Source organism: Bacillus sp. SCT118, from assembly GCF_058566435.1.
In genome coordinates, this window is the sequence record NZ_CP191225.1 from 3,350,686 (window position 1) to 3,408,356 (window position 57,671).

57 protein-coding genes, 1 pseudogene and 2 riboswitches (2 of these 60 only partly in view) are annotated in these 57,671 nt (G+C 43.8%); of the genes and pseudogenes, 13 read left to right on the plus strand and 45 right to left on the minus strand.

Features of this window, described 5'->3' with window-relative positions:
- The 22 genes from purN to mneS form a co-directional block, all read right to left on the minus strand.
- Positions 1-55, minus strand: the beginning of a protein-coding gene (gene purN, locus ACQVGT_RS17180) for a phosphoribosylglycinamide formyltransferase (protein WP_015382999.1). 533 nt of this gene lie to the left of the window's left edge; 55 of the gene's 588 nt are visible here — the first part of the coding sequence; its start codon is at positions 53-55; its stop codon lies beyond the left edge, outside the window.
- Entirely contained in the window at positions 52-1,092 is a 1,041-nt protein-coding gene (gene purM, locus ACQVGT_RS17185; protein WP_015382998.1) for a phosphoribosylformylglycinamidine cyclo-ligase, read from the minus strand. Before purM ends, purN begins: the two co-directional genes overlap by 4 nt.
- A gap of 101 nt (positions 1,093-1,193) precedes the next feature.
- The gene (purF, locus tag ACQVGT_RS17190; RefSeq protein ID WP_003233947.1) at positions 1,194-2,624 is read right to left on the minus strand and encodes an amidophosphoribosyltransferase; all 1,431 of its coding nucleotides are present in this window, start codon (positions 2,622-2,624) and stop codon (positions 1,194-1,196) included.
- The gene (gene purL / locus ACQVGT_RS17195; protein WP_015382997.1) at positions 2,600-4,828 is read right to left on the minus strand and encodes a phosphoribosylformylglycinamidine synthase subunit PurL; all 2,229 of its coding nucleotides are present in this window, start codon (positions 4,826-4,828) and stop codon (positions 2,600-2,602) included. The genes purF and purL overlap by 25 nt, the downstream gene beginning before the upstream one ends.
- A complete protein-coding gene (purQ, locus tag ACQVGT_RS17200) occupies positions 4,812-5,495 on the minus strand; it encodes a phosphoribosylformylglycinamidine synthase subunit PurQ (protein ID WP_014663062.1) in 684 nt (227 codons plus the stop codon). The genes purL and purQ overlap by 17 nt, the downstream gene beginning before the upstream one ends.
- Positions 5,492-5,746 (minus strand): phosphoribosylformylglycinamidine synthase subunit PurS, encoded by a 255-nt coding sequence (purS, locus tag ACQVGT_RS17205; RefSeq protein ID WP_003219409.1) that lies wholly within the window; start codon positions 5,744-5,746, stop codon positions 5,492-5,494. Before purS ends, purQ begins: the two co-directional genes overlap by 4 nt.
- Positions 5,739-6,464, minus strand: a complete 726-nt coding sequence (gene purC / locus ACQVGT_RS17210; protein WP_015382996.1) for a phosphoribosylaminoimidazolesuccinocarboxamide synthase — start codon at positions 6,462-6,464, stop codon at positions 5,739-5,741. Before purC ends, purS begins: the two co-directional genes overlap by 8 nt.
- 73 nt (positions 6,465-6,537) lie before the next feature.
- Positions 6,538-7,833, minus strand: a complete 1,296-nt coding sequence (purB, locus tag ACQVGT_RS17215; protein WP_014476028.1) for an adenylosuccinate lyase — start codon at positions 7,831-7,833, stop codon at positions 6,538-6,540.
- A complete protein-coding gene (gene purK, locus ACQVGT_RS17220) occupies positions 7,830-8,972 on the minus strand; it encodes a 5-(carboxyamino)imidazole ribonucleotide synthase (protein ID WP_015382995.1) in 1,143 nt (380 codons plus the stop codon). The genes purB and purK overlap by 4 nt, the downstream gene beginning before the upstream one ends.
- Entirely contained in the window at positions 8,965-9,453 is a 489-nt protein-coding gene (gene purE / locus ACQVGT_RS17225; RefSeq protein ID WP_003244134.1) for a 5-(carboxyamino)imidazole ribonucleotide mutase, read from the minus strand. Before purE ends, purK begins: the two co-directional genes overlap by 8 nt.
- Positions 9,454-9,594: 141 nt before the next feature.
- Positions 9,595-9,696, minus strand: a riboswitch (purine riboswitch).
- Positions 9,697-9,775: 79 nt separating this feature from the next.
- Positions 9,776-9,973 carry an NETI motif-containing protein gene (locus tag ACQVGT_RS17230; protein WP_003219403.1) on the minus strand — a complete coding sequence of 66 codons (198 nt, stop codon included), beginning with the start codon at positions 9,971-9,973 and terminating at the stop codon, positions 9,776-9,778.
- A complete protein-coding gene (locus tag ACQVGT_RS17235; protein WP_015482896.1) occupies positions 9,973-10,527 on the minus strand; it encodes a DUF2179 domain-containing protein in 555 nt (184 codons plus the stop codon). Before ACQVGT_RS17235 ends, ACQVGT_RS17230 begins: the two co-directional genes overlap by 1 nt.
- Before the next feature lie 213 nt (positions 10,528-10,740).
- The gene (locus ACQVGT_RS17240; protein WP_015482895.1) at positions 10,741-10,908 is read right to left on the minus strand and encodes a Fur-regulated basic protein FbpA; all 168 of its coding nucleotides are present in this window, start codon (positions 10,906-10,908) and stop codon (positions 10,741-10,743) included.
- A gap of 158 nt (positions 10,909-11,066) precedes the next feature.
- On the minus strand, positions 11,067-11,870 hold the full coding sequence (locus ACQVGT_RS17245) for a DUF6574 domain-containing protein (RefSeq protein WP_015482894.1): 804 nt from the start codon (positions 11,868-11,870) through the stop codon (positions 11,067-11,069).
- 210 nt (positions 11,871-12,080) lie between these two features.
- Positions 12,081-13,403: a hypoxanthine/guanine permease PbuG gene (gene pbuG, locus ACQVGT_RS17250; protein ID WP_015382991.1), complete on the minus strand. Its 1,323-nt coding sequence runs from the start codon at positions 13,401-13,403 to the stop codon at positions 12,081-12,083.
- Positions 13,404-13,538: 135 nt separating this feature from the next.
- Positions 13,539-13,640: riboswitch (purine riboswitch) on the minus strand.
- 147 nt (positions 13,641-13,787) lie between these two features.
- The gene (locus tag ACQVGT_RS17255) at positions 13,788-15,254 is read right to left on the minus strand and encodes a DUF4179 domain-containing protein (RefSeq protein ID WP_015382990.1); all 1,467 of its coding nucleotides are present in this window, start codon (positions 15,252-15,254) and stop codon (positions 13,788-13,790) included.
- Positions 15,236-15,769 (minus strand): sigma-70 family RNA polymerase sigma factor, encoded by a 534-nt coding sequence (locus ACQVGT_RS17260; protein WP_015482893.1) that lies wholly within the window; start codon positions 15,767-15,769, stop codon positions 15,236-15,238. The genes ACQVGT_RS17255 and ACQVGT_RS17260 overlap by 19 nt, the downstream gene beginning before the upstream one ends.
- Before the next feature lie 107 nt (positions 15,770-15,876).
- The gene (guaA, locus tag ACQVGT_RS17265; RefSeq protein WP_015482892.1) at positions 15,877-17,418 is read right to left on the minus strand and encodes a glutamine-hydrolyzing GMP synthase; all 1,542 of its coding nucleotides are present in this window, start codon (positions 17,416-17,418) and stop codon (positions 15,877-15,879) included.
- A gap of 162 nt (positions 17,419-17,580) precedes the next feature.
- Positions 17,581-19,794, minus strand: a complete 2,214-nt coding sequence (locus ACQVGT_RS17270) for a DUF4129 domain-containing transglutaminase family protein (protein ID WP_015382987.1) — start codon at positions 19,792-19,794, stop codon at positions 17,581-17,583.
- Between the two features lie 21 nt (positions 19,795-19,815).
- On the minus strand, positions 19,816-21,012 hold the full coding sequence (locus ACQVGT_RS17275) for a DUF58 domain-containing protein (RefSeq protein ID WP_015382986.1): 1,197 nt from the start codon (positions 21,010-21,012) through the stop codon (positions 19,816-19,818).
- Positions 21,012-21,974 (minus strand): AAA family ATPase, encoded by a 963-nt coding sequence (locus ACQVGT_RS17280; RefSeq protein WP_015382985.1) that lies wholly within the window; start codon positions 21,972-21,974, stop codon positions 21,012-21,014. Before ACQVGT_RS17280 ends, ACQVGT_RS17275 begins: the two co-directional genes overlap by 1 nt.
- A gap of 150 nt (positions 21,975-22,124) precedes the next feature.
- On the minus strand, positions 22,125-22,997 hold the full coding sequence (mneS, locus tag ACQVGT_RS17285; RefSeq protein WP_015382984.1) for a manganese transporter MneS: 873 nt from the start codon (positions 22,995-22,997) through the stop codon (positions 22,125-22,127).
- A gap of 73 nt (positions 22,998-23,070) precedes the next feature.
- Between mneS and ACQVGT_RS17290 the strand changes: the two genes are divergently transcribed.
- From ACQVGT_RS17290 to ACQVGT_RS17320, 7 genes are all read left to right on the plus strand, one after another.
- Positions 23,071-23,358 carry a hypothetical protein gene (locus ACQVGT_RS17290; protein WP_046340212.1) on the plus strand — a complete coding sequence of 96 codons (288 nt, stop codon included), beginning with the start codon at positions 23,071-23,073 and terminating at the stop codon, positions 23,356-23,358.
- Positions 23,359-23,395: 37 nt separating this feature from the next.
- Complete coding sequence (gene gabP, locus ACQVGT_RS17295) at positions 23,396-24,805, plus strand: GABA permease (RefSeq protein WP_015382983.1); 1,410 nt, start codon at positions 23,396-23,398, stop codon at positions 24,803-24,805.
- Between the two features lie 151 nt (positions 24,806-24,956).
- A complete protein-coding gene (cotA, locus tag ACQVGT_RS17300; protein ID WP_014479048.1) occupies positions 24,957-26,498 on the plus strand; it encodes an outer spore coat copper-dependent laccase CotA in 1,542 nt (513 codons plus the stop codon).
- 98 nt (positions 26,499-26,596) lie between these two features.
- The gene (locus ACQVGT_RS17305; protein WP_041518202.1) at positions 26,597-27,586 is read left to right on the plus strand and encodes a DUF4003 domain-containing protein; all 990 of its coding nucleotides are present in this window, start codon (positions 26,597-26,599) and stop codon (positions 27,584-27,586) included.
- A gap of 12 nt (positions 27,587-27,598) precedes the next feature.
- Positions 27,599-28,417: an alpha/beta fold hydrolase gene (locus ACQVGT_RS17310; protein ID WP_015382980.1), complete on the plus strand. Its 819-nt coding sequence runs from the start codon at positions 27,599-27,601 to the stop codon at positions 28,415-28,417.
- Positions 28,418-28,499: 82 nt separating this feature from the next.
- Entirely contained in the window at positions 28,500-28,709 is a 210-nt protein-coding gene (locus ACQVGT_RS17315) for a cold-shock protein (RefSeq protein WP_003234008.1), read from the plus strand.
- A gap of 189 nt (positions 28,710-28,898) precedes the next feature.
- Positions 28,899-29,057, plus strand: coding sequence for a hypothetical protein (locus ACQVGT_RS17320; RefSeq protein WP_015382979.1), 159 nt, complete (start codon positions 28,899-28,901; stop codon positions 29,055-29,057).
- A gap of 33 nt (positions 29,058-29,090) precedes the next feature.
- Here ACQVGT_RS17320 and ACQVGT_RS17325 read toward each other — a convergent pair whose 3' ends face one another.
- Together ACQVGT_RS17325 and walM are read right to left on the minus strand one after the other, a co-directional pair.
- Positions 29,091-30,137 (minus strand): PD40 domain-containing protein, encoded by a 1,047-nt coding sequence (locus tag ACQVGT_RS17325; protein ID WP_046340211.1) that lies wholly within the window; start codon positions 30,135-30,137, stop codon positions 29,091-29,093.
- 65 nt (positions 30,138-30,202) lie between these two features.
- The gene (gene walM / locus ACQVGT_RS17330) at positions 30,203-30,574 is read right to left on the minus strand and encodes a cell wall metabolism protein WalM (protein ID WP_003234013.1); all 372 of its coding nucleotides are present in this window, start codon (positions 30,572-30,574) and stop codon (positions 30,203-30,205) included.
- 436 nt (positions 30,575-31,010) lie between these two features.
- On the opposite strand from walM, the gene bdhA reads away from it, so the two are divergent.
- The gene (gene bdhA / locus ACQVGT_RS17335; protein WP_003234015.1) at positions 31,011-32,051 is read left to right on the plus strand and encodes a (R,R)-butanediol dehydrogenase; all 1,041 of its coding nucleotides are present in this window, start codon (positions 31,011-31,013) and stop codon (positions 32,049-32,051) included.
- A gap of 47 nt (positions 32,052-32,098) precedes the next feature.
- On the opposite strand, the gene iolT is transcribed toward bdhA, so the two are convergent.
- Entirely contained in the window at positions 32,099-33,520 is a 1,422-nt protein-coding gene (iolT, locus tag ACQVGT_RS17340; protein WP_015482889.1) for a myo-inositol transporter IolT, read from the minus strand.
- Positions 33,521-34,098: 578 nt separating this feature from the next.
- Between iolT and ACQVGT_RS17345 the strand changes: the two genes are divergently transcribed.
- Positions 34,099-35,124: a potassium channel family protein gene (locus tag ACQVGT_RS17345; RefSeq protein ID WP_003242752.1), complete on the plus strand. Its 1,026-nt coding sequence runs from the start codon at positions 34,099-34,101 to the stop codon at positions 35,122-35,124.
- 47 nt (positions 35,125-35,171) lie between these two features.
- Here ACQVGT_RS17345 and ACQVGT_RS17350 read toward each other — a convergent pair whose 3' ends face one another.
- The 7 genes from ACQVGT_RS17350 to gutB form a co-directional block, all read right to left on the minus strand.
- Positions 35,172-36,143: an SPFH domain-containing protein gene (locus tag ACQVGT_RS17350; RefSeq protein WP_015382977.1), complete on the minus strand. Its 972-nt coding sequence runs from the start codon at positions 36,141-36,143 to the stop codon at positions 35,172-35,174.
- A gap of 30 nt (positions 36,144-36,173) precedes the next feature.
- Positions 36,174-36,938, minus strand: coding sequence for a TPM domain-containing protein (locus ACQVGT_RS17355; protein WP_015382976.1), 765 nt, complete (start codon positions 36,936-36,938; stop codon positions 36,174-36,176).
- Entirely contained in the window at positions 36,938-37,963 is a 1,026-nt protein-coding gene (locus tag ACQVGT_RS17360; protein ID WP_015482888.1) for a TFIIB-type zinc ribbon-containing protein, read from the minus strand. Before ACQVGT_RS17360 ends, ACQVGT_RS17355 begins: the two co-directional genes overlap by 1 nt.
- Before the next feature lie 65 nt (positions 37,964-38,028).
- On the minus strand, positions 38,029-38,712 hold the full coding sequence (locus ACQVGT_RS17365; protein ID WP_015382974.1) for a PspA/IM30 family protein: 684 nt from the start codon (positions 38,710-38,712) through the stop codon (positions 38,029-38,031).
- 195 nt (positions 38,713-38,907) lie between these two features.
- The gene (locus ACQVGT_RS17370; RefSeq protein WP_015482887.1) at positions 38,908-39,864 is read right to left on the minus strand and encodes a carbohydrate kinase family protein; all 957 of its coding nucleotides are present in this window, start codon (positions 39,862-39,864) and stop codon (positions 38,908-38,910) included.
- A gap of 94 nt (positions 39,865-39,958) precedes the next feature.
- Positions 39,959-41,350 (minus strand): MFS transporter, encoded by a 1,392-nt coding sequence (locus ACQVGT_RS17375; RefSeq protein ID WP_015482886.1) that lies wholly within the window; start codon positions 41,348-41,350, stop codon positions 39,959-39,961.
- 73 nt (positions 41,351-41,423) lie between these two features.
- Entirely contained in the window at positions 41,424-42,485 is a 1,062-nt protein-coding gene (gene gutB / locus ACQVGT_RS17380) for a sorbitol dehydrogenase (RefSeq protein ID WP_015482885.1), read from the minus strand.
- A 202-nt stretch (positions 42,486-42,687) separates the two neighbouring features.
- On the opposite strand from gutB, the gene gutR reads away from it, so the two are divergent.
- Positions 42,688-45,177 (plus strand): glucitol operon transcriptional regulator GutR, encoded by a 2,490-nt coding sequence (gutR, locus tag ACQVGT_RS17385; RefSeq protein WP_015382970.1) that lies wholly within the window; start codon positions 42,688-42,690, stop codon positions 45,175-45,177.
- 99 nt (positions 45,178-45,276) lie between these two features.
- Here the strand turns inward: gutR and ACQVGT_RS17390 are convergent, their stop codons facing one another.
- The 4 genes and pseudogenes from ACQVGT_RS17390 to groES all read right to left on the minus strand — a co-directional run bounded on the left by ACQVGT_RS17390 (position 45,277) and on the right by groES (position 48,935).
- Entirely contained in the window at positions 45,277-45,966 is a 690-nt protein-coding gene (locus tag ACQVGT_RS17390; protein ID WP_144052051.1) for an alpha/beta hydrolase family protein, read from the minus strand.
- 144 nt (positions 45,967-46,110) lie between these two features.
- Positions 46,111-46,415 (minus strand): annotated as a pseudogene (locus tag ACQVGT_RS17395) (abhydrolase domain-containing 18); the annotation flags it as partial.
- A gap of 557 nt (positions 46,416-46,972) precedes the next feature.
- Positions 46,973-48,604, minus strand: a complete 1,632-nt coding sequence (groL, locus tag ACQVGT_RS17400; protein WP_015382926.1) for a chaperonin GroEL — start codon at positions 48,602-48,604, stop codon at positions 46,973-46,975.
- Positions 48,605-48,650: 46 nt separating this feature from the next.
- Positions 48,651-48,935 carry a co-chaperone GroES gene (gene groES, locus ACQVGT_RS17405; RefSeq protein ID WP_003155970.1) on the minus strand — a complete coding sequence of 95 codons (285 nt, stop codon included), beginning with the start codon at positions 48,933-48,935 and terminating at the stop codon, positions 48,651-48,653.
- A gap of 238 nt (positions 48,936-49,173) precedes the next feature.
- On the opposite strand from groES, the gene ACQVGT_RS17410 reads away from it, so the two are divergent.
- Positions 49,174-49,908, plus strand: coding sequence for a CPBP family intramembrane glutamic endopeptidase (locus ACQVGT_RS17410; protein ID WP_015382925.1), 735 nt, complete (start codon positions 49,174-49,176; stop codon positions 49,906-49,908).
- Positions 49,905-50,096, plus strand: a complete 192-nt coding sequence (locus ACQVGT_RS17415) for a YdiK family protein (RefSeq protein ID WP_003225680.1) — start codon at positions 49,905-49,907, stop codon at positions 50,094-50,096. The genes ACQVGT_RS17410 and ACQVGT_RS17415 overlap by 4 nt, the downstream gene beginning before the upstream one ends.
- A 231-nt stretch (positions 50,097-50,327) precedes the next feature.
- On the opposite strand, the gene tatC is transcribed toward ACQVGT_RS17415, so the two are convergent.
- The 4 genes from tatC to moaC are packed head-to-tail and all read right to left on the minus strand — an operon-like array spanning position 50,328 to position 52,450.
- Positions 50,328-51,092 carry a twin-arginine translocase subunit TatC gene (tatC, locus tag ACQVGT_RS17420; RefSeq protein WP_072174264.1) on the minus strand — a complete coding sequence of 255 codons (765 nt, stop codon included), beginning with the start codon at positions 51,090-51,092 and terminating at the stop codon, positions 50,328-50,330.
- Positions 51,093-51,098: 6 nt separating this feature from the next.
- Positions 51,099-51,272 (minus strand): sec-independent protein translocase protein TatAY, encoded by a 174-nt coding sequence (gene tatAY / locus ACQVGT_RS17425; RefSeq protein WP_003234072.1) that lies wholly within the window; start codon positions 51,270-51,272, stop codon positions 51,099-51,101.
- A 21-nt stretch (positions 51,273-51,293) separates the two neighbouring features.
- The gene (locus tag ACQVGT_RS17430) at positions 51,294-51,941 is read right to left on the minus strand and encodes a redox-sensing transcriptional repressor Rex (RefSeq protein ID WP_003234073.1); all 648 of its coding nucleotides are present in this window, start codon (positions 51,939-51,941) and stop codon (positions 51,294-51,296) included.
- Positions 51,938-52,450, minus strand: a complete 513-nt coding sequence (moaC, locus tag ACQVGT_RS17435) for a cyclic pyranopterin monophosphate synthase MoaC (protein WP_003243499.1) — start codon at positions 52,448-52,450, stop codon at positions 51,938-51,940. The genes ACQVGT_RS17430 and moaC overlap by 4 nt, the downstream gene beginning before the upstream one ends.
- A 125-nt stretch (positions 52,451-52,575) precedes the next feature.
- Here moaC and ACQVGT_RS17440 point away from each other — a divergent pair, with 125 nt between their 5' ends.
- Positions 52,576-54,504 carry an ABC-F family ATP-binding cassette domain-containing protein gene (locus ACQVGT_RS17440; protein ID WP_015482882.1) on the plus strand — a complete coding sequence of 643 codons (1,929 nt, stop codon included), beginning with the start codon at positions 52,576-52,578 and terminating at the stop codon, positions 54,502-54,504.
- A gap of 230 nt (positions 54,505-54,734) precedes the next feature.
- Here ACQVGT_RS17440 and tsaD read toward each other — a convergent pair whose 3' ends face one another.
- The 5 genes in view from tsaD to thiL are tightly spaced (at most 14 nt apart) and all read right to left on the minus strand, a layout consistent with a single transcriptional unit that may run on beyond the window.
- Positions 54,735-55,775: a tRNA (adenosine(37)-N6)-threonylcarbamoyltransferase complex transferase subunit TsaD gene (gene tsaD / locus ACQVGT_RS17445; RefSeq protein ID WP_015382922.1), complete on the minus strand. Its 1,041-nt coding sequence runs from the start codon at positions 55,773-55,775 to the stop codon at positions 54,735-54,737.
- Positions 55,768-56,223 carry a ribosomal protein S18-alanine N-acetyltransferase gene (rimI, locus tag ACQVGT_RS17450; RefSeq protein WP_015252683.1) on the minus strand — a complete coding sequence of 152 codons (456 nt, stop codon included), beginning with the start codon at positions 56,221-56,223 and terminating at the stop codon, positions 55,768-55,770. Before rimI ends, tsaD begins: the two co-directional genes overlap by 8 nt.
- 9 nt (positions 56,224-56,232) lie before the next feature.
- Positions 56,233-56,922, minus strand: coding sequence for a tRNA (adenosine(37)-N6)-threonylcarbamoyltransferase complex dimerization subunit type 1 TsaB (tsaB, locus tag ACQVGT_RS17455; RefSeq protein WP_015382921.1), 690 nt, complete (start codon positions 56,920-56,922; stop codon positions 56,233-56,235).
- Entirely contained in the window at positions 56,903-57,379 is a 477-nt protein-coding gene (gene tsaE / locus ACQVGT_RS17460; protein WP_015382920.1) for a tRNA (adenosine(37)-N6)-threonylcarbamoyltransferase complex ATPase subunit type 1 TsaE, read from the minus strand. Before tsaE ends, tsaB begins: the two co-directional genes overlap by 20 nt.
- Before the next feature lie 14 nt (positions 57,380-57,393).
- On the minus strand, positions 57,394-57,671 hold the end of the coding sequence (gene thiL, locus ACQVGT_RS17465) for a thiamine-phosphate kinase (protein WP_015382919.1). 700 nt of this gene lie beyond the right edge of the window; only the last 278 of its 978 coding nucleotides appear in the window; its start codon lies off the right edge, out of view; its stop codon occupies positions 57,394-57,396.

Consider the following 57,671-nt stretch of genomic DNA (forward strand, 5'->3'; position numbering starts at 1 on the left):
CGATGGCTTCGAAGTTTGAACCGTTTCCTGATGCAAATACCGCAAACTTTTTCATGAAAGTGCCGCACCGCCAAATGTGACGCCTTCACCTTTTTTCACACGCCCGATTAAATAGGCTTTTTCGCCATGGCTTTCAAGCGTTCCGATCACATCTGTCAGATGCTCTTCTTTGACAGCCAAAACAAAACCGATACCCATATTAAAGACGTTGAACATGTCTACTTCCTTTAGCTGGCCGTACTCTTGCAAGAAAGAGAAAATCGGCGGGATCGGCCATGAGCCATGATCAATTTCCGCACTTAAGCCTTCCGGAAGCATACGCGGAATATTTTCAATAAATCCTCCGCCTGTCACGTGCGCCATGCCGTCGATTTTTCCGCTTTTGACCGCGGCAAGCACAGGCTTCACGTAAATCCTCGTCGGTTCAAGCAATTCCTCGCCAAGCGGGCGTTCAAACGGCTCATATGTTGTATCGAGGTCCAGCTCCGCATCATCCAGAAGCACTTTTCTGACAAGGGAAAAGCCGTTGCTGTGAAGGCCGCTGGAGCTGAGGCCGATCAACAGATGGCCCTCTTCGATATTTTCTCCAGTCACGATTTCGTCCTTTTCTGCCACTCCGACTGAGAAACCGGCAATATCGTATTCATCAGCTGTATAGAGTCCCGGCATTTCAGCCGTTTCACCGCCGACTAAGGCTGAACCTGATTGCTCACAGCCTTCCGCAACACCTTGTACAATCTGTTCAATTTTCACTGGGTCCGCTTTGCCGACCGCTAAATAATCGAGGAAAAACAGCGGCTCTGCACCTTGTGCCAGCACGTCATTGACACACATTGCAACAGCATCCACGCCAATCGTGTCATGTTTATCCATGGAAAAAGCGAGCTTTAATTTTGTGCCGACACCGTCCGTCCCCGAAATGAGAACTGGTTTTTGATAAGAAAGCTCAGACAGGTCAAACATGCCGCCAAAACCGCCAAGGCTGCCCATAACGCCAAGCCGTTTCGTGCGCTCCACGTGTTTTTTCATTCGTTTTACAGCTTCATATCCGGCTTCGATGTCAACTCCTGCGTTTTTATATGCTTCAGACATCCTATTCACTCCTTTAAGGCGCTTTTCAAAATATCTCCCCGAATGAGGGCAGAAAGAGAAAGGCAGCCGAACTGCGCTGCCTTTATGTCATTTTTCAAGTTTTATTTGGTTAATACTGCTTCTTTTACGTGAGGAAGCACTGTATCCTGGTAAATTTCAGTCGGATATTTTCCTGTAAAGCAAGCGAGACACTGTCCGCAATTCGAGTCATCGTATTTTCTGCCGATGCCTTTCAGCAGCCCTTCCACACTCAAAAATGAGAGGGTATCGGCTCCGATTTCCTGACGGATTTCTTCAACAGAATGCGAAGACGCGATCAGTTCTTCATGTGTGGAAGTATCAATGCCGTAAAAGCACGGATGAGCGATCGGCGGTGAACTGATTTTCACATGCACCTCTGTCGCACCCGCTTCTCTAAGCATCGTCACAATCCGGCGGCTAGTTGTTCCGCGTACGATAGAGTCATCCACCATCACGACGCGTTTGCCTTCTACAACCCCGCGCACCGCAGACAGCTTCATTCTGACGCCTTGCTCACGCAGAGCCTGGGACGGCTGAATAAATGTTCTGCCGACATAGCGGTTTTTGATTAAGCCAAGCTCATACGGAATGCCTGTTGCCTCTGCATAGCCGATCGCCGCAGAAATACTGGAATCCGGAACCCCGGTTACGACGTCAGCTTCAACTGCGGATTCCTGAGCCAGCATTTTTCCAAGGTTTTTACGGGCACTGTGTACGTTAATACCGTCAATATTGCTGTCTGGTCTGGAGAAATAAATGTATTCCATGCTGCAAATGGAACGGTTGATATTCATGGAAAAACGCTCTGATTTCATTCCTTCATCATTAATGATCAGCATTTCTCCCGGCTCTACCTCGCGAAGGTACGTTGCGCCGACGACGTCAAATGCGCATGTTTCTGATGCGACCACATAAGCGTCGCCCATCATGCCGATGGATAGCGGTCTCAGCCCATTCGGATCAAGCGCGACAATCATTTCTGTTTCGGTCATGATCAGGAACGCGTAGGCCCCTTTCAGCATAGAAAGCGAGTTTTTAATTTGATCCTTCAGCGTGAAGTGTCCGCTTCTTTTGATCAGGTGAGCCAAAACCTCTGTATCCGAAGAGGTTTGAAAGATGCTCCCTTGATTTTCGAGCTGCTGCTTCAGCTGAGTGGCGTTGACAAGATTTCCGTTATGAGCAAGCGCCAGGCTGCCGTTGTTTTGGGAACGGAAGAGGAGCGGCTGAACATTTTCGTATCCGCCGCCTCCAGCCGTTGCGTACCGAACGTGTCCGATAGCGCCTTTTCCCTTTACTTTGCTGAGTTCGCCGTTTTGAAATACTTCAGTGATCAGACCTTGGCCTTTGTGAGCCGTCAGCTTTTCACCATCAGTCGCTACGATGCCCGCACCCTCCTGTCCTCGGTGCTGAAGGCTGTGGAGACCGTAATACGTGATCTGCGGGGCTTCTTCATGTCCCCAAATCCCAAAAACGCCGCATTCTTCATTTAAGCCTTTGATTTCAGCAAGCATGGGATAGCTCCTTTCCATACGCGTTCAAGCTCTTTCGTTTGCGCATGAATCATTTGTTGTCCGTCTTGGTTTTGAATCGCCAGAATTCCGTCAGCTGTTACCTCACCAATATGAACCGCATCTTTGACAGCTGCTTCAAACGCTGCTTGATGTTCTTTTTTCACTGAAACGACGAAGCGGGATTGAGATTCAGAGAATAATAATGCCGCTTCCCCTTCTACAGTCACATTAGCGCCAAGGTTTTCCGTCGTCATGACACTTTCCGCAATCGCTACGCCTAAGCCGCCTTCAGACACATCATGCGCAGATTGAACGAGGCCTTTTTTAATCGCGTCAAGCAGTGCTTTTTGACGAGACAGCTCTACATCAAGATCGATTTGCGGCGCTTTGCCGTAAATACGGCCTTCTGTCATTTTTTGCAGCTCGCTTCCGGCAAACTCTGGTTTTGTTTCGCCGATCACATATACGAGATCTCCCGCTTGTTTGAAATGCTGTGTTGTAATGTGTGCTGTATCTTCAATTAAGCCGACCATGCCGATAACAGGTGTCGGATAGATCGCCGTGCCGTTTGATTCGTTATAAAGCGATACGTTACCGCCAATAACCGGTGTGCTGAGAACATTGCACGCTTCGCTTATGCCGTCTGCCGCTTTTTCGATCTGCCAGAAGATTTCCGGCTTCTCAGGGTTTCCGAAGTTAAGGTTATCTGTGACCGCAAGCGGTTCTGCGCCTGAGCAAATGATGTTGCGCGCTGCTTCAGCGACAGCAATTTTCCCTCCGACTTCAGGATCAAGATAGAGATAACGTGCGTTACAGTCTGTCGTCATCGCCAGCGCCTTTTTCGTTCCGCGGATTCTGAGAACACCGGCATCAGACCCAGGAGCGACAACTGTATTCGTGCGCACCATGTAGTCATACTGGTCGTAAACCCACTCTTTGCTCGCAATCGTCGGCTGCTGAAGAAGGGCCTTCAGCGTTTCATTCGCATCTTCAATTTGCGGAGCCGGAACGTCCGTTTCCAAAAACTCGCGATAGTAAGCAGGCTCTTGAGAAGGCTTATGGTAAACCGGTGCTTCTTCTGCCAAGGCATCAACAGGCAGCTCGCACACAACCTCTCCTTTGTGTGTCAGGCGAAGCATTTTATCATCTGTCACATGTCCGACAGAAACCGCTTCAAGATCATACTTGTCAAAAATATCGATGATTTCCTGCTCACGTCCGCGCTCAATAACCAAAAGCATCCGTTCTTGTGATTCAGAAAGCATCATTTCATACGCGGTCATGCCTGTTTCTCGCTGAGGAATCAGGTCAAGGTTCATTTCAATACCAGAACCGGCTTTACTTGCCATTTCTGCACTTGAGCTTGTTAAACCGGCAGCTCCCATATCCTGAATGCCGACCAAGGCGTCGCATTGGATGACTTCCAGACATGCTTCAAGCAAAAGCTTCTCCATAAACGGATCGCCGACTTGGACAGCAGAACGCTTTTCTTCAGACGAGTCTGACATTTCTTCAGAAGCAAACGTAGCGCCGTGGATGCCGTCACGCCCTGTTTTCGCTCCTACGTACATTACTGTGTTGCCGACACCCTTTGCCTGGCCTTTTTTGATGTTTTCATGATTGATTAAACCGACGCACATTGCGTTGACGAGCGGATTTCCTTCATAGCTGCTGTCAAACTGCACTTCTCCGCCGACTGTCGGGATGCCGATACAGTTGCCGTATCCGGCGATACCCGCTACTACTTCTTCAAACAAGTACTTCACGCGGGGTGAAGTCAGTTCACCAAATCGAAGAGAGTTCAATACAGCGATTGGACGTGCACCCATTGAGAATACATCACGGATAATTCCGCCTACGCCAGTCGCAGCGCCTTGGTAAGGCTCGAGAGCTGATGGGTGGTTATGTGATTCAATTTTGAACACAACCGCTTGGTTATCACCGATATCAACGATTCCGGCGCCTTCTCCCGGCCCCTGCAGCACACGCTCGCCGCTTGTCGGGAATTTACGCAGAATCGGCTTTGAGTTTTTGTAGCTGCAATGCTCAGACCACATGACAGAAAAAATTCCGATTTCTGTGTAGTTCGGCAATCTTCCAAGAATGGATTCTATCAATGCAAACTCATCATCACTGACACCCATTTGCTGATACAGTTTCTCTTCTTTTATTTGTTCTTTACTTGGTTCAAGCAGTAGTGACATGAGTTTCCCTCCAATTTTTCACGATAGACTGGAACAATTTAAGACCGTCGGCGCTTCCAAGCAGTTCATCGACCGCGCGCTCAGGGTGAGGCATCATGCCTAATACATTGCCTTTCTCATTCACGACACCGGCAATGTCGCTGACACTTCCATTAATATTAGAGCCGTATGTGAAAGCAATTTGATTGTTTTCCTTTAATGAAGCAAGCGTCTCGTCATCACAGTAGAAATTCCCTTCACCGTGGGCAACCGGGATTGTAATCGATTGTCCCTTTTCGTAGGAAGCTGTGAATAAGGTTTCGTCGTTCTGAACAATTAATTCAACCGGACGGCAAATGAACTTCAAATCTTTGTTGCGTCTCATTGCGCCTGGCAAAAGGCCAAGCTCCTGTAAAATCTGGAATCCGTTGCAGACGCCAAGAACAGGTTTTCCTTCAGCCGCTGCTTGTTTGACAGCTGGCATAATATTCGCAAATCGGGCGATAGCGCCGCATCTTAAGTAGTCGCCGTAAGAAAATCCTCCCGGAATTAACACGCCGTCGAAGCCGTCAAGGCTTGTTTCCTCATGCCAGACGTATTCCACTTCATGGCCGAGCTCATCCTTTACAGCATGATACATATCGATATCACAGTTGGAGCCGGGTAACACAATCACCGCAAATTTCACTGTGCGACTACCTCCTCAACCTCGTATCTGTAATCTTCAATCACTGTGTTCGCAAGAAGTTTTTCGCACATTTCTTTCACTAGCACGTCAAGATCACGGTCAGATTTTTCAATGGTAAGCTCCATGTATTTCCCGATGCGCACATCTTGAACTTCGTTATAAGTCATACTGTGCAAGGCATGCTGGACAGCGCTCCCTTGTGGATCTAGTACACTTTCTTTTAAGCTGACATAAACTTTTACTTTATACATGATGAATGCCTCCCAGTCTTTTGAAAATCTCTTCGTATGCATCGGTTAAGCTTCCCAGATTGCGTCTGAATAAATCTTTATCCAGCTTTTCGTTCGTATCTTTATCCCACAAGCGGCATGTGTCAGGAGAAATTTCATCCGCCAAAAGCACTTGCCCTTCTGCATCTAAACCGAATTCAAGCTTGAAATCTATTAATCTGACATGACAATCGTCGAAGATGCTTTGAAGCTCTTCATTTACTGTTTTTGTAATGGACTTAATAGTTTCTACCTGCTCAGGAGTCGCCGCCTTCAAAAGCCAAATATGATCTTCTGTGATGAGCGGATCACCCAGCGCGTCATCTTTGTAGTAAAACTCGATAATCGGCTGTTCAAGTTCCGTGCCTTCTGGAATGCCGAGACGTTTGGACATGCTTCCTGCCACAACATTTCTGACGACGACTTCAAGCGGCACGATCGTTACCTTTTTAATGAGCTGTTCTGTGTCAGAAATGCGCTCGATAAAATGATTGTTAATGCCCTTTGCATGAAGATGTTTGAAAATCAAGCTTGAAATCTCGTTATTTAAGCGCCCTTTTCCGCTGATTTCTGCTTTTTTCTCGCCGTTAAAGGCAGTAGCGGAGTCTTTATACACGACATACAGCGTGTTATCGTCATCGGTTTTGTAGATCTTTTTTGCTTTTCCTTCGTATAAAAGTTCATTCTTCACAATATTCACGGAAGGCCTCCTAACCCGAATGTTGGGAATTTTCAAACTGCGGCGGCATAGAAGAAGCCGCTAAAAGCTTCTTCTATGCTAAACCTAAACGTTCAAAGATCAGATCAACATTTTTCAGATGGTAATTGTAATCAAAGCAGTCAGCAATTTTTTCCGGAGAAAGACGTGACGTGATTTTCTCTTCCGCTTCCACAAGCTCGCGGAACGGCACTTGTTTTTCCCACGCTTCCATTGCTTTCGGCTGCACTGTATCATAGGCTTCTTCACGAGTCAGGCCTGTGTCAATCAAAGCAAGCAGCACGCGCTGAGAGTAGATAAGGCCGAGTGTGCGGTCCATGTTGCGCTTCATGTTTTCCGGGAAGACCGTTAAGTTCTTCACGATGTTGGAGAAGCGGTTCAGCATGTAGTTCAGCGCAATTGTCGCATCCGGAAGAATAATCCGTTCTGCTGAAGAGTGAGAAATATCGCGCTCATGCCATAATGGAACATTTTCGTAAGCTGTCATCATGTAGCCGCGGATCACGCGCGCCATGCCTGTCATGTTTTCAGAGCCAATCGGATTTCGTTTATGCGGCATTGCAGATGAACCCTTTTGCCCTTTCGCGAAAAATTCCTCAACTTCACGTGTTTCACTCTTTTGCAGTCCGCGGATTTCCACAGCAAATTTCTCGATGCTTGTCGCAATCAAAGCAAGTGTTGCCATATAGTCAGCATGGCGGTCACGCTGAAGGGTTTGAGTTGAAATCGGTGCTGCTTTCAATCCGAGCTTCTCACAGACATATTGCTCAACAAATGGATCAATGTTCGCATATGTGCCGACAGCGCCGGAAATCTTTCCAACCTCAATGCCTGCTTTCGCTTGTTTAAAGCGCTCAAGATTACGTTTCATTTCTTCATGCCAAAGCGCAAGTTTTAAGCCGAAAGTTGTAGGCTCAGCGTGTACGCCGTGCGTGCGCCCCATCATGACTGTGTATTTATGTTCTTTCGCTTTTTCTTTTATAATGTCAACAAATCTCTCAAGATCCTTGAGCAGAATATCGTTTGCCTGTTTTAATAAGTAGGAAAGGGCCGTATCAACAACGTCAGTTGACGTTAATCCGTAGTGCACCCATTTTCTTTCTTCGCCCAGTGATTCGGAAACAGCGCGTGTAAAAGCGACAACGTCATGGCGCGTGTCCTGTTCGATTTCTAAAATGCGGTTGATGTCAAATGACGCGTTCTCACGCATAACCTTTACATCTTCTTTCGGAATGACGCCAAGCTCCGCCCACGCTTCACAGGCAAGAATCTCTACCTCCAGCCATGCTTGAAATCTGTTTTCATCCGTCCAAATCGCGGACATTTCAGGTCTTGAATAACGTTCGATCATTCTGCTTGTCCTCCGTCTCTATTCATCCATTGATTTGTGATCTCCTGAATCCATTCGTCTTCAGGCTGCTTCATAAATGTAATATGCCCCATTTTGCGGCCTTTTTTGATTTCATGTTTTCCGTATATATATAGCTTTGCCTCTTTTAAAAGCTCCGGGTCTTCCTCAACAAGCTTTACTTCATCGCCGAGAAGATTCACCATCATGCCCGGCTTCAGCAAATCTGTCTTCCCAAGCGGAAGCCCGCATACCGCTCTGATATGCTGTTCAAACTGGCTCGTCTCGCAAAGGTCCAGCGTATAATGCCCAGAATTGTGCGGTCTTGGCGCCAGTTCATTGACCAAAAGCTCTCCGTCCTCTGTCAGGAACATCTCAACTGCAAGCGGTCCGACAAGGTTAAGCTCATCTGCAAGCTTACCTGCGAGATCAGCAGCCTTCTGCTGAATCCCTTTCTCTACCCGTGCGGGCACGATGCTTTGGAAAAGAATATTGTTGTGGTGAATGTTTTCAGCTGTCGGAAATGTTGAAATTTCACCGTTTACCGATCTGACGACGATCACCGACAGTTCCATTTTAAAAGAAACCCAGCTTTCAAGAATGCAGGTTCCGTGTTCTAACAGAGCGGCTGCCTGCTCCATTTGCGCCGCTTCTTTTATCACAAATTGGCCTTTGCCGTCGTACCCGCCGCGGCATGTTTTCAGCACTGCCGGAAGCCCAAGCTCCTGTACCGCCTGTTTCAGTTCATCCTTTGTTTTGACGATGCTGTACGGTGCGACTTCACATCCCGCGGCTTGAATTGCTTTTTTCTCTGTTTCACGGTTTTGGGTAATGAGCAGCAGCTCACTTCCTTGCGGGAGATACGCATGATCTTTTAGCCAATGCAGCGCATCATAGTCGATGTTTTCAAACTCATATGTGATGATATCGCTGATTTCAGCCAATTTTCGAATCGCTTCACGGTCATTATAATGAGCGGTAATTTCGACATCCGCAACCTGCCCGCACGGCGAATCTTTCACCGGATCAACGACCGCGACTTTATACCCCATTTGTTTGGCGGACACAGCCATCATTTTCCCAAGCTGGCCGCCGCCGATAATGCCGATTACAGCTCCCGGATAGATGATTTGTTTAGACAAGCTGATCACTGCTTTCTAACACTGTCTGTTTTGTATTTTCTCTTCTCTCATCCAGCTTACGGGCAAGGTCTTCGTCAAAAGCTGACAAAATTTGCGCCGCTAACAGGCCTGCGTTCACAGCACCCGCTTTGCCGATGGATGTTGTCGCAACAGGCACGCCTCCAGGCATTTGGACGATGGAAAGAAGCGAATCCATTCCGTTCAGCGCCTTGGACTGAACCGGAACTCCAATGACTGGCAGTGTTGTTTTCGCAGCCGTCATCCCTGGCAGATGCGCCGCTCCTCCGGCACCGGCAATGATCACCTTGATGCCTCTTTCTCTAGCAGTTTCAGCATATTCAAACATGAAATCAGGCGTCCGGTGAGCGGAAACGACCTTTTTTTCGTACGGAACATTGAGTTCGTCAAGTATGTCGCATGCGTGTTTCATTGTCTCCCAATCGGAAGTGCTTCCCATGATGATTCCTACTAGCGGCTGCATTCTGTTCCCCACCTTCTAATGCTTTAGTTTTCAGAAAATAAAAAATACCCGCTCTGCATTGCACTTATGAGGAAGCAATACAAACCGGGCATGGTACATGTATCGTCAGTCGTTCGCTTCTGCGATATATCCATGTCAGTTTTATCGATCACTTTCCTGCATAGTCCGGCAATTTACGGTTGCCGGGTAGAAACTTATGGGCCATATTCCCAAGATTATATGAGGTCGTGTTTTGATTTCATGTTTATCTTAACAACGGACATGGATAATGTCAACGATATTATCGAACGATACAAAAATTCATTCTACTAATGTTCGTGTTTTAGATCAATTTCCCTTCAAATACGATTTTTTTCCCGCACGGAACGATCTGAATTGACCCATTTTCCTTTTTTTCCATAAAAATAGGCTCTTCCATTCGCCTTACAGGCAGATATCCTTCTTCTTTCATTTGCTGAAGCACCGCATCAATCGTTTGCTGCTCTGTCACTTCAAACTTTTTCTTCTTCGGCTTTGCCATTATTCTTTAATTCTCCTCTTCTTCACCGCTTTGACCCAGAAGCCGCCGTGGATTGTTTTTGGTTCGTACGCAATAATAAAGGCTTTTGAATCAAGTGTTTTAATCGTATCATATAGCTGGAGTTCATATTTTCTCGGCGTCAGGATCTGAAGGGCTGTGCGGTCGCCTTCAAGCCCGCCTGCCACCCAATTTGTCACGCCGTAACCTTTTTCACGGAGCTGCTTCGGAAGATCAAGATCGAGCTCCTTCGTAATCACATTGACCATAATATAGCCAAGCGCCAATTTTTCTTCTATTTTCATGCCGACAATTACGCCAAGACCGTAACCGAGCGCGTACGCGATCACATTTTGAATCTGGTCTAAGTTATCGAGCACCAGACTCAGCCCTGTCACATAAACCAGTATTTCAATCGTACTGATGCCGGCCGCTAAATAACGCTGTCCTTTCAGTGTTAAAATCATTCTTATCGTAAAAAATGACACATAGACAATATTAATAATGAGAATTATGAGAACCATGGCTATCCCATTTGATAAGATGGTTTGCATCATTTTATTCATCCCCCTACTCTTCAGCCTGCACAAAGCATTCATATTCTACTAGAGAAATGAGCCGTTTACAATCAGCTTCGCCCGTAAGCTTAAGCAAAATATTTCGACATGCTTTTATGCGTTGAACAGTAGTAGTTTACCCTCTTTCTCGCCTTTTCAAAATCAAAACAAAAAAGCCCGCTTTTCAGCAGACTCACCTCTTTATATCTATTGTCAGATCTCTTTTTTCATTTTCTGAAGGGACTTGTATTCTTTCTCAAGCTCACTCAGCGTGTAGTCAGCAAGCTGTTCCCCTCTTCCTTGATAAAATTCCGAGAGCAGTAATTTGGTTTTTAAAAATTGCTTCTTTTGTTTAATTGCTCGGCGAAGCACATCAGCCATGTCCATCATCCTCCTTAAACATAAAGGTTTTTGCGCTGGACGTTTTCAGCATTTTCCCCATCATACACGGGTTATTCCTACAAATCAACTATGTTTTTTAGATATATTTGTAAAAAGTGTGACATAAAAAAACCGGCTAGGATTAGCCGGTTTTTTCATTAAAGCGGAATCAGCGACGCCGTAAAATATTCAGAAATAAACGGCCAAGTCACTGCCGTAAACAGCAGCGCTATCGCAACCACTGCAAATACACAATAGATATAATCAATTGGTGCATCTTGTGCCGCCTGGTACACACGCTGTACATACAGCGCGATGATAAAAAAGATGGAAAACAAGATCAGCACCGTAAACAGTACTGTCAGCATTGGGACATTCACGATCGCAAAGATCAGCCAAAGGATTGAAACAGCAATTACCGGTACAAGCAATGAACCCAATACGGCAGCCGCTTCTCTGAATGTCACCTTATGCTTCATCATATAGCGGGAGACAGCCCATATAGCAAAGACCATTACCGCGAAAAAGATCAGCAAATACACAAGAACAACTAAAAACCCGTCATAGAAAGCATGATGGCGTTCTCCGAAACCGAGCGGCCGATTCCAGCTTGCCTTTAACTGAAACCAATTCCCAATTGAAAAAATGATACTGAATATAAGCATTGAAATCAGACCGTACTTATAATGAGAAAAACCATCCGTTACGACAGTTTTCGCCGGAGATTTTAAAATCGAGAACGCAAAACCGCAATATCTGTTGATGGCTGCCCAAACAGACGCAAGCTTGTCTTTAACAGTTGATTCACCGCGTTCCTGGCGCGGTTTCTGCTTTTGTTTTTGCTTCTGCTTGCTTTGCCGGCTCGCCTTTCTGGACATTCTCGATAGCGGTTCTTCATCTGCATCTATTCTTTCACTCTGGTTAATTTCTTCTTCAAACGTTTCTTTTCTTTCTTCCGTCATGTCAGCAACTCCTATCAAAAAAATACGGCGGAATACCATTCAGCAAGAAAATAAAACACTTATATAAGGTACCGAAGCCTTCCTGAACAGTCAAGTCATTTCCATTTAAGTAAAGCATGGCGGCACATCTACATGACGGTATATCGTATGAAATGGTTTTATCTTTTGCAACAAAAAAACCAGCTGCCGGTGCAGCTGGTTTTTCAATTCTTATTTTAAGAAGATAAAGTACAGGATAAATACGATAAACAGCCCGTACATGATTGGATGAACCTCTTTGGCTTTTCCTTTGCACACCATTGTAATCGGATAGAAAATAAACCCGATGGCAATACCAGTCGCAATGCTGTACGTTAACGGCATCATGATCATGGTAAGGAAAGCAGGAACGGCCACTTCGAACTTATCCCAAGCGATTTTGCCAAGCGGCGCCACCATCAATGCACCAACAATAATAAGCGCCGGCGCTGTTACATTTGACGTAACGACTGATAGGAGCGGAGAGAAAAACGTAGCCAGTAAAAAGAGAATCCCTGTTACAATTGCGGCAAATCCTGAACGGGCACCCGCAGCGACACCTGAGCTTGATTCCACATAAGAAGTTGTTGTAGACGTACCAAGCACGGCACCGATCACAATAGAAGATGAATCAGCTAAAAGCGCACGGCCCGCACGCGGCAATTTGTTTTCCTTCATTAAACCAGCTTGTGTCGCCACAGCAACAAGTGTACCAGCTGTATCAAAAAATCCGACAAACAAGAATGTCAAAATAACGATCAGCATTTGTACAGAGAAAATATCCGGGAGGTGAATCCACGCTTGTCCGAAAGTCGGCGCAAGGCTTGGCACACTGCCGACAATTTGAGTCGGAACCGGAACCAAACCGAAAATCATGCCGGCAACCGCTGTTAACAGCATCCCGATAAACACGCCTGCGTTCACGCGAAGCACCATTAAAATAACCGTGACAATCACACCGAAAATCGTTAACAGCACAGGACCGCTGTGAATATTTCCGATCGTGACGAGCGTAGAAGGATTTGCAGTAATGATTCCTGAGCCTTGCAAACCAACGAATGTAATAAACAGGCCGATCCCCGCACCGACTGCCAATTTCAGCTCAGGCGGAATGGCGTTAATGATTTTTTCACGAAAACCTGTTAAAGAAAGAGCAACGAAAATAAGACCTGAAATAAAAACACCAGACAAAGCTGCCTGCCATGAAATGCCCATACCAAGGACAACAGAAAACGCAAAAAACGCGTTCAGCCCCATACCCGGCGCGATGGCAATCGGATATCTCGCTATTACTCCCATTAAGATACAGCCTGCTGCAGACGCCAGCGCTGTCGCCGTAAAGACCGCACCCTGGTCAATTCTCAGCGCCTCCGGAAAATCTTTCACGCTCTCCAAAGCAAGCGTAATCGGATTGACGAACAGAATATATGCCATAGATAAAAAAGTCGTTAATCCGCCAATGATTTCATTGCGATAGCTGGTGCCCAGCTCATCAAACTGAAAAAACGTTTTCAAGCTATTTGACTCCCTTCACTCTTTGCTATTTATTCTGTCCTGAAAACGCCAAATAAAAAGCGCCCCAATACATTTTGGGACGCTTGACTACAGTCGGATTTCAGTTCGAATAAATAAACGTGTTTTATTTATATCAAACGAAAGAAATGTTTACGTAGTCAAGCCATTTACGGTAGCTTGGTAGAGACTTGCGAGCCATATTCCCGCGATTATACGAATTCATCTTATTTGATTTCTGTGTCTATTGTACCAAGTTCATTTTGAATTGACAATATAAACAACGAACATTACTTATTAAAAAAATTGGTTTATTCGTCTATTGACTAAATTGGTAACAATGATAAAAACCGTATGTATGGCAACATACGGCTTTTCAACTTATGATTATTTTTTTTCGGTAGGCTGACTCACCTGATGCACTGGTACAGTAAACGAGAATGGCTTTAGTTGAATCAGGTCATTTAAAACGCCTTTATCAATATACAGACCGTATTCATTAAACTCAAAATGCTTTAAAGACAGCTTATCAAGATAAGCGTCATCCAGTTCAAAAGTTGATACCATTTCGGCTGTGTCCATATTCTTCACTTCAGCTTTATTCCATTTCAAATAATAACCTTCTTCATAATAAGCCATTGGATCAGACCATGATTGCATTTTTTTCATATCACCAAGGCCAATCATTTCACCTATATTCACTAAGTCATCTTTTGACATATTTGAAGTATCAACTCCAGTGAAACGGTAATGAACCAATACTTCCCTCCCCTCTTGTTTAATGTTATTGATTTCTATCCCTATGTTTTGATGCTTTGTTTCCGAAAGACGATACGGCATCTCTGCATTTAGAGGGACGATTTCACTGCCCTCAGCCTCAGATCTAATATCTGCAATTAATGTTAGCTTTTTCGCTTTTGGATTGATTGGTGATTCTAACTGTGTTTGTCCTTTTGCTCTTACCGTTCTCTCGTTTACCTTTATGCGATCTCCAAGTTCGATGTTTGATGCTGACATCTCATATGTGTTTCCTAAATCATCTTTAACTTCGTTAATTTCAACCGTATCATGCTTTGCTATGCCTTGATAATCGATTGTAAATTGAAGGACAGATCCAAGTTTTCCGTTTTCCACTTGAATATTGGAAAATTGATAACGATTATGATAAGCCGATATAACTTTTGAGCTTTCTAAATAACCCGCATTCTTTTTGGTAATAGGCAGTTTGAATCTCCAATTTCCCTGTATTTCATTGATATGAGTAATTACAAAGGGCACGGTTTCCCCATTTTTTATTTCAGTACCATTTGTATAAATCCTTAATTGTCCTGCGTATTGCTTGTTATTTAATTTTTTAAGCATTAAGGAATCGTAGTTGATTGAAAAGTTGTCGCTATAACTCGTTTCGTCGACATCATACATGATCTCTTTTTCATCAGAGTGGAAGTTATCAACAGTGAAGTTATAAACAAGCTGTCCGGCATCGTAATAGGAGCTGTTTACAGAAACAGTGATTCCCCTGGAGTCTGCTTTTTCATTTAAAGCTGTGACCAAATTGCTTTTAAACAATGATAGACCAACTTTATCTTGAAAATCCTTATAAATTTGTCCGACAATGGGTATGCTCCCCATCGCTTTGTTTACAGAGGGAAGAAAAAGACCAGATGATAAATACAATATACATACCACAGCAGCAATAGCCATTCCATTTGTAATAGTTCGTGCCCATTTAAAACGGCGCCTTGTGTTACTTTCATTTTCAGCACGAACGACAGCTTGATGTATTGCCTTTTTGAGTGCTTTCTTTGGCACTGCTATGTCATCATACATCTGCTTCATTTGGTGTTTGTCCATTTGTTTTGATCCTCCTTTTCCAGCTCCTGTTTCAATGCTTTTCTCGCTCTATGTAAATGGGTTTTAATTGTGCCTTCTGCCATTCCTGTTTGTTCAGCTATCATTGAAATCGAATAATCTTGAAAATAATAGAGCTGAATCGTGAGCTGAACATGTTCATCAAGTGTATCAAGTGCATTTCGCAGGTCTATATATTCCTCAATATTACCTTGATCGATTCCAGTATCGTGATGTTTCTCGAACGGAACCAATTCTCCTTTCTTTTTATTCATGGCAAAAATGGAATTGATCAATATTCGAGTAAGCCACGTTAAAAAATACTTTGGCTCTTTTAGTTTTTCTATACTGATAAAAGCTTTATAAGCTGTTTCCTGTACAGCATCAAGTGCATCTTCTTTATTTCTTAAATAGAGATAAGCTGTTTTATATAAAGTCTCCTGATGTGCCAGCATAAGCTTTTCAAAGGCCCGAGCATTTCCTTTTCTCGCCTTTGTAATCAATCTTTCTTCCTTCACCTTATCCACCTCCTATGTTGTTAGATACGAAAACTGTCGAAACGGTTTCAAAAAGTTAACAAAAAAAACGCCCCTTTTGAAAGGGACGTTTTTCCTTTGTTATTTACTTATTCCCACTCAATCGTCGCAGGCGGCTTACTTGTAATATCGTACACCACGCGGTTAATGTGCTTCACTTCGTTTACGATACGTGTCGAAATGACTTCAAGCACATCCCACGGGATACGCGCCCAGTCAGATGTCATGCCGTCGATTGATGTAACGGCGCGGATTCCGATTGTGTAATCATATGTTCTTGCGTCACCCATAACACCAACGCTGCGGATGTCAGGTAGAACAGTGAAGTATTGCCAGATATCACGCTCTAACCCGTGATTTGCAACTTCTTCACGCAAGATTGCATCTGATTCACGAACGATTTCCAGTTTTTCTTCTGTTACTTCGCCAAGAACACGGATTCCGAGGCCCGGTCCTGGGAACGGCTGACGCCATACGATTTCATCCGGAATGCCGAGCTCTGTGCCAAGCGCGCGCACTTCGTCTTTGAAGAGCGTGTTTAACGGCTCGATCAGCTCAAACTGCATGTCTTCAGGAAGTCCGCCGACATTGTGGTGAGATTTGATCGTTTGCGCCGTTGCTGTACCGCTCTCGATGATATCTGTGTAAAGCGTACCTTGTGCAAGGTAGTCGATGCCTTTGAGCTTGTCCGCTTCATCATCAAACACGTAAATGAATTCATTACCGATGATTTTGCGTTTTTGTTCAGGATCAGAAACGCCTTTTAGTTTGTTTAAGAATCGATCTTTTGCGTCTACTTGAATCACATTCATGTTAAAGCCTTCGCTGAATGTTTTCATAACACCCTCAGCTTCGCCTTTACGGAGAAGACCATGGTCTACAAAGATACAAGTCAGCTGGTCGCCGATCGCTTTATGAATCAAAACAGCAACAACAGAGGAATCAACGCCGCCGCTTAGCGCGCAAAGAACCTGTTTGTCTCCGACCGTTTCACGGATTTTTTGCATTTCGATTTCGATAAAGTTCTCCATTGACCATTCGCCTTCGCATTCGCAAACACCGAATACAAAGTTTTTCAGAAGATCATTGCCGTATTCAGAGTGGCGCACTTCCGGGTGGAACTGAACGCCATACCATTTTTTGTCCGCTTTGCTCATTGCTGAGTTCGGGCAGTGATGGCTTGTCGCGTCAACAGTGAAGCCTTCAGGAACTTCTACAACCAAATCGCCGTGGCTCATCCAAACCACTTGTTCGTTTGGAAGATCTTTGAACAAATCAGGTGTGCCTTCGATGCGGATGTTTGCTTTTCCGTATTCACGCTGGCTTGCCGCTTCAACTTTACCGCCAAGGTAATGAGTCATCAGCTGCATGCCGTAGCAAATTCCCAAAACAGGAATATCAAGCTCGAAGATTTTCTCGTCACAGCGGAAAGAGTTTTCATCATACACACTGTTTGGACCGCCGGATAAAATAATTCCTTTTGGATTCATTTTTTTAATTTCTTCAGCCGTCAATGTATGTGGATGCAGCTCGCTGTAAACACCGAATTCACGGATACGGCGTGTAATCAGCTGGTTATACTGACTGCCGAAATCAAGGACAAGAATCATTTCATTCACTAACTTTGTCATGGTTGTCACCTAATCTCCTCTAAGTTTTTTGACACAGAAAAAAACGAGGACAGATATGAAGCTCGCTCCGCCCTCTTTGGCAAGGCCGTTTGCCGGAGTCAGGCCAACTCGCTCCCAGACTCCGATAATATTCACTAATTCTAACAACACGTCGATAAGTGGTCAAGACCATCTTCTTTTAATTAAATTTTCCCATAACTCTCTCGAATCATTCCATAGCGCCGAAGAATCTTCATTTCTGTAAAGCGCCCTTTCATAGCTTAATGTCAGCTTTGACATGTCTTCTATGTCGTATTTTTCATCGATTCGTTTTGCATAATCACGCAGCGTTTCACTGCCTCGTTTCGGCAGCCCTTTTCTCTTCAGTTGTTTCAGCAGCGCGTCATATGCCTCAAAAAACGCGTGCTGATCGCTGCGCCGCTTCAATTTCCTCACGGCGAAAACAGGAATCCATAACGAGCGGAAAACATACAGCAATACAGCTGCCACCAGGAGGACTGCAAGAACCGCAAGCGCTGCATACAAGCCCGCACCGGCATTGGTATGCGAAGCGGACGGCTTTTTAGAAACAGCTGGCTCCCGCTTTTCCTTTTGTTTTTCCTCTTTTTGCGGCTGTTTTTTCTCTTCTTTCTGTTTCTCTTTTGCTTTCTTCGGCGAGCTGCTGTTATCGCTGCCGGAGTCCTTTGTGTCAGAAGAAGTAAATTCAGCCGGATTTGTAAACCCTTTAGTCGGCTCAAATGTAACCCAGCCCTGTTCCGGGAAATACACCTCTACCCAGGAATGGGCATTGTTATTTGTCACTTCGTAGATGCTGCCATTTTTGTTTCCTGCTTCTTTGTATTCGCCGGACGTATAACCCTTTACCCAGCGGGCCGGAATCCCGGCCGAGCGCAAGAGCACCACCATGGCGGAAGAAAAGTTATCACAATAACCCATTTTCGTTTCAAAGAGAAATTGATCGACATAATCTTCATCATTCTTAGGAATGGTCACGTTTTCTGTTTCATATGTGAACGCATTTGACCCTAAATAGTCCTCAACCGCTTTCACCTTATCAAACATTTTGTCGTGATCCTGAGTCAGTTTGACCGCAAGGGTTCTCACCCGCTCTGGCAGTGAATCTGGAAGCTGCATGTAGCGATCGCTGAATGTGTACTCCTCACTGTTTTTTCTCACTTTTACCTTTCTCAGTTCATCCAGCTTATAGACCGGGGAATTGTACGTTACAGTATAATTCCCCATATTTCTGATTTCACCGGCTTGTTCACTGATCGGAGAAATTTGCTCCGTGTTGCCGTTCATTTCAAGTGAGACAGCCTGCTTTGGCTGAATGGTTTCCGCACCAATCGGATACATCAGATGGTTATACCCGTAGTGCTTATCGACTTTTACACGGACGGTGCGGCGCTCTGTCGCAACCTTATGGTCAAACCACAGATTTTCAACTTTTCCATTGCTAAGCTGATACGACATGCCTGTGTCTGTTTCAATCCAGCCTTTTCCGGTATACGTGTCCTTCGTTTCCACACGGAAATACGTACGCTCTTTTCCCTGCCATGTAAAAACAGGTGTAGCATCCTGCTGGAACGGGCCGCCGAGTGATTCATCATGATTCCCGTATCCGATTTTGCTTTCCCCTGCAGACACGCGGTCTTGATGAGTGATTTTTTTAAGAAAAGGCACCGGATCAGGCCAGGCCGGCTCTGATTTTGGAGCGGCGAGTCCGAATCCCGTTGCAGCCAAAACCAATACAGATAAAGGAAGAAACCATTTCAGGACAGATGTTTTTGGCAGTGTGATTCTTTCCATCAGCTTAATGCGTTCCAAGTATAAAAGGCCCAGCATAAAGAAGCCGATCAGCACGATACGGATGACGGCAAAAGTGGCATCATATGGCGTAAAGGTATCAAGAATCGTAATATACGCTACTGTCATCAAAAAGAAAAACAAAATTCTTCTCTGGTAAATCACCCAATAATGCAGGAGATAGACCAGCAGCCACAGCAGCACAAAAAACAGCAGGGTCCGAAATGAAGGAATCATGTCATTCCATTGCCCAGATTGAATCAGCGTGATATTCAGATAGACATCCTGCAAAAAAGAGCTGACCCAGCTCAAGTCGAATATAGATCCTTGATAGAACAGGATGTGTATCGAGATCAATGTAAATATGACACAAAAAGGAACGGTGACAAACCACCTCATCCTGAAAAAAGTCAGCAGAAACGTCAAGCCGATAAAGACACTAAAAAAGCCTGTATGTTTCGTTTCAGTAAAACTGTCCAGCGGCCTGAGCCACTCCCACAGCAATAAAAAAGCCAGAAAATAAAATAACAGCAAGCTCAAACGGCTTCCCTTCTGATCATCGTGCGGCATGTGAACCAGTCACCTCTCTTTCTAAACAACACGCGAAACTCGCCCGCCCCTCATGACCCGAACTCTGATTTGGCGTTTCATCATGCGTTCAATCATGACATTTTCAGCTTGAGAGAGCTCAGCATCTTTCTCTTTTGCCAGTATCACCGTAACCCGGCCGCCTCCTATTTCTGCGAGGTGCAGCATATCTTCCGTTAACTGTCCCGTGACAACAACTTGATCAGCTTGGCGAACAGATGGCTTTCCCAGCTCTTCCCGTGCATATCGGCTTATCGGGTCTGCCGCATCACAATGAGCGATGGCTAAATGCCGAAGCATGTGCTTAAAATGCTGATCCCCTTCCTGAATAGGGAAAATGTTTTTTTCCTTTCCGATGGAAGCCAAGCCAGCGCCCGCGCCGTTTTTTAAAACAGAATGAAGAATCGAAGCTGTCACTGAAACGACCTCTTCGAATGCGTCTGAGGAAAAACGGTCCATCAGCAGAAATAGATTTTTGCTGCGAGAAGGCTCAAATTCCTTCGTCATCAGCTGGCTCCGCCGTGCAGAAGTCTTCCAATCTAACGCAGCAAACCGGTCTCCCGGCTGATAATTCCGCACACTTGCTGCGACTGAGGAATGGTGCTGATGAATAGGAGAAGAACCGCTTACACCCTCTTCCTGATGCCTCTCATTCACCTGATAGGAAAAACGCTGAAAGAATGGATAAACAAACAGGGTATCATCCAGCTCAAAAAATGCTGTTTTTTCAATCAAGCCAAGAACATCCCCGGTTCGCACCCTGACAGAATGAAAGTGATGCTCTCCGCGCGGTACCCGAGCTAATTCATACGACATCGTCATGCTACGTTTAAACCAAGGAAAAACGAGCCGTTTGGCCGCGGCTCCGTCTCGATTTAATGACTCGATACCTTCTGGCAGGCAATCTTCAATCACCATATACATCAGCGGAAATGGCAGCTTTCTTCTCAGCGTAACAGTTACGCCCAGCCTGTCCCCCGCATGCAATTGTGTTCTATCCATTTGCCTTGAAGCCTGAAAAGAACGGAGCGGATACAAGGCCAGCAGCCCGGCATACAAGACAAAAGGGAGAAACGCGTAAAACAAAAACCAGCTGACAAAGCCGCCCTGAAACATCGCATAAGAAAAAACAGCAGCCGTCAATAAAGTTAATATAATCAGCTTCCAACCATATACGAGCCATTGCCATTTCTTATTCATCAGCGGACCGACGACCTTTGAACCGGCACCTTCACAGCTGACATGATCTCCCTTACGATCGCTTCTGCCTGAATCCCTTCAAATTTTGCCTCAGGATGAAGCATCATCCGGTGCGGCAGCGTGAAAGGAACTAAATATTGAATATCATCCGGGATGACATAGTCGCGATGATGCAGCAGCGCGTATGCCTGTGCCGCTTTCATGAGGGCGATTGAGCCACGCGGACTGACGCCTAATTGAACAGAAGGATGCTGTCTCGTTTTCTGCACGATTTCAACGATATATTCCTTAATACTGTCATCAACACGGACATTTTGCACTTCCCGCTGTAAACGGATGAAGTCTTCTTTTGCAATAACCGGCTCAAGCGTCTCAATCGGATGGCTTTTTTCCTGAAGAGATAAGACGTCAAGCTCTTCATTAAAGGACGGATAACCCATCCGAAGTTTGAATAAAAAACGGTCAAGCTGGGCTTCCGGCAAAGGATAGGTTCCTTCATATTCGACCGGGTTTTGCGTTGCCATCACAAAAAACGGAGCGGCAAGCTGCATCGTATGGCCATCTACCGTGACGCTTCCCTCTTCCATCGCTTCGAGCAAAGCCGACTGTGTCTTCGGAGAGGTACGGTTGATTTCATCGGCCAGCACGATATTTCCCATAATCGGGCCGGGACGATATTCAAATTCCATCGTTTTCGCATTATAGATAGATACCCCTGTTACATCAGATGGCAGCAAATCCGGAGTGAATTGGATTCTTTTGAAATCGGCGCCGATTGACTTTGCCAGCGCGCGGACCATCATCGTTTTTCCGACTCCGGGTACATCCTCAAGCAGCACATGCCCTTTGGCAAGAAGGGCTGCTAAGCTGAGTATGGCGATGTCTCGTTTTCCAACCATTACTCTATTAATATGTTCAACTGCTTTCCCCAGCAAAGGATGCAGGTCTTCTTGATATGACATTCTTTTCCTCCTAGTCATCTACAAAATTCATCATAACGTAACCTAACTTTACCACAAAAAGCAATCTGTATAAAAAAACGATTCTAGCAAATTGTTTCCAATAAAGCTGGCCAAAACACACAAAAAAGCTTCCTGTGGCAGGAAGCTCAATTATTTGTGTTCTAAAGGCTCCATATGAACATGCGAATAATCAATCGCATGCTCCTCCTTCATTCTCCGCTCGATTTCATTGGCTATATCGTGGCTTTCCGTAATATTTAAATCTGCCGATACCTCAACCACCACATCAACATGAACCGTACTGCCCAAGTATCTTGCTTTTATGTCTTTTAAACGGCTCACACCGGAGATTTTTTCGATTGTCTGTTTATAAGCAGAAATGTCCTTTATGTCGAATCCATCTGTCAAAGAGTGAGATGACTCTTTAAAAATATCCCATGCGGTCTTGCAAATAAGCAGACCGATCACAAACGCAGTGACCGTATCAATCCAAGCAAGATGGAATTGAGCAGCCACAATGCCGATAAATGTGCCGATACTGACGAATGCGTCTGATTTATTATCAGCAGCCGCAGCAAGGAGCGCCTGGCTCTTCACCTTTTTGGCCAGCCTTTTATTGTACCGATAAACAATCAGCATCAGGACTGCCCCGCCCGCTGCCGTCCAAGCCGCAATCATATCAGGCGTCTCTTGTTTAGCAGAAAAAATAGATTCTCCGGCGCTGAACAGCACTTGCAGTCCGACAACCATCATAATAAACGATGCGATAAGCGATGCAATCGTTTCCGCTCGAAAGTGGCCGTATGGATGATCTTCGTCAGGAGGCTTTTGAGAGATGCGCAGGCCAATCAGCACAGCAACAGAAGCAATAATGTCAGTTGTGTTATTTAACCCGTCTGCCGTAAGTGCTTCCGAGTGAAAAAGATAACCGATGATCAGTTTAATTGCGGAAAGAACAAGATACGCGGCAATGCTGACCAGCGCTCCGGATTCTCCCTTTTTCAGTTCATCATATCTCTCCATACAAAACCTCCTCCCCGCTCACATTTGGCTATTATTATCTTACAAAGCTGAACCGCAGTGGGTCTACAGAAACATGATTCACCCGCCACAGAAAAATAGTGACGATGGAACTCTTTTTCACTCATCCAATTTATTTGCTCCGCCAAAAAGCCCATCAGATCCAATGACACCAGCGCTTCTCGCATTCTATCGAATTGTAAATAGTACACAAAATCACACAGCGAATAAAAAACGAAACATTTTTTCCACACATTCGCTGAAAGCGCAAACAAAACACTACAAATTTGAAATAAGCTGGTATATTTTCTTACACGAATTTTCGACAAACTGTATATTTATGATAGAGTTTCAATTATCATAATATTCAGTAATGATTGCATTTTAAAAGGAGGTAACTTATGAACCAGTCTCAATCAGGATTAAAAAAGGAATTAAAGACCCGCCATATGACAATGATTTCGATTGCCGGTGTAATCGGAGCCGGCCTATTTGTAGGCAGCGGTTCAGTGATTCACTCGACCGGTCCGGGTGCCGTTGTTTCTTACGCGTTAGCCGGATTATTGGTGATTTTTATTATGAGAATGCTCGGTGAGATGTCTGCCGTAAACCCGACGAGCGGATCGTTTTCTCAATACGCTCACGACGCCATCGGACCGTGGGCAGGATTTACAATCGGCTGGCTGTACTGGTTTTTCTGGGTGATCGTCATCGCGATCGAAGCCATTGCCGGTGCTGGCATTATTCAATACTGGTTCCATGATATTCCGCTGTGGCTGACAAGTTTGATCTTGACCATTGTGCTCACCCTGACAAACGTCTACTCCGTTAAGTCTTTCGGTGAGTTTGAATATTGGTTCTCCCTCATTAAAGTTGTGACTATCATTGCTTTTCTAATCATTGGTTTTGCCTTTATTTTTGGCTTTGCACCGGGCAGTGAGCCAGTCGGTTTATCGAATCTTACAGGCAAAGGCGGATTTTTCCCGGAAGGCATCAGCTCCGTATTGCTCGGCATTGTCGTTGTCATCTTCTCTTTTATGGGAACTGAAATCGTTGCCATTGCAGCAGGGGAAACATCCAACCCGATCGAATCTGTGACAAAAGCCACCAGATCCGTTGTATGGCGCATCATCGTCTTTTACGTGGGCTCAATCGCCATTGTCGTGGCGCTGTTGCCATGGAATTCAGCAAATATTTTAGAAAGCCCTTTCGTCGCTGTACTTGAGCATATAGGAGTGCCCGCAGCCGCACAGATTATGAACTTTATCGTCCTCACAGCCGTACTCTCTTGCCTGAATTCAGGTTTGTATACCACATCCAGAATGCTGTATTCTCTTGCAGAAAGAAACGAAGCGCCGCGCCGTTTTATGAAATTGAGCAAAAAAGGCGTTCCCGTACAAGCCATTGTGGCCGGGACATTTTTCTCTTATATCGCGGTCGTAATGAACTATTTTTCACCGGATACCGTCTTTTTATTCTTAGTCAACTCATCAGGCGCAATCGCTTTACTCGTCTATCTTGTCATCGCTGTTTCCCAGCTGAAAATGCGGAAAAAACTCGAAAAAACAAACCCAGAAGCATTGAAGATCAAAATGTGGCTCTTCCCTTTCCTAACCTACTTGACCATCATCGCCATTTGCGGAATTTTAGTATCCATGGCGTTTATTGATTCCATGAGAGACGAGCTGCTGCTGACAGGCGTCATCACGGGAATCGTTCTGATTTCTTACCTTGTGTTCAGAAAACGCAAGGTGAGCGAGAAAGCGGCTGCCAACCCAGTTACACAGCAGCAGCCCGATATCCTGCCTTAATGCTGATCAAATCCTAAACGGCCTGCCGTTTAGGATTTTGTTATTTTCTTCTTCGGGCGGGCTGCAGCACGAAGATTTTTTGTAACCATCACGTCCTTATTGTCATTAACTATAGTACCAATTTGGAAAATTTAGATAAGGACAGATGAAAATGACACTTGAAAAATTTGTGGATGCTCTCCCAATCCCAGATACACTAAAGCCAGTACAGCAATCAAAAGAAAAAACATACTACGAAGTCACCATGGAGGAATGCACTCATCAGCTCCATCGCGATCTCCCTCCAACCCGCCTGTGGGGCTACAACGGCTTATTTCCGGGGCCGACCATTGAGGTTAAAAGAAATGAAAACGTATATGTAAAATGGATGAACAATCTTCCTTCCACGCATTTCCTTCCGATTGATCACACCATTCATCACAGTGACAGCCAGCATGAAGAGCCCGAGGTAAAGACTGTTGTTCATTTACACGGCGGCGTCACGCCAGATGATAGTGACGGGTATCCGGAGGCTTGGTTTTCCAAAGACTTTGAACAAACAGGACCTTATTTCAAAAGAGAGGTTTATCATTATCCAAACCAGCAGCGCGGGGCTATATTGTGGTATCACGATCACGCCATGGCGCTCACCAGGCTAAATGTCTATGCCGGACTTGTCGGTGCTTATATCATTCATGATCCAAAGGAAAAACGCTTAAAACTGCCTTCAGACGAATACGATGTGCCGCTTCTTATCACAGACCGCACGATCAATGAGGATGGTTCTTTGTTTTATCCGAGCGCACCGGAAAACCCTTCTCCGTCACTGCCTAATCCTTCAATCGTTCCGGCTTTTTGCGGAGAAACCATACTCGTCAACGGGAAGGTATGGCCATACTTGGAAGTCGAGCCAAGGAAATACCGATTCCGTGTCATCAACGCCTCCAATACAAGAACCTATAACCTGTCACTCGATAATGGCGGAGAGTTTATTCAGATTGGTTCAGATGGAGGGCTCCTGCCGCGATCTGTTAAACTGAATTCTTTCAGCCTTGCGCCTGCTGAACGTTATGATATCATCATTGACTTCACAGCATATGAAGGAGAATCGATCATTTTGGCAAACAGCGCGGGCTGCGGCGGTGACGTCAATCCTGAAACAGATGCGAATATCATGCAATTCAGAGTCACAAAACCATTGGCACAAAAAGACGAAAGCAGAAAGCCGAAGTACCTCGCCTCATACCCTTCGGTACAGCATGAAAGAATACAAAACATCAGAACGTTAAAACTGGCAGGCACCCAGGACGAATATGGCAGACCCGTCCTTCTGCTTAATAACAAACGCTGGCACGATCCCGTCACAGAAGCACCAAAAGTCGGCACAACTGAAATATGGTCGATTATCAACCCGACACGCGGAACACATCCGATTCACCTGCATCTCGTCTCCTTCCGTGTATTAGACCGGCGGCCGTTTGATATCGCCCGTTATCAAGAAAGCGGGGAATTGTCCTATACCGGTCCGGCTGTCCCGCCGCCGCCAAGTGAAAAGGGCTGGAAAGACACCATTCAAGCGCATGCAGGTGAAGTCCTAAGAATCGCGGCGACATTCGGTCCGTACAGCGGACGATACGTATGGCATTGCCATATTCTAGAGCATGAAGACTATGACATGATGAGACCGATGGATATAACAGATCCCCATAAATAATCCGACAAACTTGCCTCTAGCAGGCAAGTTTTTTCTTTATGAAACCTTCGGCCCTATTTATCGTATTACGTAAAAACAGCAAAAAGGAGCTGCTTTTTATGCTGACACACGACCTACATGAAAAAATAAAGCAATACATTTCCATTTATGCTGAATTAAAATCAAAATTAAAATGGAAAGTTTCACAAGACCAGATATTAATGCTCATTTCTTCTGCATATATTGTGAATAAAAGAGAGTTTGATTTTCAGCGCTTTTATGATTTGAGCAGCTATATCAAATCAAACATCGGCAGCTTCTCAACACTCAATTCACACCACCGCTTTACTGTTGCATCTATTCTGGACATTCATTTTCAGCATGAGGCAAAACAAACATTTCATACTTTTATCGATGTATACAATGAAATGGTGAAGCTAGGATATAAGCGGGATATGTTCACATACCTTTCCGCTCTGATCTTGCTCACTGGAAAATCTGAAACGACAAACCAAAAAGAACAGATGAACATGGGGCTAGCTGTTTATCAGCAGATGAAAAAAAATCATTATTTCCTCACTTCAACTCAGAATGTTCCGCTTGCCGTACTGCTTGGAGAAAACGGAGAAGGTTTGCAGGCGCTACAGAAGGCGGAAACATGCTATCAGCTGCTGGCAGCCAACGGCTTTAAAAAAGGACAGTACTTACATCAGGTCAGTCATATTCTGGCCTTGCAAAGTGAAAAAGAGCCCGAAATGCTTGTTTCCGCTTGCAAACAGATATATCAATCGATCACTGAATCTGTCAAAAAACCAAAGGATTATCATTATCCAGACCTTGCTCTCCTCACCTTTCTGGAGGAGCCAGATATCAAAACCGTTTTGTGCATCACTGACGAATTAAACCAGGAAAAAGCTTTTAAATGGCAAAAGGAAATGAATTTTAAAATTGCTGTCAGCCTCTATCTCAGTGAGCATATGGAGAAAAATCTGCTGATGGAATCAGGACTATACACCGCTATCGAAACAGCCATTCAAGCGCAGCAGGCAGCCGCGACAGCTGCCATCATCAGCTCAACAGCAGCCAGCCATACTCATGATGGAAACTAAAGGAGGAGAAACATGCCATACATCACATTAGAAGATCAGACACGCCTTTACTATGAAACACACGGGAACGGGACGCCGATCCTGTTTATACATGGGGTGCTGATGAGCGGACAATTTTTCCACAAACAATTTTCGGCGCTTTCTGCCAATTATCAATGTATTCGTCTTGATCTTAGAGGACACGGCGAATCTGACAAAGTGCTTCATGGGCACACCATTTCCCAATATGCCCGTGACATAAGGGAATTTCTAAATGCAATGGAGCTTGACCATGTCGTTCTTGCCGGCTGGTCAATGGGCGCTTTTGTCGTATGGGATTATCTCAATCAGTTTGGGAATGATAATAACATTCAAGCCGCTGTGATCATCGATCAATCCGCTTCCGACTATCAATGGGAGGGCTGGGAACACGGTCCATTTGATTTTGACGGCTTAAAAACAGCGATGCACGCCATTCAAACTGACCCGCTGCCTTTCTACGGAAGCTTCATCCAGAATATGTTCGCAGAACCGCCTGCCGAGACCGAAACAGAATGGATGCTGGCAGAAATCCTCAAACAGCCGGCTGCCATTTCTAGCACGATTTTATTTAACCAAACGGCCGCTGATTACCGGGGCACCCTCCAAAACATCAATGTGCCGACATTGTTGTGCTTCGGGGAAGACAAGAAATTTTTCTCTACAGCAGCTGGAGAACACTTGCGCAGCAATATTCCAAACGCGACACTCGTTACCTTTTCTAAAAGCAGCCATTGCCCGTTTTTAGAAGAGCCAGATGCTTTTAACAGCACAGTCCTCTCCTTTTTAGATGGGGTTATTGGAAAGTCATAAAGAAAAAGGAATTAGGAGATTAGGGAAAAGTATGAGACAATAAGAAATGTGCAGTAAAATACATGAGGGAAGAAGTGACTTTATGTCTTACTATAACAAACGAAATCAAGAACCGCTGCCAAAAGAAGATGTGAGTACTTGGGAATGCACAAAAGAAGACTGTAATGGCTGGACCCGAAAAAACTTCGCCAGCAGTGATACGCCATTGTGCCCTTTGTGCGGAAGTAAAATGGTCGACGGCATCCGTTCATTAGTGAATCTCCAAAACAACAGCCAAACGAAAACAAGCTAGTTCTTCCCTATAACAAATGCAGTCTCCTTCAAGCAAACAAACCCCGAACGGAGACAAAATTCTATATTTCAGAATAAAAGCCTCTTATTGCAAGAGGCCAAATACGAAGAAAGAAGCCCAAAACTGTAAACGTTTAGGGCTTTTTTGTCTGTTTTAATGGTATAATATGGATATAAGAGGAGGGATAACGTGATCTCAAACCAGCAGCAAAAAGACTTGAAAAAAAGAGCTGCGTTCAAAAAGCTGAATGTTGCAATGAACTTCTATGTTGAACTTCTGTTTTTGTCGGTCCCTCTGATTCATATCTTTAAATGGCTCGGATCATTAGCCCTGCACCTCATCCATTAAAAAAGCCACTCAGCTCATGCCGAGTGGTCTTTATTAGTTAATCACAGAAAAGCTGTTGATGATGCCGTTCGGATTTTCCCATACTTTTTTGAAGGTCTTATTTTCAAGGCTATAGGAATAAATCGTCCGCACCTTAGCTTCACGCCCTGTTTCGTCCTTCAGCTTTTTAGCCCCCTTGGCTTCGGCAAGAAAATAAATGTTCTTCCCATCCTTAGAAAACTGAGGCTGTGCGTCAATTAACAGCTTAAATGATTTCTGATTTGAGATGATGCTTTCATATTTTTTCGTATTCGCATTGAGCATTTGAATAGAAGCGGTTTGCTCCGTTCCTTTTTGCGTATATGATGTGAATAAAATACGTTTATCATCATCAGAAACAGCAATATCGCTGATAAATTGGTTCAGGCTTTTCAGCTCATTAAATTTATGTTGACGGCCTTCCGCAAAATGAATCGTTGTCGGTTCAGGGTCGATGCCCTTTTCGTTTGCTTCATCTGTTTTCTTGTAGTCTTCTTCTACAGAATAATGAAGCAATGCAAATGAATCGTTTTTTTGGTTATAAAAGAAGCTGCTGACGGTGTCATCTTGATCATTAGCGGCAGGATAAAGATTTTTGTACTTTTTCGTTTTTAGATCAAAAGCGGCGATCCGAAAATTGCTTTCGTCCGCTTTTCCTAAGCGGAAATAGATGGTTGAACGGTCCTTTGATAAAAACAAACTGTCCGCACTCTCCGCGCCTTTATAAAGCATCGTCTTTTTATTAGACTTTAGATCCAGTTTAAAAAGCCTCATTTCATTCTGTTCATTATTGCCCGTATAATAGAGCACCTGCTGTTTTTGATCCAAGGCAAATGCCGGATAGCTGGTCAGCTTCTCCTCATGGATCACCTTGTCATTTTCATAATACTTTGTCATCAGATTCGTATCTGTAATTGAAACCAGCAGCTCATCACCGCTTTCGGTATTGACTGAAACATCAGCAGCCTTTTCATGGCCTTTATCCTTTGTAACATAAAACGCAACCCCCGCGGCAGCTGCCGCTATTATCACTGCTAACAATAATATGATTCTTTTTTTCATCTTTTATCTCCACCAATAGAAAAAGCAAGAATGTGACTTCTTGCTTTCCAGATTATATATGTACATTAATAGCTGTAATGCCCCGCTACTTTACCTTTGCTTAATGGATATCCAAGCGCTTTAAACGCTTTAGGGCTAACATCCAGCACTGCATTAGGCATTCTGCCAACATCATTTTTATAAACCGTAATCACCTTTTTAGGCTTCGCTTTTGCATAAGCTCTGATTTTTGTCCCGTTTCTAGGAACATCAAATCCGATTTTGGTCGCACAATCCCAATGTCCAAGTTTCTTACCTGAAGAGCCTTTTTTCCCGACTCCATTATACCAAGTAATATTTCCGTTCACATGTTTCGCACTGGCATCTGATGAAAAACTAAAAGCTCCCAAAGTACTTCCTACTAAGATAAAAGCGGCTAAAATGACTTTCTTCAACATTTCGTCCCCCTGTTTGTTAACATCTAGGAAGATTATACACGATCAACCAGCTATTTTTTATTTCAATATCCTTACAGTAATGTTACAAAGTCAAAAAGTTACCCCTGCTAAATTAAACCATGGAAGATTATCCTATTATAATAGCGGTATTAGCGTTATAATTATTGATAGAGTAGTTGTCGCATTCAATATGAACGAACCATTACCGTATTGTTCAAACCAAATTCATAGCTATGTAAACGATTGATACTCTCATATAAAGAAAAAAGAGTGTGCGAGACCCTTTTTTCTTCAAAGTTTCTTTTTTCAAAAAAACGTAGATTATATTATATAAAAATTTCATTTCTTTTTTGGTTTTAAAAATGGCGATTTTGTGAACAGTTCATATTGACCGGTGCGGAATTACTCACATCAAAAGTTATAGGAGTGGTAATCCATGAAGGCAGCAAGATGGCATAACCAAAAGGATATCCGTATTGAACATATCGAAGAGCCAAAAACGGAGCCGGGAAAAGTAAAGATCAAAGTCAAATGGTGCGGCATCTGCGGAAGTGATTTACACGAATATCTGGGCGGCCCGATCTTTATTCCGGTTGACAAACCGCACCCATTAACAAATGAAACGGCACCTGTCACAATGGGGCATGAATTCTCCGGTGAAGTTGTCGAAGTCGGAGAAGGCGTTGAAAATTATAAAGTTGGAGACCGCGTCGTAGTCGAGCCGATTTTTGCTACACACGGCCACCAAGGCGCCTACAACCTTGATGAACAAATGGGATTCCTCGGCTTAGCCGGCGGAGGAGGCGGTTTCTCTGAATACGTCTCTGTAGATGAAGAGCTTTTGTTCAAACTTCCTGATGAATTATCATATGAACAAGGCGCGCTCGTTGAACCTTCTGCAGTTGCTCTATACGCTGTCCGCTCAAGCAAACTCAAAGCAGGCGACAAAGCGGCTGTATTCGGCTGCGGCCCGATCGGACTTCTTGTCATTGAAGCGCTGAAGGCTGCCGGTGCAACTGATATTTACGCTGTTGAGCTTTCTCCTGAACGCCAGCAAAAAGCTGAGGAGCTTGGCGCGATCATCGTTGATCCGTCTAAAACAGACGATGTAGTCGCTGAGATTGCAGAACGTACAGGAGGCGGTGTTGACGTAGCATTCGAAGTCACTGGTGTCCCAGTGGTGTTACGACAAGCCATCCAGTCCACTACAATTGCCGGTGAAACCGTCATCGTCAGCATTTGGGAAAAAGGTGCTGAAATCCATCCGAACGATATCGTAATCAAAGAACGTACAGTAAAAGGAATTATCGGATACCGCGACATCTTCCCGGCTGTATTGTCATTAATGAAAGAAGGCTATTTCTCAGCCGACAAACTCGTAACGAAAAAAATCGTACTAGATGATTTGATCGAGGAGGGCTTCGGGGCTCTTATTAAAGAGAAAAGCCAAGTCAAAATCCTTGTCAGACCTAACTAACTTGAAACCAAAAAGAATCCGCACTCGGGTGCGGATTCTTTTTTTAATTATCCAATCACTTCAGCCCCAGAATCCTTCTTTGCCCCGCCGTGATCATAAGCTCGGAAGTTTTCCTCCAGCTGCTCAAGTGAAAGTCCTTTCGTTTCTGGCAAAAACTTCTTCACAAACAGGACAGAGCAAATTCCTAATCCAACGAAGATAAAGAACGTTGTGGACAGCCCGATGGCTGCCAGCAATATTGGAAACGTGAAACTGACTGCAAAATTCACCATCCACAGACAGAATACCGTAACACCCATTCCCAGTCCGCGAAGGCGAAGCGGGAAAATTTCAGATAGCATCAGCCAAGTCACTGGTGAAATGGCGCCCTGCTGAAAAGCAAGAAATGTGACCGTTAATGAAAGGACTACATATGGAAGTGCCGGTGATCCTTCAAGTACAAGTGAGAATATCCCGATTAGCAATAATGCTGTTGTCGTACCGATCAAGCCTGTCATCAGCATCGGCCGGCGCCCCACTCTTCCCAGCAGCCAGATTCCAACGAATGTTGCCAATACCGAAATCACGCCATTCGCAATATTTCCGATTAAAGCGGCTTCCGTTTGGAAACCGGAATTTCTTAGAATTTCAGTCCCATAATACATAATCGAATTCACACCTGTAATTTGCTGTACAATCGCAATCCCTAATCCAATAAACACAATACGGCGCACCCATGGGACCGAAAGATCTTTAAACGTCGCTTTTTCAAGCTGATCTTCTTTTTCGAAAGCGAATTCAATTTCTTGCAGCTCAGCTGCTGCCCGTTTTTCATCTCTGATTTTTTTCAATACACGTAAAGCATCTTCTTTTCTTCCTTTAGAAACAAGCCAGCGGGGACTCTCGGGCATTCTGATCATGCCGAAAAACAGGAACAAGGCTGGAAGTGACGCAATGACCAGCATAAATCTCCACACATGGGAGTTGTCTCCCATTGTTGTTCCAAGGATCGCATTAAAAACAAAGGCCAAAAGCTGTCCTGATACAATCATCAATTCGTTCTGCGTCACCATCCGTCCCCTGCTTTCCACAGGAGACATCTCTGCTAAATAGGCAGGCACCGTTACGGATGCACCCCCTACCGCAATACCAAGCACAAAACGAGAGATAATCATGACCGTAACATTTGGTGCAAACGTACACCCGATCGTTGAAATAAAAAATATAACAGCGAGGAACAAAATATTTTTGCGGCGGCCGTTAAAATCAGACATCCTGCCGCCAAACACAGCACCTAGCGCGGCTCCAAAAAGAAGTGAACTGGTGACAAGGCCCTCTGTGAAGGCATTGAGATTAAGCTGATCCGGCTCTCCCATATACGGCAAAGCTCCATTGAGCACACCGGTATCATAGCCAAAAAGAAGCCCGCCGAAAGTCGAGACTAAAATAATTGTACGTAAAAATGACATTTGATTGCCTTGTTTATTCATACTGTTTCCCCCAGTCTTTTTCATAATGCGTATGTCAAAAACTTATTCCAGGGCTGATGCCTTCCCCACATTTCGTAAGCAGGCTTCAGAAAATAGTTGTTTATGTTTTTATCCAATAACCTCATAACCTTCCCTTCTTCTTAGCATGTCAGTCCCAATGGAAGCGGTTTCATTTCTCACTAAAAGAACAATGGTCATTTCTTTGTGCATATCCTTGTTGGTATTTATTAGTCACTTAATAGTTCAATTGTAGTGATATGATAGTTACATTTTTGTTATATCTGATATTATCATAATTATAAAAACGCTTTCAGTCAATATAAATTTCTGAAAATTTTTTACTCTATAAAAGAAAAATCACCAATTCAAGGGGAAAATGAACGTTTTTCTTCATGAAAATGTGTGAATCAAGTCAAAAACCCTGTGATTTTCTGTTCATATCGATAAATGAGTAAGTGTTGGGTAACTTCTCCTGTTTTTCTCTGTAAAATCAAACATTCGTTCAATTGTTTCAGACTCAGGATAAAAGGAAATAGAGAAGAAAATAAAAGAAGGCTGACTTAAGGGAGGCAACCAAAATGAATGAGGGTTATATCATTGCAGGCCTTTTATTATTGACAGCGGGGATGATTGATTTTTTATGGACCACGTTATGGTTAGAGAGCGGTGCAGGCCCGATCACAAGATGCCTGTCTGCCTGGCTGTGGAAGGGCTGCCGCAAAATCAGCGGTGACCACGCAAAGGTTCTAAGTATGGCTGGTCCTCTGCTGTTATGCCTGACGTTAGTGATATGGATCAGTCTATTTTGGAGCGGGTGGGTTTTGATTTACTCGAGTGACCCTCACTCACTTATGGAAACTCAATCAAAAGAACCGGCTTCCTGGTCAGACCGAATTTATTTTTCCGGCTATGTCATGTTTACATTAGGAAATGGCGACCTCGCTCCGAACGGAGGCCTATGGAAGCTTGTCACGATTATTGAAACAGCTCAAGGACTACTTACCATCACGTTTTCTGTCACGTATTTGATTTCCGTCTTGAGTGCGGTTAATCAAAAACGCTCCTTTGCCCAAAGTGTATTAAGTCTAGGGCATGACGGAACAGAAATCGTCCATAATGCATGGAATGGCAAAGATTTTCACGACATTGATTTTCTTCTTGTCGCTGCCTCATCAGAACTGGGAAAGCTGACCGCTCAGCATAACGCCTTCCCCATCCTTCATTTTTACCACAGCACGCAGCATCAGGAATCATCCATTATAGCTGTTGCTGTATTGGATGAGGCTCTAACCATTTTCAAATACGGAATTCCTGAACAATATCAGCCGAATCAGCTTCATATTAAAGAAGCGCGCTCAAGTATCAAAAACTACCTGGATACCGTTCATACTGCCTATATCCACCCTGCAGAACAAGCGCCGCCGGAACCAGACATCTCAAAGCTTCAACAATCAGGCATACCGGCTTTATCAAAGCAAACATTTCAAATTGCCGTCAATTCAATAAAGGAACGTCGTCAATTGCTGCTGGGAATTATCCAAGCGGGTGCTCGAAAATGGCCTGTTCAGGAGCAAGCAATAGGTAACGCTTATTCTCCTAAATAAAAAAGTCCGGAGTGTCTGATCACTCCGGACTTTTCACTGTATGAGTCTTACACAAGCTTCTGGCCGCAATTCGGGCAAAAATTAGCTTCACTGGTTTTTGTTCCGCAGTTTGGACAGAAATTTGGTTTGCTTCCGCTGCCAGTTGACTGTGGGCCTGATGACTGTGCCTGATGATTCTGATTCATTTGGTTCATCATCTGATTGGCCATATTCATTCCCATCATCATTCCAGCCATATCCGAAGCCGCTCCGCCTCCGCTCATCTTTCCGGATGCCATTCCATCCGTCATTGATAGTTGCTGGTATCTGTTCACATCCCCAACCATACCGTAGGAAGCGTTCTTTGTAATCATATCTTGAACCTCTTGAGGATAATTAAAGCTCATGATTTGAAAACCAGTGACCGTCATCCCGTCGCTTATTAATTGCATATCTAAGTCCTCTTGAATTCCCTTGGCAATATCAAAAGCGTTTGCTTGAAGATTAAACATATTTTTCCCTTCTCTTGTGATCCACTTCATGAGAAGCTGATCCAGAATAGAAATGATACGGGTTTTAATATCCTCTACAAAATATTGATCTTTCACGCCAGCGATTTTATCAATCAGGCTGATATAGTCCTGCACCTTGAAATTAAATGTGCCGTTTGCGCGAATGGGCATCCCGCCTGGCATTCCCGCTGCCGGAATATTTATCGCCTGTTTTGTTCCCCATCTTACGGTAAATTCCTTCGTATTGACAAACAGCACCTCAGCTCGCATGCCGCTGTTAAAGCCAAACTTAAAGCCCTTTAACGTTGAAAGGAATGGAATAATTTCTGATTCAATATCATAATCGCCATCATCTTGAAAGACTCCTTCAACCCGCCCATTGTTCAAAAAGACAGCATCCTGTCCGGGACGAATGATTAAACGGCTCCCTTTTTTGATTTCACGATTGTTCCATTTATAAAAAATCATATCATCTCTAAATTCTTCCCACTCTACTACATTCGCTAATTGATTTCTGAAAAACGACATTACGCCTCTCCCTTTCTCTATTTCTTACATTTAGAAACTGCCCCGGCTCCCACTGTATGACGTGCCGCCTTTCGTAACACCGCCATCGCTGCCGCTGTCTTTATCTGATGGTTTTCTTTCTCTTGTTACAGTCGTTCTAATATAAGTGTCGTATTGATCAATCACATCAGACGTACGCTGATCCATATATGTATTTCCATTAACCGTTACTTTGCCGCCTGCATGATAAAGCATGATTGAAACCGCAATTCCCCCGACTGCGATGGCAGCAATCAGCTGAAACCACCATGTAAAGAATATGTTGTCGGGGTTTACTCCCGGTTTTATGCCCATATCTTTATAGGAAAGCTGAATATATGTCTCAAAAGCTTCAAAATAATTTTCATTGGATAAATCAGATGAAATCGTATTTCTGATGCTATTGAGCCTGCTGTTGTCCAAATACTGTTCGGCTTTTTTGAAGCCTGCGATAAACACTTCTCTGTTTGTCATATCAATCGTCAGAATAGCTGTACTGCCTTTTCCGTAACGATCATAAAAATTGCCGGTATAGTCTGCAATATCTTCACCGTTTGTGCTTTTGGTCGTAATAATGATGAAATCAGTGTCTCTCTTTGCACCCAGCTCTGCCGAGAGAGATTCAAGTTTTCCGATCTCCGCTTTTGACAATAGATGAGCGCGATCGTACACATGCTGCTGCGATTCAGAGGCTCTTGCCGCTTCGATACCCAGTAAAGGCATCATGATGAAAACAGCCAGCACAACAAAGATCGCTTTCCCTAAAAATCCCCGCATCAAAATCCGCCTCCCATCATCAATGAGACGAGCTTCAACGCAAGAAATGTCCCGCCTGCTATTCCGCTAAACCATGCCGCCACTTTTCCTCGACTGATCGGCGGCTTTCCGACGACCTTACCTGTTTGCCCGTTCATCGCAAAGATATGCTCCGCTCTTTCATAATCGTAACTGACCATCCAAACAGGAAGCAAAACGTAAAAGCTGTTCACGTTTTTCGTGTGAATCTGTTTGTCCCTCACATTGACTGACGTATATCCGGAAAAAGTAGAATGGATGTATGAATCTATATAACTGCTGATTTTCTCTTTTGCCCTCGGAAAAAGCTCCTCATCGGTATAATTGTACTTTTCCGCAATATAACCGGCCAAATATGCCGTTTGAAATTCCTTCAGCTCTTCGTATGAATAAGGCTCCAATTTGTCCATTAATTCGTCTTTCATTTTTTCAGAGGCATCGACAGGGATTTTCAAATAATCGAGATTGATATCACGAAACGCTTCAAAGTGCTCTGTTTCCGTGCAAATATAATCCCCTTCTTCATATTGATGGACTCTGGTACAGTTTGCTCTCACCTGTACTTCACTATTTAAATCAAACATCCAAAACGGAATATACATGCCGGTGATGCTTTTAATGCGATCGGCAGACATGAAACCTCTTGGTGTCAGAAGGCCTTTTTTGCACCACTTTCGAAATGCCTGCTCCGCTTCTTGTTTACTGATTGTAAATGGAATGACCTTCGCCGGCGCCAAATGTCCTGATAAACGATCGGCAAGTATTGCAGCACCTCCGCAGAAGCTGCACGTCGTTGCTGTCGTTTCAGCTTCCGTGATCAAAACGGCGCCGCAGTTTTCACATTGATATTCTTTTGCTTCATCATCAGAAAACCGTGCCGCAATGTTTTCTTTCGGAAGGCTTTCAATATTGTCCTGTCTTCCGCAGCTGCTGCAGGATAACGAGCCGGTTTCACTGTCAAATGCCATATCACTGCCGCAGTTCGGACACTTATAAGATATTATCATTACCGTTCCCTCTCACATCTTATGATAAAATAACGCCGCAGCCGAAAGCTGCGGCCTCCTATGTATTACTTATCGAGCATCATTTTCGCTTTTAACGCCGCAAGTTCATCATCAACCTGGCTTGAACCGCCAGTGTCATACTTTGCAGTCAGATCAGCCATATCATCCTGCGGAGCGCTGTTCAGTTCAGCCATTGCATTGGCCTGATCAATTGCCTTATTTACTTTGTCCTCCATTCGGCCGAATGCAGACATTGATTGGCTTGTACTTGAAACAGAAGCGCCCAGTTTGTTCATTCTTTCTTGCGTTTTCGCTACTGCCCACTTCGCCTTGATCATATTTTTACGTGCTTCCAGCTCTCCAATGTCAGATACCAATTTGTCATGCATCTTTCTCATCTGTGCGGCATTGGTTGCAGCAATTTGATTGGCCGCCTGCAGCTCAGAAAGCTTTGACTCCAAAGATGTTTTTCTTTCAAGAAATTTTCTCGCATCGCTCTCACTCCCGGCTTGCAGCGCCTTCATTGCATAGCTTTCCATCTTTTCCATATCCGCCTGGCACTCGTGATATTCTCTTTTTGCTCTCTGCTCCTCAGCCATAACAGCTGCTGTTTCTGCCTTAACCTTAGCCAAATCGCTATTCATATTTCTTAAATATTGATCTACCATTTTCTCCGGATTTTCAGCCTTGTCCAATAAAGCATTGATATTCGCAGACATAATATCTTTAAATCTTCCAATGATACTCATTATATCGTTCCTCCTAAAGCTAATTCGTTAACCTTTGTTACATATACTATTTATTATCGTTAAAAGTTTCACTTTTTTAATAAAAAATGACATTTCAAACAAAAAATATACAACTTTTTACCTGAACAAAAATGTAAGCAATAAAAAAAGATGCCCCCAAAAATCCAAAGACTTTCAAGGAACATCTTCAATGATTTACAAAGAAACTTCAATCTCATCCAAGCTCGGCAGTGCATCAATCGCTCCAATTTTAGTGCACACAAGAGCTCCGACCTTATTGGCAAACGCCACAATCTCACGCAGTTTCACAAAATCTGCTTCTACAGATTGAATATGGTCCGTGTTTGCCAATTGATATAAAGCCGCACCGACAAAAGCATCTCCGGCTCCTGTTGAGTCGATTGATGTCACCGGAATGCTTGGAATGATTTCATGATCTTTTCCATTGGAAAGAAGCGTTCCGCTTTTCCCAAGTGTCACAGCGACAATGTTGGCTCCGATCTCATGAAGGATCGCAACACCCTTTTCATGATCCTTCACACCACTTATAATCTCAAGCTCCTCGTCACTGACTTTCACAAAATCACTTACAGCGATCGCTTTTTTCGCAACACTTACAAACTCTGAGACTCTTCCCCTCCATAAATCTTCACGGTAGTTAGGGTCAAACGAAATAAACTGTCCATTGTCTTTCGCAATCGACATCAGCCGTAAATAGGCTGAGCAAAACGGATCCGATAACAGTGCCGTCGCAGAACCGAAATGAAGGATTTTCGCTTCGTTTAGTTTTTCCTGGTCAATATCCTCCAGCGTAAACAAAGCGTCCGCGCCTCTATTAAAAACAAAGTCACGCTCTCCATTTTGTTTTAATGAAACAAAAGCAAGCGTTGTAGGCGCTTTCTCATCCATCACCAGCATAGAGGTATCGACATGTACAGCGTCCAATGTTTGCTTCAGAAAATACCCAAACGGATCCTTTCCTACTTTTCCGCTGAAAGTGGCGTCTCCTCCCAGCTTGGCAATCGCTGCTGACACATTCGCCGGTGCCCCGCCGGCACTTTTCAGGAAATGGCGCCCTTCCATTACGTCAACATCGGTACAAAAGAAATCAATCAACAATTCCCCAATACAAACTACAGAATGACTACGCATATTATCACACTCATTTATAAAGTCTAGATTACAGTCTCAGTATATTACTTTCTGCCATAAATACAACATTGAATATTAAAAATTTTACATATATTTATCTCGCAGACCTTTGCTCCAGCTCAGAGATGATGTGTTTATATCTTTTTTCCGTTAAAGGATAGAAGGCGATAAGAATAATAGAAAGCAAAATGAAAAATCCCGGAATCAAAGCATTCATATTTTTAATGGCATTCAATGACGCAACTGTCTGGTCTGTATTCGCCACATACCCGGCGATCCCTAAATAAATGGCCGAAAATGACCCGGCTAATGCAACACCCAGCTTATTAATAAAGCTCATGCTCGAAATCACCACACCATCCGCGCGAATTCCGGTTTTCCATTCCGCATAATCAACACAATCCGCAACCATTCCCCAAGCAAGCGTATTTAAAGGCGTTGTGAAAAATCCTGAAGCGAAAAGCCAAATGAAAATGAGTGGAATTGAAGAATACGGCGTAAAATGCAGGCCGGCATAAGAAATAAGCGATAGAGCTGCCGTGATGATCATGACTTGTTTTCTGCCCCACTTCTCAGAAAAGAAAGGAATAAACAAATTGCTGATCAGCGCTGCTCCGAAAAATAAAACGGTGCCCATAAACACGAACTCTTTATGGTTGACGTTATACGTAAAATAATACACCATCGTGCTGAGCTTAATATTAAACCCGATCGCAAAAGCCAAAAATGATGAAATTAACATAAGCAAGGGTTTGTTTTGGAATAAAACGGATAACGTCTTTTTGATCCCTTGTTTGTTTCTCTTTTTAGGCTGAATCCGCTCCCGCACAGTAAAGAAACTGAATAGATTCAAAACGATGCTGACCGCCGCATAGATAAGCGCAGTCATTTGAAATCCAAACGCCTGATTCTCTCCTCCGATAGCAGTTGCAAGCGGTGTCGCACAGGAAATGGATAAAAGAATGCCGATATACACCAAAATCATCCGGGTTGTGGTTAGAACCGTTCGTTCCTCCACAGAATTCGTCATCCGCCCCGTTAAGCTGTTCACCGGGATCGTTTGCATACTAAAGGACATCCCAAGCAGAATATAAGTGACATACGCATATACCATATTTCCGGTCTCACCGAAATGAGGCGTCGTAAAACATAAGAATGTGAATAGCGCAAAAGGAAATGCCACCCACAGCAAATATGGTCTTGCTTTTCCCCACCTTGTATTCGTTTTATCTAAAATCAATCCCATGATCGGGTCAAAAATAGCATCCAGCACACGCACAACAAGAAACAAAGTTGCGATCACCGCAGGCTGAATGCCGCCGACGTCTGTATAATAGAATAATAAGTATGCGTTTACAAACTGAAAGATAATATTATACGACATATCGCCGAATCCATAACCGATTCGTTCAAACCAGGACAGTCCGGTACTGGATTTTGGCTGATGCTTCACTTTCATTGCCGTTACTTTTTCTGTTTCAATCATCATTTCCCACCTCAAGAATCCGTTTTCATTTCCAGTAAACAAGAGGGAGAATACGAAGATCCTCCCTGTTCACTCAGCGATTTGGATACACCATCACTTTTAAACATTCATTCTTAAATTGAAGCGCCCGCTCCATCGCCTCTTGTGTCTGCTCCAGCGAATATTGGTCCGTTACTAGATGCTTCGTGTCCACAACGCCGGAAGCGAGAAATTCGATTCCCTTCGGATACGTATTGGCATAACGGAAGATCCCGTAAATATCAATCTCGTTATCCGCAATAAACGGCACGTTGAGCGGAATCTCGTTCTGTGAAGGCAAACCGACAATCGCCAATTTTCCGCCCCGGCGCACAGAAGCCAGTGCGGATTGCAATGCCGCTGGATTCCCTGCTGTTTCCCAAGCAACATCAACGCCTCTATCATTCGTGATCGTTTTAATCTCTTCAAGTGCATCCTGTTCACGTATATTAATAATGTGAGTCGCTCCCATTTTTTTCGCAGCTTCTAACCGCAGCGGCTCTAAGTCGGTGACAATGATTGTGCCTGCCCCAAATGCTTTAGCTGCGGCAACAGCCATTAACCCAACAGGGCCCATCCCCATAATCGCAATCGTTGATCCGGGCTGTAGCTTCGTTCTGGCCGCCGCATGGATGCCGACAGAAAACGGCTCGATCAAAGCAGCATCTTCATAAGAAAGTGAGTCTGGGATTAAAAAAACAAAGTCCTGACGCATTTTAATATATTGGACAAACGCGCCGTCTACCGGCGGTGTAGCCAAAAACTGTACATCCGGGCAAAGATTATAGCGCCCTTCTTTGCACGCTTCACAGCGTCCGCACGTAACACCAGGTTCAACCGCGACGCGGTCACCGACTTTGAATTGATCAACAGACGAGCCGACAGCTGCGATTTCTCCCGCGCACTCATGTCCGAGGATAAATGGCTTCTCCACTACATAGTTGCCTATTCTGCCGTTTGTATAGTAATGCAGATCCGATCCGCAAATCCCGACAGCCATCACCTTAATCAACACTTCATCATGATTGATGTCAGGCACAGGCAATGTTTCAATTTTGATCTCTCTTGTGTTGTGCATAACAGCCGCTTTCATGTTCTGAGGTACTGTGTGAGTCATTTGGCAAAATTCCTTTCTTAAGAAAATAAAATGTAAGTGCATACATTTTTGTTTTCTCTGTTACTGCCCCCATTTTATCTGCTTTTCAATACGTTCAACAGCCTTTCCTGCTGTATAAAAGGACAGCGGCACTGTACTTTTATTTTTTCATATACAAAAAACGCTGGATTGATAAAATAGTACTAATAGGAGGTGCAGGCTTATGGCTGAACTTGAAAACCGAGAACAATTTGCACAACTGCTGGCACCTGGCGTCAAAACGCTAAAACTTCATCCTGATTATAAAGTCAGAAGGAAAAAGAACGAAAAAACAGGACAGTCTTACATAGATAAAATCGCACTCCAGCTGGGAGTCTCCCCAAACACGATCAAAAGCTGGATCGGACAGATGGGGGCAAACTACATTCCCGGAAGAATCGACGACGGAAAACTGTTCGGAATGATCTGGATCATTCTCGAAAAGACCGACTTGGATATCGAGTGGTTGACCGACTTGCTGGAAGCCACCACTATCCCAGTCATCAAACCCGCATTGCCTGTATGGGCAGCATCCTGTTTGAAAAAAGCGAAAATACTGCGAAAAGACGGATTATTCGGGGCTCCGAGTGAAGGCGAAATTGAAAATGTAGTAAAACGGCTGTTTCATGACAGACCCGGCCATGAAACGAATGCGCTTACAGAACAGCCTATCACTCATAATTTACCCTCACGCTGGTCCGGACGCTTTATCGGACGCAGCTTTGATATGGAAGCGATACGGCAATGGATGCTTTCTCCGTCACCAGTCTGTTTAATCACCGGCTGGGCTGGTATGGGTAAAACCACAATCGCTCTTGAAGCCGCCTATTCCTGTGTCGACGATACTTCAGATTGGCCGGCGTTCAACAGCATCATTTGGGTCAGCGCTGATTGGAAAGGATTGAGCTTTAGCGATTTTTTAAATACGATCGCCTATCAGCTCGGACGCACAGAACAAATCGATAAATCAATCAATGAAAAACGATTCGTCGTCCGCAATGCGTTAGCTAATTACACTAGAGAAAAACCGATACTGCTGATCGTTGACAGCATTGATACTGCAGAACGTGACATTCATGAATTTATCACCAGCCTTCCGCAAGGCGTGAAAGTTCTCCTCACAGCGCGGGAAAACGTAAAGCAAACTTATCGGGAAAGCTTCGGAGAAATGACAGCTATTCAGCTGAGCGGCCTTGACCAAACAGATGCCTTGGATTTTTTTCAGCAAGAAGTGCACCGATGCTTACAAACATGCAACATTCAAAATAAACGGGAAAAGCTGGAGCAGCTGCTACATCTATCATCTGACCTGAAAAACGAATTCATTTCAGCGACTGCCGGAAACCCGAAAGCCATGGCACTCAGCATTGCCTATATGTCAGACGATGACATCCCCGCTCAGCAGCTGATTCATGAGCTTGGAAAAGCAGGCTACTCACTGCTGGAATTGTTTGAATTCCTCTTTGGCCGCACCTGGGATAGATGCAATGAAGATACGCGAAAGCTATGGCAGACGCTTTGCTTTTTCAGCAAGCAGCCTGATGAAAAAAGCCTGGCGGCAGCAGCCGGATTAGACGCCCGCCGTTTTCATTACGCTATGGAACAAATGCGGTCATATGCGCTGATTCAGCCGGAACGAAGCCAAGGCAGGATACAATACTTAGCGCACCAAACCGTTGTCGCTTACGGAGAACAGCACTTGTCCGAACAGCACGAATATGAAAAAGAAGCCCGCAATCGCTGGGCGCACTATTATGTTGATTATGCCGAAACCCATTTAAAGCGGGAACAGCCCAACTCTATCTATTGGAGCTACCTGCTGGGACGGAACTTAGATCAAATGAAACAAGAATGGCCAAACATCTTAAAGGTCATCCAATGGGCAAGTGAAACTGAACAAAAAGAAATCCTAATCGAACTCATCACCCGCATTAGCCATTTTCTAAGCAGAATCAACCTGCCCTTGCGAATCGAATACGGACGCAAAGCCGCCGACGCCGCCCATCAATTAGGCCAACACACACGAGAAGCGTACTTCCGAATCGACACAGCAGGCTGGGCTCTGATGGAAGTCAATGATTTAGACAGGGCCTTACAGCAAATTGAATCCGGGCTGAGGATTCTGGAACAATCAGACGCTCACGATGCCTATGATCTAAAGGTTTGGGGACACGCACTCAAAGCAAGGCTTTTTTTAAAAGACGGGCAACAGGAAAAAGCAGAGACCATTTTAAACGAAATCGAAAATCAACCGATTTCCCCTACCATTCAACACAGAGTTCTATTGGTTCGCGGTGACTTAAGCTTTGCGAGAGGTCATCATGAAGAAGCCATTCAATTATACGAAGCGGCAAATGAAATCAGCTCCACGTACGGCGGCGAAAAAACGATAGAAGCCTATTTCAATCTGGGTGTCGCTTACGTGAAATGTGGTCAATTTGAGAAAGCGGAAGAAGCCTTTGAGCAAATGCTCTATGACAAACATAACGCCAATCAGGTTGAGTTGATCTATTATTTTTACGGGATGGCGCAGCTGTTGTACCGTAAAGGAGAGAAAACGAAAGCGATGGAATCTAATCAGAAGGCGATTCGTTTGATTGATTCGTGGGAGCCTGCGATTGGGATTCGGGGAGAGGTGGAAGAACTGGCAATGGTGATTAAAGAAAACGACTAGTACGCATAATAGTTCTGTCAGCAATCTCACTCAGTTTCTTTATTATAAATAGGAAAGGCCAACTGAAGTTGCAGTTGGCCTTTCGTTTCTTATTAAGGTCTACAAATGTACTGAACCAGGTTTTCTCGTATTTATCCTTTCTCTTATAAAGGAAAGCGTATCATTTGCCAGCTTTTTGCGACAAAGAACAATACCGGAATGACCACAATTGTAGACATATCTTGTGGGTTTCCCCCAGCTTTCCCATAAATAATCTGCATCTTTTAAGTCAATATACTGATCATGTTTAGCAGAAATCAGCAGAATGTTATCTTTATTAACTTTCGGCAAGGCTTGACTAGGATCTGTGATATTCCAATATTTTGTTAAATCTTCATAGGTCACACCATTTTGTTCTAATTCTTCTCTTATGAATTTACCTGGGATCGTGTTCCATATTGAATAAGAAAGGCGATTGGCATAAAAGATTGATACCACTACATCAATTTGGGATTCTAGGGTTGCAATTAGATTAGTAACCCATCCCCCTAAGCTTACCCCCCCTATGATAACAGGGCCTTTTTTATTTGCTTTTATCCAGTGAATTAATGCCCGTAAATCGACAATGGCCTGTCTTGTCGACTCAATTGTACGATCAATATTTGCACTAATCATCAACTCGCCACTATACAGTGAATTTTCTGGTTCTCTTTCAAAATGGTATGGAAGAGAATAATAATACATATTCCAGCCTAAATCGTTCATTATACGTTTATGAAATATTTTTTTGATTCTATCGAACGAATCCATGCGCCAGCCGTGTACAAAGATGACATTGGGTTGATCTATATCATTTTTATTTAAAAAAACCTCCCCTTTTAAAGTATCATTAACAGGATTCCCTGTTTGAATTAAGGATTCATAACGAAATGTTCCAACCCTATAATTTTTTTTAGATTCATTCAAGTCAATTGAAACATCAGCTATATTTGCACTGTAAAATTCCTCTCTATCATCGATATCGGCTGCAATAGCAGCAGAAAAATGTTTATCTTTGCTTCTTTTTCTGTGTAAATCATATAAAGCCAAGCGATCTATCATTTTTGAGAAATGCACTATTAAGTCCTCCTTGGTAATCATAAAAAACTAATATTAGATTTAATAATTGGAATGTCGGTCTCCATAGAGTAGGGATGAATATTATCAAGATGTTGGTGGAAGAACCTAACTACATCGCCAGTGAATTTTTGAGAATCAGATTATTCTGCCGTTCTATATATTTAACATACATCGTCTTAGTAGCTAAAAAGCAGCACAAATAGAAAATTTAAAAGGATTTCTCTTTGACAGTGTTTTGCTTTTAGAAACGTCTAAGAGTGTTGGTGACACTATTTATTTAGATAACTGGGGCTTTTTTATCTTATGAGAGGATACCATCTCCTGTCTGCAATAGGGAGAGAAGTAACAGAGGATTTGCACGAATAATTTTTAAACCCTTTTTATAATCATAACAGAAATGCAGTTTACTGAAGTTACAGTAAGCCGTTTGTCAAAGAAGACGTAAACAGGAATCTGAGCCGGTAGAATTTTGTATTTTGGTCAATTGAATAATTCATATCGGGATTATCAAAACTATTGAAAATCGATATAGAACAGTGCTGAAAAAATCAGACTACGAAAGACAGAAAAAAAGAAGCCTCTCACAAGCTCGGTGAACTCATGAGAAGCCTCGAAAATTTATAAATGGATCAATAGGGCATCAAAAATGAGGTCCATTGCCGACAAACCTTTGTAAATCAAGGTTTTTTTGTCGGTTTTACATCATGCCGCCCATACCGCCCATGCCGCCCATGTCAGGCATTCCGCCGCCAGCGTTTTCTTCTGGCTTGTCAGCGACAACGGCTTCAGTTGTTAAGAACATTGCAGCTACAGACGCAGCGTTTTGAAGAGCTGAGCGTGTAACTTTTGTTGGGTCAACGATACCTTTTTCGATCATGTTTACCCATTCGCCAGTTGCAGCGTTGAAGCCTACGCCGATTTCTTCGTTTTTGAGGCGTTCAACGATGACAGATCCTTCAAGACCCGCATTGTGTGCGATTTGACGGATTGGCTCTTCAAGCGCGCGAAGCACGATGTTGATACCTGTTTGAGCATCGCCTTCAGCTTCAACTGCAGCGACTTTGTTATATACGTTGACAAGCGCTGTACCACCACCGGATACGATGCCTTCTTCAACAGCTGCGCGAGTTGAGTTCAGGGCGTCTTCGATGCGAAGTTTACGCTCTTTCAGCTCAGTTTCAGTCGCAGCGCCGACTTTGATGACAGCTACGCCGCCAGCAAGTTTTGCAAGACGCTCTTGTAATTTTTCTCTGTCGAATTCAGAAGTTGTTTCTTCCACTTGAGCGCGGATTTGAGTCACGCGGGCAGAAATTTTGTCTGTTTCGCCAGCGCCTTCAACGATTGTTGTGTTTTCTTTAGTAACGACAACTTTAGAAGCGCGTCCCAATTGAGCGATTTGAGTAGATTTCAGGTCAAGGCCAAGATCTTCTGTGATGACTTCTCCGCCAGTAAGGACAGCGATGTCTTCAAGCATTGCTTTACGGCGGTCACCGAAGCCAGGAGCTTTAACAGCAACTGCGTTGAATGTGCCGCGAAGTTTGTTCACAACAAGTGTTGCAAGTGCTTCGCCTTCAACGTCTTCAGCGATCAGAAGCAATGGTTTGCCTTGCTGAACAACCTGCTCAAGCACAGGAAGGATTTCTTGAATGTTTGTGATTTTTTTGTCTGTGATTAAGATGTAAGGATTGTCAAGAACCGCTTCCATCTTATCAGAGTCAGTTACCATGTAAGGAGACGCATATCCGCGGTCGAATTGCATACCTTCAACAACTTCAAGCTCAGTTGTGAAGCCTTTAGACTCTTCGATTGTGATAACGCCGTCGTTTCCTACGCGCTCCATTGCTTCAGCGATAAGGCTTCCGACTTCCTCATCAGCAGCAGAGATCGCAGCAACCTGAGCGATAGACTCTTTGCCTTCGATTGGCTTAGAAATTTCTTTTAAGTTTTCGATCGCAACCGCTACAGCTTTTTCCATACCTTTACGCACGCCTACAGGGTTAGCGCCTGCTGTTACGTTTTTAAGGCCTTCACGGATCATTGCTTGCGCAAGAACTGTTGCAGTTGTTGTACCGTCACCGGCAACGTCGTTTGTTTTGCTGGCTACTTCAGCAACAAGCTTCGCACCCATGTTTTCAAACGCGTCTTCTAGCTCGATTTCTTTAGCGATTGTTACACCGTCATTTGTGATTAACGGAGAACCGAATTTTTTCTCTAGAACCACGTTGCGTCCTTTTGGTCCTAAAGTTACTTTAACAGCATCAGCAAGTGCATCGACACCGCGAAGCATTGCGCGGCGAGCTTCTTCACTAAACTTAATTTCTTTTGCCATGTTTACAAGACCTCCTCAAATGTTTTAAGTATTGTTTATTTAAGAATTAGCCGATAACAGCTAAAATGTCGCTTTCACGTAAGATTAAGTATTCAGTACCTTCATATTTCACTTCAGTACCTGCGTATTTTGAGAAGATAATGCGGTCGCCCTCTTTTACTTCTAAAGCAACGCGCTCTCCGCTTTCTAACACGCGACCTGAACCAGCTGCCACGATTTTGCCTTCTTGCGGTTTTTCTTTTGCAGAATCCGGCAACACAATTCCGCTGGCAGTTTTTTCTTCAGATTCTACGAGTTCAATGACAACGCGATCACCTAATGGCTTTAACAATGTAATAACCTCCTCAATAGTATGAATATGTAATTTTAGCACTCAGCACTAAAGAGTGCTAACACAATTCTTATAATAAAGAATCTCCCTTCCAATTTCAAGTGATAAGACAAAAAATTTTTCACGCTTACATCATTCTTTTCCGCTCCCTTTTCCGTTAGCTTTTTCACCCCCGTACCGATTATGTTACAATAGCTGTAGATGAACGAAACCCACTTAACAAAGGAGTACATACCATTTGAGAAAACAGTATTGGTTTATTATTTTGACATATATCATCATGCAGTTTTCCGCATTAATCGCGATTCCCTTGTTATTTAAATTCGGTTATGCCGGAGGACAGCCTACAAATGAAAATATGCTGCATGCACAAGGATTATGGTCCGTCATCAGCTTTATCGCCTGTCTCCTTATTGTTCTGCTCATTCTGAGAACCGTTCCGAAAGAAACGCTGCGAAACGGACAGAAGGACTCAATCGGACTTTCTATCCTTTGGGCGATAGCCGGTTTTTTCATTGCCCTTTTCTCTCAAGGAATAGCAGGCTCTATTGAATATTATGTTTTTGGCATCGGAAGAGAATCAGAAAATACACAAGCGATTCTGGATGTCATTCAGGCAGTCCCGCTCATGATTATCGTTTCTTCCATCGTCGGGCCTATATTAGAAGAAATCATCTTCAGAAAAATCATTTTCGGCGCGCTGTACGAAAAAACGAATTTCTTTTTTGCAGGACTGATCAGCTCGGTTATCTTCGGTATTGTTCACGCTGATTTGAAGCATCTCCTTCTATATACAGCAATGGGCTTTACATTTGCATTTTTATATGCGAGAACAAAACGGATATGGGTGCCGATTTTCGCCCATTTAATGATGAATACATTCGTCGTCATCATGCAGCTTGAGCCTGTTCGGAATTACCTTGAACAGCAGAGCACACAAATGCAATTGATTATTGGAGGATTATTTTTATGAGAAACCCGGTAGTTTGGGGAATGATCTACTTTGCCGTAGGGTGCATCTTTACTTATCTTGCCGCAAGCTCGCCAGGCAGCATGTGGTCATTTTACTCCATCCTGCTGATGGTGTTCGCCGCTTACAACATCAGCATTTCTTTTAAGATGTTCGCCTTTTCATTTAAAATCAAAAAGAACCAAAAATAAAGAAAATCCATTTCTGAATGAGAAATGGATTCAAATTAAATCCTAAAACGGCTTTCGTTTTAGGATTTTGTCATTTTCAGCGTGATTGAAAACCCTTGAAGTCTAGGAAAGGCGAGCATTGGAGCGGAGCGAATGTTTTCATTCGTGAGCACCAACGCACAGACTTGACAACGAATGCGGGGGTTTGTCAACACGCTGAATCCATTTCTCGCATGAGAAATGGATTTTTTATTATTGCCCAGAAGACACGTCCCGATCGGCAGCACTGCTTTTCTGCGCTTTCCGATAAGCGGCCTTCGATATCAGAATACTGATTTCATATAAAATCAAAAGCGGGACTGTGACCATCATATGGGACAGAAGCTCAGGCGGTGTAATCAGGGCTGCGATCACCAGCAGCGTAAAATACGCATACTTTCTGATTTTCGCCAAGAACATCGGTGTCACAATTCCGAGCCTGGTCAAAAACATGAGGATGACCGGCATTTGGAACAGCAGTCCAAACGGAATCGTCAGCTGCAGAAGAAAATGAAAATATTCATTAATTCCGATCACCTGATTGACATTCAAGTCCTGAGAGATCCGCTTCATAAAATCAACAACAAAAGGAAATAAAATATAATATGAAAAAGATAAGCCCGCTAAAAACAGCAAAATAGAGATCGGAATGTAGCTGAGCGTTACTTTGCGCTCTTTCTCATAGAGACCCGGGCTCACAAAAGCCCAAAGCTGATAAAGAATAACCGGCGAGGTCAGGACTATGCCGATGATAAACGCAAACTGCATAAACACATAAAGCGGGTCTGTCAGGTTAAACGCGTTAAGCGTAAGCTGCTTCGCTTCATCTGTTTCTTGCAGATACACAATAATCGGCTTTGCTAAGAAAAATCCAGCAATAAAGAAAACGACAAACGCCAGCGCTACAATCAGCAACCGTTTTCGAAGCTCAGCAATATGCTCCAGCAGCGACATTTGATTCACTTTCATTCGTGTCATCCTAACTTACTGATCTTCTTTCTTTTTTTCCTCTTCATCACTCGTTAATCCTTTTGTAGCGTTTTTGAATTCACGAAGTGTGTCTCCCGCTGCTTTCCCCAATTCAGGCAGCTTTTTGGGACCGAAGATAATCAGAGCAACGATTGCGATAACAGCAAGGCTTCCAGGACCGATCGGCATATTTGGGCTCCTCCTTTCCCTCTATTCGATTTCCTCTAAAACTGAGTAATGCTTCAAAAAATAAACCAGTGACTGAAGCTCAACTGCTAAATCTATATGATGAATTCGAATGTGTTCCGGCACATTCAAACGGGCCGGCGTAAAATTAAGGATTCCCTTGATTCCTAATGCGACCAATCTGTCTGTAATGGATTGAGCGGCAACTGCTGGCACTGTAAGAATGGCAACTGATTCATCTTTTACGTGTTGTTCAAGGTCATCAAGGTTATAGACGGGCACGCCGCCTACCTCAGTTCCTATTTTACTCTCATTTATATCAAAAGCCATAGAAATTTTTGTGTTATTATTTTTTGTGAAATTATAGTGAAGAAATGCCGTTCCCAAGTTCCCGACACCAATCAAGATGACGTCTGTCATCTCATCCTGATCAAGCGTTTTTCGGAAAAAAGACAGCAAATAATCCACATTATATCCGTATCCTTTTTTGCCAAGAGCTCCAAAATAGGAAAAATCCCTCCGAATCGTGGCAGAATCAACCTTTACGGCATCACTGAGTTCAGCGGATGATACACGCTGTTTTCCTGACGCATGCAGATTCTTTAAAAAGCGATAGTAAAGCGGCAGCCGTTTCGCCGTCGCCTGCGGAATTTTTGATTGATCCTTATTCATTTTTGGTCCTCCAAATTATACTCGGATAGTTCTCTTTTAAAGTCACCGTTTTTCCCGCCTGTCTTCTCCAGCAAGAAAGTAGGGCCGATGACCATCCCCTTATCAAGGGCCTTGCACATATCGTAAACGGTAAGAGCGCACACCGATGCAGAAGTGAGCGCTTCCATTTCCACACCTGTACTCCCTTTCGTTTTGACCTGTGCTTTTATATGAAGTATAACTTCTGCTTCTTTTATTTTCCAGTCAAACGATATATCTACCCCGCTCAATGAAAGCGGATGGCACATCGGAATGATATTCGACGTTTGCTTTGCGGCCATAATGCCTGCCACCTGTGCGACAGCCAGTACATCTCCTTTGCCGATATCGTGACTCTGTATTTTCTCGTACACCTCATTCTTCATGTGTACGCTTGAAACAGCCGCCGCAGTACGGACAGTCGAAGATTTTTCGCTGATATCCACCATCTGGGCTCTGCCCTGTTCATTAAAATGAGAAAATCCATTCATATTAAAACGCTCCTTAAACAGATCATACACTATTTTCTTCTCTATGTCTTATATGGCCAATGTATTGTTTGCTGACTTCTGGTTCATAAGCTACACTTAACTTATTATAGCAGAGGTGAAATAATATGATGATCTTACAAATTAATCAGCTGTCCAAATCGTTTGGTGCTGATACTATTTTAAACAATATAAAGCTGGAAGTCAGAAATCGTGATCGCATCGCCATTGTAGGAAGAAATGGCGCCGGAAAATCCACGCTCCTTAAAATTATCGCAGGCCAGCTTTCGTATGAAAAGGGCGAAATTATTAAACCAAAAGATATTACAATGGGATATCTCGCCCAGCATACTGGCTTGGATTCTAAGCTTACCATAAAAGAAGAGCTGCTGACTGTTTTTGACCACTTAAAAGCAATGGAAAAGGAAATGCGGGCTATGGAAGAAAAAATGGCGGCAGCTGACCCGGGTGAATTAGAAAGCATCATGAAAACCTACGACCGTCTTCAGCAGGAATTCAAAGATAAGGGCGGTTATCAATATGAAGCGGATGTTAGATCTGTGCTGCATGGTCTCGGCTTCAGCCATTTTGACGATTCTACACAGGTTCAAAGCCTCAGCGGAGGCCAGAAAACAAGACTGGCTTTAGGTAAGCTTCTGTTAACACAGCCTGATTTGCTCATTCTCGATGAGCCGACAAACCATCTGGATATTGATACGCTTACCTGGCTTGAGCATTATTTACAAGGCTATTCAGGCGCCATCCTCATCGTTTCGCATGACCGCTACTTTTTGGACAAAGTGGTAAACCAGGTATACGAGGTATCAAGAGCAGAAAGCAAAAAGTATCACGGCAACTACAGCGCTTATCTCGACCAAAAAGCCGCGCAGTATGAAAAAGATCTTAAAATGTATGAAAAGCAGCAGGACGAGATTGCAAAGCTGCAGGACTTCGTAGACCGAAATCTGGCGAGAGCCTCTACCACCAAAAGGGCGCAAAGCCGCAGAAAGCAGCTTGAGCGAATGGAAGTCATGTCAAAACCGCTTGGCGATGAAAAATCCGCAAACTTTCATTTTGATATTACAAAACAGAGCGGAAATGAAGTCCTTCGTGTTCAGGATCTCACAATCAGCTATGAAAACCAGCCGCCGCTTTTAACAGAAGTGTCATTCATGCTCACAAGAGGAGAAAGCGCAGCGCTTGTCGGTCCTAACGGCATTGGTAAATCGACATTGCTGAAAACATTAATAGACACCCTAAAACCAGATCAAGGAACGATCTCATACGGCTCAAATGTCAGTGTCGGCTATTATGATCAGGAACAGGCTGAGTTGACTTCCTCTAAACGTGTCCTTGATGAGCTGTGGGACGAGTACCCCGGGCTCCCAGAAAAAGAAATCAGAACGTGTCTCGGAAATTTCTTATTCTCCGGAGATGATGTGCTGAAACCAGTTCATTCACTGAGCGGAGGCGAAAAAGCAAGATTGGCTCTAGCTAAGCTGATGCTTCAAAAAGCCAACTTTCTCATCCTTGATGAACCGACGAACCATCTGGATTTAGACAGCAAAGAAGTTCTCGAAAACGCGCTGATTGATTATCCAGGCACACTGTTATTTGTCTCACATGACAGATATTTTATTAACAGAATCGCCACAAGAGTATTGGAGCTTTCTTCAAGCCATATAGAGGAGTATCTGGGAGATTACGATTATTATACAGAGAAAAAAACAGAGCAGCTTGAATTGGAGAAAATAAATCAGCAAGAGGAAACTGAAAAAACGCCAGCTACAGTGAAATCTGACTCCAAACGTTCCTACGAGGAAGAAAAAGAATGGAAAAAGAAAGAGCGCCAACGACTCCGTCGGATTGAAGAAATTGAAACCACTGTTCAAACCATTGAAGAGAACATCAGCCGCAATGATGAATTACTATGTGACCCTGAAGTCTATCAGGACCATGAAAAAGTACAAGCTATCCATGCAGACAATGAGAAGCTTAATCAGGAGCTGGAATCTCTTTTGTCCGAATGGGAAGAACTATCCACAGAAGAAGATTAAAAAAGTCAAGCACCTCTTTTTAGAGGTGCTTTTTATCCACAAAACATACCCTAATAAGCAAAACAAAGTAAGCGCTTTATACACAATATCCACAAAATATTCTGAATTTATCCACTTTATTAACAGCGACTTCAGCCCTTTATCCATCTATATCTCTATAATTACTCACAGACATGTGGATAAATTGTGAATTATCTGTTAATAACAAACAGATAAAAAGTCTCACGCTATTATCTCGTGAGACTTTGATAAGAAGTCAATTCGAGGCCGGGCTGGCCATTCATATCATATGCACCGCGAATTCCCTTTTCAAAAGCAATTGTACCAGCAGCAGCAATCATCGCAGCATTATCCGTGCATAAAGCTAATGGAGGAATGACAAGCGTAATCCCTTCATGCTGGGCAAATTCCTTTTCTAATGCAGCTCTGAGGCCTCTGTTTGCAGCTACTCCTCCGGCTAAAAGGACCTGTTTGACATCATATTCCTTTGCCGCGCGCGCCGTTTTGGTTACCAAGACATCGATCACACTATTTTGGAAACTGGCAGACAAATCTTCCGGAGCAATCTCTTGCCCTTTTTGGGATGCATTATGAAGCGTATTGATCACCGCAGACTTCAATCCGCTAAAGCTGAAGTTGTAAGAGCCTTCTTCAAGCCATGCGCGAGGAAGCGGAATATTGTCATTCCCTTTTTCAGCTAGCTTGTCAATTTGCGGTCCACCCGGATATGGCAATCCCATCGTCCGCGCCACTTTGTCGTAAGCTTCTCCTGCCGCATCATCAAGGGTTTCCCCAATGACTTCAAATGATCCATGTTCCTTCATATAAACCAGTTCTGTGTGGCCTCCTGAAACGACCAATGCCAGTGCCGGGAACACGATGTCTTCTACAAGACGGTTCGCGTATATATGACCGGCTATATGATGAACGCCTACTAACGGAATGTTATGTGCAAAGCTCAATGCTTTAGCGGCATTCACGCCGATAAGAAGCGCTCCCACCAGTCCCGGACCTTCTGTTACTGCAATCGCATCAATATCACTATACGTCATGCCAGCTTTGCGAAACGCCTCTTCTATAACCAAAGTGATTTGTTCAACATGATGTCTTGAAGCAATTTCCGGCACAACGCCTCCGAAGCGCTTATGGCTTTCAATTTGAGAGGCTACTACGTTTGAAATGATCTCTCTCCCGTTTTTCACAATAGCTGCAGCAGTCTCATCACAGCTTGTTTCAATTCCTAATACGTACATGTCTTTTTGCTCACTCATTTATCGTCACCCACATAATTAACGCATCTTCCCCGTTATCAGTATAATAGTTCTTTCTTATTCCGCCGGGCTGCATCCCGAATTTCTTATATAAGCCTTGAGCAGGATGATTCGAAACCCTCACTTCAAGCGAAAGCCGCCTTGCGTCTTTTTCTTTGCACAGTTCAACAGCTGAGCGAAAAAGCGTTTCTCCTAAAGACTGGCCGCGATACTCTGGTTTTATCGCTATATTTGTAATCTGGGCATCATCCATCACAATCCAAATCCCGCAATACCCAACAACATGGCCGTCCTTTTCAATCACGAGATAATGAGCATACGGATTTTCCAGCAGCTCATGATAAAACGAATCCTTCGTCCAAGGAGACGTAAAGGAGGATGCTTCGATTTCGTATACGTGATCTATATCTTCAAGCCGCATATTTCTGACCGCTGCTTTTGTTTTCATCCTATCACCCTACTTTTGACTTTCAATCCATTTCGCTTCAGCTTCTGCCAGCCGCAAGTAATCCGGGACAAGCCCATGAACATCAGCTGCTTCCTTTTCCTTCCCGAGAAAAGCCAATTCTGAAGGACGCGGGTTATGCTGGGCAGCAGTTCCAATGAATCCTTTTGTTCCAAGCACATCCTCGATCATCTGCTTGTGAAGAGAAGTATCATGGCCTAAAAACAAAACAGGACGATTCTTTTCTTTTAGCCTCTCCAGCCAATCTGCCAGCATCACATTTTGATCTGGAACAACTTGCTCTAAAAGCCCATTTTTATATTGATACAGACCTGTGTACACCTGTCCTCGTCTAGCGTCAAAGATTGGGCTGATCAGACCGTCAAAATGCCGGCCATTTGCAGCAAGCGTCTCAAGACTTGATACAGCACTTATTGGAATGTCTAAAGACCAGGCAAGTGTTTTGGCCAACGTCACACCTATTCTTACTCCTGTGTATGAACCAGGGCCTTTTGCAACGACAATTTTAGAAAGGTCCTGCGGTGCCATATCACAATCATTCAGCAATGAATGAACAGCAGGCATTGCTCTTACAGAGTGGTTCTTTTTCAAATATGTAATGTATTCTGCTATAACGGTGTCTTCTCGAAGCAGCGCAATGCCCAATGTATAATTTGATGTATCAATTGCTAATATTGTCATGTCTACTTAACTCCTCACAAAGCATTTCATACCGATTCCCGACAGCAGTAAAGGTAATTTCCCGCTCATCATCACCAGCTCTTTTGATGACAATTTGCAGTCGCTCCTGCGGCAGCTGTTCTTCAATTAAATGAGCCCATTCAACGAGACAGACACCTTGTCCGTGAAAATATTCATCAAGTCCCAAATCTTCACTTTCATCTTCCATTCTATACACATCCATATGATAAAGAGGAAGTACGCCATCGTTATATTCTTTTATAATTGTAAAAGTCGGACTGTTTACAACACGTGTAATTCCCAGCCCTTCTGCAAAACCTTTCGTAAAAGTCGTTTTTCCTGCACCTAAATCGCCCTCTAATGTCAGGACGTCTCCCGGTTTAGCAAACGCTGCCGCAAGCTTGGCAATTGCTTTTGTTTCTTCTGGATTTACAGTTCTCCATTTTAATTGCTTCACACGAGTCACCCGTCTTATTTAAAATGATTATATCCCTTTTTCTCTAAGATCATTGATGTTTGATCTGTTTTTAGGATCACTTTAGATTTTGTTTTTTCCCTGACATGGCCAATCTTTGTAATGGGAAGTTGACGTGCTGCGCACTCCTGCTTCAACACTTCCCACTCCTCATTTGAAACCGTCCCTGTCAGCTCAAAATCCTCACCGCCAAACAAAGCCCATTCTTTCCAGTTAGGATGAAGCTTAGGCAAATCAGAATGAATTGGAAGCATGCTTTCATCAATTTCAATTG

Coding starts and splice junctions, on each gene's coding strand:
- bdhA (WP_003234015.1), top strand. CDS start 31,011: ATGAAGGCAGCAAGATGGCATAACCAAAAGGATATCCGTATTGAACAT.
- ACQVGT_RS17415 (WP_003225680.1), top strand. CDS start 49,905: ATGAGAAACCCGGTAGTTTGGGGAATGATCTACTTTGCCGTAGGGTGC.
- ACQVGT_RS17290 (WP_046340212.1), top strand. CDS start 23,071: ATGATTCACCCGCCACAGAAAAATAGTGACGATGGAACTCTTTTTCAC.
- iolT (WP_015482889.1), bottom strand. CDS start 33,520: ATGAATAAACAAGGCAATCAAATGTCATTTTTACGTACAATTATTTTA.
- tatC (WP_072174264.1), bottom strand. CDS start 51,092: ATGACACGAATGAAAGTGAATCAAATGTCGCTGCTGGAGCATATTGCT.
- ACQVGT_RS17310 (WP_015382980.1), top strand. CDS start 27,599: ATGCCATACATCACATTAGAAGATCAGACACGCCTTTACTATGAAACA.
- ACQVGT_RS17355 (WP_015382976.1), bottom strand. CDS start 36,938: ATGCGGGGATTTTTAGGGAAAGCGATCTTTGTTGTGCTGGCTGTTTTC.
- ACQVGT_RS17235 (WP_015482896.1), bottom strand. CDS start 10,527: ATGATGCAAACCATCTTATCAAATGGGATAGCCATGGTTCTCATAATT.
- gutR (WP_015382970.1), top strand. CDS start 42,688: ATGGCTGAACTTGAAAACCGAGAACAATTTGCACAACTGCTGGCACCT.
- ACQVGT_RS17315 (WP_003234008.1), top strand. CDS start 28,500: ATGTCTTACTATAACAAACGAAATCAAGAACCGCTGCCAAAAGAAGAT.
- ACQVGT_RS17275 (WP_015382986.1), bottom strand. CDS start 21,012: ATGAATAAGAAATGGCAATGGCTCGTATATGGTTGGAAGCTGATTATA.
- ACQVGT_RS17270 (WP_015382987.1), bottom strand. CDS start 19,794: ATGCCGCACGATGATCAGAAGGGAAGCCGTTTGAGCTTGCTGTTATTT.
- guaA (WP_015482892.1), bottom strand. CDS start 17,418: ATGACAAAGTTAGTGAATGAAATGATTCTTGTCCTTGATTTCGGCAGT.
- ACQVGT_RS17430 (WP_003234073.1), bottom strand. CDS start 51,941: ATGAATAAGGATCAATCAAAAATTCCGCAGGCGACGGCGAAACGGCTG.
- ACQVGT_RS17325 (WP_046340211.1), bottom strand. CDS start 30,137: ATGAAAAAAAGAATCATATTATTGTTAGCAGTGATAATAGCGGCAGCT.
- mneS (WP_015382984.1), bottom strand. CDS start 22,997: ATGGAGAGATATGATGAACTGAAAAAGGGAGAATCCGGAGCGCTGGTC.
- purS (WP_003219409.1), bottom strand. CDS start 5,746: ATGTATAAAGTAAAAGTTTATGTCAGCTTAAAAGAAAGTGTACTAGAT.
- groL (WP_015382926.1), bottom strand. CDS start 48,604: ATGGCAAAAGAAATTAAGTTTAGTGAAGAAGCTCGCCGCGCAATGCTT.
- ACQVGT_RS17390 (WP_144052051.1), bottom strand. CDS start 45,966: ATGGATTCGTTCGATAGAATCAAAAAAATATTTCATAAACGTATAATG.
- tsaB (WP_015382921.1), bottom strand. CDS start 56,922: ATGACAATATTAGCAATTGATACATCAAATTATACATTGGGCATTGCG.
- ACQVGT_RS17360 (WP_015482888.1), bottom strand. CDS start 37,963: ATGATAATATCTTATAAGTGTCCGAACTGCGGCAGTGATATGGCATTT.
- purM (WP_015382998.1), bottom strand. CDS start 1,092: ATGTCTGAAGCATATAAAAACGCAGGAGTTGACATCGAAGCCGGATAT.
- ACQVGT_RS17245 (WP_015482894.1), bottom strand. CDS start 11,870: ATGACGGAAGAAAGAAAAGAAACGTTTGAAGAAGAAATTAACCAGAGT.
- gutB (WP_015482885.1), bottom strand. CDS start 42,485: ATGACTCACACAGTACCTCAGAACATGAAAGCGGCTGTTATGCACAAC.
- ACQVGT_RS17305 (WP_041518202.1), top strand. CDS start 26,597: ATGCTGACACACGACCTACATGAAAAAATAAAGCAATACATTTCCATT.
- purB (WP_014476028.1), bottom strand. CDS start 7,833: ATGATCGAACGTTATTCAAGACCTGAAATGTCCGCGATTTGGACGGAT.
- tatAY (WP_003234072.1), bottom strand. CDS start 51,272: ATGCCGATCGGTCCTGGAAGCCTTGCTGTTATCGCAATCGTTGCTCTG.
- gabP (WP_015382983.1), top strand. CDS start 23,396: ATGAACCAGTCTCAATCAGGATTAAAAAAGGAATTAAAGACCCGCCAT.
- ACQVGT_RS17350 (WP_015382977.1), bottom strand. CDS start 36,143: ATGTCGTTTTTCAGAAATCAATTAGCGAATGTAGTAGAGTGGGAAGAA.
- ACQVGT_RS17255 (WP_015382990.1), bottom strand. CDS start 15,254: ATGGACAAACACCAAATGAAGCAGATGTATGATGACATAGCAGTGCCA.
- cotA (WP_014479048.1), top strand. CDS start 24,957: ATGACACTTGAAAAATTTGTGGATGCTCTCCCAATCCCAGATACACTA.
- ACQVGT_RS17375 (WP_015482886.1), bottom strand. CDS start 41,350: ATGATTGAAACAGAAAAAGTAACGGCAATGAAAGTGAAGCATCAGCCA.
- purL (WP_015382997.1), bottom strand. CDS start 4,828: ATGTCACTACTGCTTGAACCAAGTAAAGAACAAATAAAAGAAGAGAAA.
- ACQVGT_RS17440 (WP_015482882.1), top strand. CDS start 52,576: ATGATGATCTTACAAATTAATCAGCTGTCCAAATCGTTTGGTGCTGAT.
- ACQVGT_RS17280 (WP_015382985.1), bottom strand. CDS start 21,974: ATGTCATATCAAGAAGACCTGCATCCTTTGCTGGGGAAAGCAGTTGAA.
- ACQVGT_RS17345 (WP_003242752.1), top strand. CDS start 34,099: ATGAATGAGGGTTATATCATTGCAGGCCTTTTATTATTGACAGCGGGG.
- moaC (WP_003243499.1), bottom strand. CDS start 52,450: ATGAATGGATTTTCTCATTTTAATGAACAGGGCAGAGCCCAGATGGTG.
- purF (WP_003233947.1), bottom strand. CDS start 2,624: ATGCTTGCTGAAATCAAAGGCTTAAATGAAGAATGCGGCGTTTTTGGG.
- purE (WP_003244134.1), bottom strand. CDS start 9,453: ATGCAGCCGCTAGTAGGAATCATCATGGGAAGCACTTCCGATTGGGAG.
- ACQVGT_RS17370 (WP_015482887.1), bottom strand. CDS start 39,864: ATGCGTAGTCATTCTGTAGTTTGTATTGGGGAATTGTTGATTGATTTC.
- tsaD (WP_015382922.1), bottom strand. CDS start 55,775: ATGAGTGAGCAAAAAGACATGTACGTATTAGGAATTGAAACAAGCTGT.
- rimI (WP_015252683.1), bottom strand. CDS start 56,223: ATGAAAACAAAAGCAGCGGTCAGAAATATGCGGCTTGAAGATATAGAT.
- walM (WP_003234013.1), bottom strand. CDS start 30,574: ATGTTGAAGAAAGTCATTTTAGCCGCTTTTATCTTAGTAGGAAGTACT.
- ACQVGT_RS17230 (WP_003219403.1), bottom strand. CDS start 9,973: ATGGCAAAGCCGAAGAAGAAAAAGTTTGAAGTGACAGAGCAGCAAACG.
- ACQVGT_RS17365 (WP_015382974.1), bottom strand. CDS start 38,712: ATGAGTATCATTGGAAGATTTAAAGATATTATGTCTGCGAATATCAAT.
- ACQVGT_RS17240 (WP_015482895.1), bottom strand. CDS start 10,908: ATGGCTGATGTGCTTCGCCGAGCAATTAAACAAAAGAAGCAATTTTTA.